Origin of the sequence: Desulfuromusa kysingii (assembly GCF_900107645.1) — a bacterium.
GTDB classification, from domain to species: domain Bacteria; phylum Desulfobacterota; class Desulfuromonadia; order Desulfuromonadales; family Geopsychrobacteraceae; genus Desulfuromusa; species Desulfuromusa kysingii.
Map to the genome: position 1 here is coordinate 230,685 of NZ_FNQN01000004.1, position 57,671 is coordinate 288,355.

Genomic DNA, 57,671 nt, shown 5'->3' on the forward strand with positions numbered 1-57,671 from the left:
CAGTTAGAGCATCCCTGTGTGCGCGAATCCTGTCGTTTTCTTGAACGACATGGCGTCAAAGTGACTTATCTTGCGCCTGATCGTGATGGCCTGATTACGGCAAAAATGGTCAAAGATGCAATCACCGATCAGACCGCACTGGTTTCAGTGATGTGGGCAAACAATGAGACAGGCATTATTCTGCCTATTGAAGAAATTTCCAAAGTTTGCAAGGAACAGGGCGTCTATTTGCACAGTGATGCTGTTCAGGCGATTGGCAAAGTCAAAGTCGACCTCCAAAAAGTTCGCGTTGACTTTCTGACTTTCAGTGCTCACAAATTCCATGGGCCGAAGGGGGTCGGTGGTCTCTATATTCGCGACGGTTTGAACCTGCCGCCATTATTGCATGGAGGTGAACAGATGGGAGGTCACCGCGCTGGTACGGTCAATGTCGCTGGTACGGTGGCAATGGGTAAGGCGATAGAACTGGCCAATGCCAGTCTCGATTTTGAGAATCGTGAGGTCAGACGGCTGCGCGATAAGCTTGAAGATGCCCTGCTCAAAAATGCTGATGTTCTGGTCGTTGGCAAGCGAGAACTACGCACACCTAACACCTTATACGTCAGTATCCGTGGCGTTGAAGGGGAATCCATGATCTGGGATCTCAACCAGAACGGCATCGCTGCTTCGACCGGTAGCGCCTGTGCCTCGGAGTCATTGGAGGCAAGCCCGATTCTGACAGCGATCGGTGCCGACAGAGAATTGGCACATACAGGTGTCCGTTTCAGCCTGTCCCGTTTTACGACCGAGAAGGAGATCGACATCACCATTGAGGTGGCTAACAAGGCGATTGAACGCTTACGGCAACTCTCTACCTCCTACTGATGACAAAGATAACTAACGCATAACAGGAGAAGAACCATGGCAAAAAGTGACCTGATCGGTGGTGAACTTTGGGAACAATATTCCCAAAGGGTAGCTGACCGGATGAACAACCCACGCAACTTCGGAGAATTGACTGAAAGCGACGCTCAAAAACTTGGAGGTCGGCTCGTGATTGCCGACGAGGGGGCAGAATCCTGCGGCGACACTGTTCGTCTTTTCTGGATCGTCGACGAAAAAACCAACATCATTAAAAAAGCAACCTTCAAATCTTTTGGTTGCGGCACGGCGATAGCCGCGACCGACATGATGGCCGAAATGTGCATCGGTAGAACTGTCGATGAAGCAGCCAAGATTACCAATCTTGAAGTTGAACACGCTCTGCGAGATCAAGAAGATGTGGCTGCGGTCCCGCCACAAAAGATGCATTGCAGCGTCATGGCCTATGAAGTGATTAAGCGCGCCACCTCGATTTACCGTAATGTCGATATCTCAACCCTGGCAGAAACCGACATCGTTTGTGAATGTGCACGGGTCTCGTTACAAACAATCGAAGATGCTATCCGCATCAACGATCTGAAGACCGTGCAAGAGATTACCGATTACACCAAAGCTGGAGCCTTTTGCAAATCGTGCATTCAGCCTGGTGGGCACGAAAAACGTGATATCTACATCGTCGACATCCTTGCCAGAGTCCGCGCTGAGATTGAACGTGAACGCAATCCTCACAGGACACTGTCTGCTGAATTTGCCAAACTTTCGGTGATCAAGCAGTTTAAGGCCATCGAATCTGTCCTCGATGAACACATCCGACCGGTTCTGGCCAGAGATGGTGGTGGGATAGAACTTGAGGACATCCAACCCGGGGAAAATGGGATTATCAACGTTCACATTCGCTACCAAGGTTCATGCAAAGGGTGCGCAGGCAACGTCGCTGGAACCCTCTCTTTTGTTGAACAGACCTTACAGAAAAATCTGAGTGAAAATATCCGTGGAGTGGTCGTTTAAGAATTCCCAAGTGAAGTATCTAATTTATGGCTCTCTGCCAATTCCTGGCAGAGAGCCGTGCCAGAGCAAGGAAAAAGACATCGAATGGTATTGGCAACTGAATATCTTCCTGTCAATAGGATTTTTAGTCTAGTTTCAGGACCAAATCACTCCGCTATCCTCCTATCCATCTTATATTCGCAAAACGATTTACACGACCAACGCTATCGATTCGGCAATATCTCATAGAAATGGACAATACCAATCCACCTTTGGCGATTGGTATTGAACCCGTTTTCGACACTATTTTAAGAGTGGATGTCGCGACTCTAAAATAGTGTCGACTCCCATGAGATGTTCAATGGACTTTATCAGAGGGTTAACAATATCAACGCAGATAATAAATAATATTCACAATGGCAAATTTATAGTTTTAAAATAGATCTCTACATAGAGATGGAGGCGGCTATGATTCAAGTCAAACGTGTGTATGACCCACCGGCCCAGACAGATGGAAAGCGCATTCTGGTGGAACGGCTTTGGCCTCGCGGGATCAAGAAAGAGACATTGAAACTGGACGCCTGGCTCAAAGATGTTGCCCCTAGCACTGAACTGCGAAAGTGGTTTCGTCACGATCCAGCCAAGTGGGACGAGTTTCAGCAGCGCTACCGGAACGAACTCGACAAGCATCAAAACACATGGCAACCCATTATTGAAGCAGCAAAAACGGATAAGGTGACGCTGCTCTACAGTTCGCATGACGCAGACCACAACAATGTCATCGCACTTAAAAAATATTTAGAAGAACGGTCGGACGCTTAAGGGTAATCTGTTCAATCTTCGCATGCTGGTGGCTGTATCTCAGGAGAAGCCCAGGCGCAGTGCCGTGTTTTCGGGTCATCTTATATTGAAGTATGATTGAGATTGTTTCTGATAGCCGTTCGCGAGAGAAACCGAGAGGGTGATTAGCGACAGACTAGCAGTAAAGAACCAAGAACACTGTCGACCTCAAAGTGGAGGAGCTGAGACTATGACAGCTATCGTGCCACAACTCAAAACCGTTCGGCGTTGTTCAATCTGTGCCGAACATTTGCCGTTAGGTGCACGTCCGATCTTTCAATACCATCCGCAAGCCCGTATTCTAATCGTAAGTCAAGCTCCAGGCAGGAAAGCTCACGAGTCTGGCATCCCCTTTGCGGACGCCAGTGGAGAGCGCCTGCGACAGTGGATGGGCGTATCCTCCAAGATATTCTATACCCCGCACAACATCGCCATTGTGCCAATGGGTTTCTGTTTCCCCGGTACGGGTAAATCCGGCGACCTTCCACCACGACCAGAGTGTGCGCCAGCGTGGCGTGAAAAACTAGTGGGACACCTTACGAGCCTTGAACTTACACTTGTTATTGGCCAATATGCACAGGCATATTATTTCCCCGATTCGGACAAATCGGTGACAAAGACCGTTAAGGAGTGGAACAGGTGTTGGCCACATTTGGTGCCGCTCCCCCATCCGAGCCCTCGCAATAACATCTGGTTGCGGAAGAATCCGTGGTTTGAAAACGAGCTGGTTCCACGTTTGCAGGCAAGGGTCGCAGAGATATTACCCCATGCAAGCTGAGCTCGGTACGGGGGCGTGGTTTAAAGATATTTAAAGAGCAAGAAAGCACCTAACTTCCTGTCAACCCATATTGCACCCCCGCAACTCAGGTTGCATGGGGGCTTAATCACCCCTACCACCTGTCATCGCTCCCGCTAAAACTCTTTTGATGCAACCTGGGTTGCGTCAAGAAACAATTTGTTTTTTGCTTAGAAACCCGCCTAAAAAGAATAATTTCAGCGCTTTAAACGAGATCTTCAAATTGGCATTCAACTTGCTCAGTTCACAGTAGTTTCTCCCAACCCATCATTCGCATAGTTCCAAAGGACTGATCAGGTGAATGACGACTATATGATGAAAGGAGCCTAAGCATAGATAAGCAGCAAAATGAGTTCTCCAGAAGGAAACTCATACCCAATTAAAGCTCGAGAGGAAAAAAGATGAAGACAGCTATGAAACCAGTATTGCTTCTGTTCATTGCTCTACTGGCACTGGCTTTGCCAGCGACTGCCACGACTAAAGCCGATAAAGAAGTTAATTTAAGAGGAGATTTTGTCGGGTCTGATGAATGTGCAAAATGTCATCAATCTGTTTACGACGAGTGGAAAGATACTCGCCATGCAACTGTCTTAAGAAAACTTTATACCAAAGAAAATCATCGCATTGAAGCTCCCTGGGGCACAGAAAAAGAGCCGAAAACCGCGACTCTGGTGAGCGGCCAAAAGATCACGACTTTCATGAAGGGCGATAAATACTGGGTCACGATGCATGACGCAAAAGACCCTTCCCGCGATATCAGCAGACGCATCGATGCTGTCGGTTACAAGTCTCAAACCAACTTCATGAGCTGGGACGAAGAGAACAACAGCCTCTCTTATCTACCATTTACCTACTGGAGAGATGACAACACCGGCGAACATTGGGGCAACTTCTTTTATTTCCTCTATTGGCAGCCAGATGGCTCCTTTTTCCCGGAAGAGAAATTAAAGGACAATATTAACTTTCTAGGCTATGAAAACCGTTGTGCGGACTGTCATGTCACAGGCTTCTATGCCAAATCCTGGGAAGAACTGCCTGACATCGGGCGAGTTGTCGATGAGCATAACCTTTGGACCACTACTGAATTCAGGATCGGTTGCGAAAAGTGCCACGGTCCGGGTGGGACACACGTGAAAAGTCTGAATCGAAAAGACATCGTAAACCCGGAAAACCTTGCTGAAGAGAACCAAGCAGACGATTGCCATCAGTGCCACCAATCAGGCTATTCAAGCAACTACACTGCCCCGCATTTAAACCCTTACATCAATGAGAATGCGGTCATCTTTGACGAAGATAACCCACTGGGCCCTGGCGACCACTTTAATGTCGGTGAAAACCTGGAGGACTACTACACGTCCTTTCTCCGTTACCAATGGGCCGGCACCGAATATTTCCAGCAGGGTAAGTCATCCGCAATGCAACTGGCGAGCTCCAAACACGGGAAAGCAGGCATAAACTGCAAAACGTGTCATGACCCGCACACCCAAAAAACCCGGAAGCTGACCAACGATCTCTGTCTGGATTGCCATACTGACAAAGGGACTGCAGAGCATCAGATGGAAGCACACAAAATGATGGATGTAAGCTGTGTCGATTGTCACATGCCGTTCATGATCGGGAGTCGAGTTCGCTCAGTCCGTTATGATAACCGCTCTCATCATTTCGATGTCCTGACACCGACAGATTCACTGGAGCAGTTCGATTACCTCAAGCAATTTACTGAGCCTGATGCTGACCCGGAAAACAGACAAACCAAGTTCTGGCAAAAGATCAACGAAAATGGCGCTTGCTATGACAGCTGGAAATACCCATCGAATATGTTCTGGTGTACCTCTTTCGATGTTCTTCCAAATGCATGTTCAAGCTGTCATCATTCAGAATTCCCATTGCCGGGGAAATTTGATGATGAGCAAAGAAACAAACTCCTTCGTGGACAAGAAAGATACAATAAATTTCTGAAGGCAACGACGAAATAAGGCTAAACAACCAAGGGTTCCTAGAGGCAACTCCAGGAACCCTTGTGCATTTCACATTCACCAAGAAGTAACAAACCCGGATCATCCTCCCATAGATAAGGTTCTCGACAAAAGTACCAAGTCATCTATTCTCCCCCTAACCCATCAGCTATTTAACGATAGCGGGTAACTCGCTGTCACCCGCTATCGTTTGGCAGACTTAAATCCCATATTGGTCTCTGATAAAAAGTCGCAACCCTTTGCGCGCTAACTGACCTAGTGGTGCTCTAAAGGTAATTTGCACGACCCCCGGATGACGGCCTATCTCAACAGCACCAGTGATAGTCGCCCGATTTTTAACTTCCGGTACCGTCATGTTCAATAATTCAGCAGCCCGTTTCAGGCCATTGTCGGTGGCGGCGTTCAAATCCGGACCGGTGCCGATCACCGAGATAGGGGCAGATTTCTCCAGTTGTTCCACCCCCCAGGTTTTAGCCATCGCTTGTGCCTGTGTCCACTCTGCATCGGAGAGAGGTCGAGCCAGAAAGGGGAGATCCTCAGCGACAGGGAATAAAATTGGTCCGTCAAGGTTTAACCCTTTCAGGAGATGAACCTGCAAGGTGACTGTACCCGAGACATCGCAGGTGTGGCCGGCAATTTCACCATCACCCTGCAAGGCATGCATATCGCCCAGATAAACCCCACCACCCGGTGTTTTGACCGGACAGATCAAAATAGCGCCGGCACGCACAGCGTCAATATCCATGTGCCCATCGGTGCGTAGTTCAAGTTGCTCAGCAGTCAGTGCATACTCATGGGGCGCACCAACAAGGAAAGCACCAAAATCGCCGGCGTTGTGAGAGTCTGGAATTGGAACGCCGGGAGTGGTCCCTAATTGCCCCATAAAGGGCCGCATTCGAGCCACCAGACCGACTAAATCGTGAGGGGCAAAAGTCAATCCGGGGTTCTGAATGGAGTTTTCGGGCAAAGCCGCGTACCGACAGGACTCTCTGGCAATGGCTTCTGTTGCCTCTTGGTGTAAGGTCACCCCCACTGTGCGGTTTTCGTTAAAGGCAATGGTGTATCCATTGGTAAAGTTGAAAGGGGTGGCATCAGCTCCACACTTAGCGCACCGAACTGCTGTCTGGCCAATACCCTTGATGATGGTTTTTGGATACAGAGTACCACACTCAGGACATTGTCCTGCCACATAGGGGTCGCCTAAAAACCGCCCTTCCATAACCTTGTCATTACCTGATGAGGTCGCCTGCGAAGTGACGTTAATTGCTTTAATGCGGATGGCAATGGCATCACCTACTTCTGCCCCAGCCACCGCCACTGGTTGCGTTACCTCGTGTCCTCCCCGAAGCTCCGGTGTAATCATAGGCCCCCAACACCCAGGCGCGGTATTAGCCACAATATGACCACCATCGCGTACCGGGCCAAGCATGGGCCGGTTAGGGTCAAGGATGCCATCGATAAAGCGGTCAACATAGACCGTTTCGTGGACCACACCCTGCTCTGTTCCCATTTGCTGCTCTTTTTGAAGATCTGACATCATAACCACCATCTCCTCTTCTAAAAAATAGGAATCTGTCTTCGGCGGAGGGTCTCCAACGACATCCGAAGGACTCTCCCCGCCGACAATACAGGCTGGAATTGGCTCCACTTAAAGTGTACAACATTCCATCCAGAAGAACAGAGCATCCCCCTAATTAAGGTCAATCGGGCTCTACCTCACGAATATCCGGTTTACTAGGAATTTGTCATTGAGCCCCCTTCCCTACGATCTAAATCAAGGTGAAAGCTCTACGCCAAAGAAACCATACATCTCATCAACAGTCTCTTAACGGAAGAAAAGTTCCAGTCCCGCAGCCTGTCGTTCAGCGATATCGGGAATGCGCCGACGTTGCCAACGTTTGATAATGGGGAACATCCAGCCTGTGAGTGGAATCAACAGAAGACGATCAAGCCAGCGATAGCGCGCCTGTTTCCGCATAAAAAAACTGAACAGAAGACCGCTGGTGATCCAACGGATATGAAATGGGGCAAAATCGCATTCGATAGCAAAGCCCCGAGGATACTTTTGCCGATAGGCTTTGATCTTTTCTTTGACCTTACGTTCTCTTTTTTTACCAGCTGAACCGAGATAAAAGCGGCGCAGGTTGATGATCAGTGTGAAGGTATCAATTCCCAACCGCAAGTTCTGTTCTTTGGACGGGAGCTCCTTGACCAACTGGTCCAGACGACGCAATACTTTTCGCAGTTCACGGTCTTTCTGCCGCAAGACTTTAGCGTTTGGCTGAAAGGTCTTGAAAACAAGACGCAATGCCCGATTGACGAGGATGGTATCCCAAAAAATCCAGAGCAAAGGGGGAACACGTAAGCGTCGGAACCATAGAGAAGTTTGCGCGAAGGGGACAAAATACCACAGCTGATCAATCAATAAGTCAAACAGAGAAACGATTTCCACGATCGTATCGGGGTTGGCTCCCGCAAAACGTTGCTGACAGAACTCATCGAGTATCTCATCGGCTGTTTTGTTGCTGGAGAAGAGCCTTACAGCAGTGATAGTGTTCAGTTCGTTCCATGGTGAAGACGTCTCCAGAAACGTCAAGCTATCAAAATGGGACCAGCCACCGGTCTGGCACCAGACCGAAATACCACGTAAGGTTTGGCAACTTTCCAGCTGGTCTCTAAGTTGTTCGTACTGCCGCCCGACATATGCGGGAAAGACCCCAAACCCTTCGTATTCACGTCGCGCCTGCAGTTCGATGATCTGCATGTGAGATGCTGTCTGAATGAAATCGTTGAGAGGCAGATAACGAAAAAAATCACCGGCCCCGTATTTGTGTGAGACAATGAAAGAGGAAGAATGAATATTCGCGAATGCACGCTTCTGGGTGTTGGCATTCCAGTTAATATCGCCGATCGAAAAGGCCCCCAGCCCCCAGGTACGAAAAATAATCTGTTTCTTATGCGATTCCACGACCGGCAGGACTGCCTGTAACCAGCGGTTGCACTGCTTGGCAGTCCGTATGACTAAACGGCTTTTGAAGGCGGAGTTCACATCAACACCATCCGGTTCCCCGATCCGGGTGACAACCCCATCCACCTGAGGAAACATATCAAACAGACGCTCTAACGCTTCGATAAAAAGTTCGCGTAAAAGATGATCTTTGCTCTGAGTGTGAGTTTCGATAAAACGGTTGCAAAACATGATATCGGTTGTGACGTAAATCTTTAACCCTTCCTCTTTGGCAATTTTGAAAACACGTCGGAACAGTTTTTGATAGGAATGAACCGTGCGACTCAACAGATATGGATAAAAGTCGAACAGGGTGATGTGTGCCAGATCATCAAAAGTGATGGCGTTGTAACCGATGGAATGAACACGGCGGCAGTAGATACGCAGATCTGCACAGATTTGATGAGTGATTTTTGCCGGAATTTTACCGTGAATAGGGAGTTCTTCCAGTGGGGCTTTGGACCAGTTTTTACGGGTTCCATCAACAAATGGGGCAAAAAAAGGTGCCGAGCCGTCAATAATGAACAGATCCGTTTTTGTTGCAGTTTTATTCACTTCAGCAATTGGTGTTTTCGTCATCAGTCATCCTGGAGGAGGCAAGGGAGAGGTGGTTGATATCATCAAACATCACCTCTGCATATAGATGAGGAACGGGGTCCAAAGCATCCCCAACAACGTAGCGTAAGAGACGACGCTTGCGGCAAACGCGGTATCCAGTTCTTCCATAGAGGAAAAAACCAGGGTGTTCATGCCGCTAGGTGCTGATGCCATGATCAGTGTTACCGAGCGGGCAAGCCCCTGTAGCTGGAACAGTTCGCAACAAGCATAGCCAAGGAGAAAACCGATGATCATGCGAATCAACAATGTGGTTAACAGTAGGGACGGTTGCACAATTCGAGGATTGAAAGCGATACCCAACGCCAGCAAGACCACTGGGGTGGTCAGATCCGCTAAAGGCTTCAAATAGGCGATTCCAGTGGCACCGATTTGCAAACCGGTAAAGTTGAGAACCAGTGCGGTAAACAAAGCAAGTAGCGGCGGCGATAGAAAAAATTTACGCAACAGGAGCATACCGCCCGTGCCATCTTGACCATAACGGCAGGCTTGGTAGTAAACGAAGGTGAAAACAATTAATGCGCCACCAGTATCAAACAAAGACGCTAATGCCATCCCCTGTTGACCATAGCTGGCCAGGATAAATGGGAACGAAAATCCCCCATTCATGATCATGGCGCCGAGCAAAAAAACAGCAAAGGTCTGCTTGTGTAGATACCGGGCTTTCGCATAGCCAGAAGCGATCAAATAGGTGCTGAAAATAATGATGATGGCGCTTAACGGTAAGAAAAGCCATTGGGGATCGAATGTCAGATTTGTCACTGAAAGGAGTATCAATGCAGGGAGGGAAACATAGAAAAACAGTTTGAGAAAATGTTGCGCGTCGTTTTGCGCAAAGACACCACATCTCTTCAGGGTCACACCCAGAAAAAAAGTCACCATCAGCGGCAGAATATTAAAAAAAATGACGTCCACAACGGTTACCTTCGAAAAGAGCTTTAGGAATGGAGGACTAATCGATTCAGACAACAGCACCTGTTCATGCCGACCTTTCGACCTCCCCCGCAAAACAGAGTGCCGGACGTTCACTCTTCGGACTATATTGGCGTTTCAACCATAAACTGAGCCCATCTAAGCCGGGGAACAAAACCCTCTCGGTAATATTGGCCTGATCAAGTTTGTCACGAATTTCCCACTTCAGAGAGCTGGGGATGATGATGCGTCGCCAGAGATGAGGATGCTGGGCAAGCCACTGATTCAGTGAACAGGTAGAATCCGGCATCACAGAAAAAAAACCGAACTGGTTCGTGATGCGATCATCAATCGAAGGGGGTTCAAAAAACAGCGCAAAATCATCCCGCCCCACACGCATCAATTCCTGCAGACTGGAGACGGCTGCTGATAGCATCTCTACCGTGAAAACATTGGCTCCTTCTTCGTCCAACTTTTTACGCAATTGTCGTGGTAACAACTGGTGGGTTTTGAGGTAATTCACCGCCCAGATGACACCATCCTGATCAAATAGGGTGATGTTAGCTGTGGCAAAATGGAGCGCAACATAGGGAGAATAGGTCCAGTCAAGCAATCTTGTTGGTAATCCATAGTGTTGTGCTACGGATAACCAGTGCCAGATTGAATCCTGCTCCACAACACTGCGGCGAGCATGTTTTTTAAAGTTCCTCAGCAGGTGAGGCTCAAGGGGGGCATAATTCCCACCAAGCCGGATTAACGTCGTTTCGAGCTGATAATGGCTATCAGAAAGGCCACGAAAGGCGTATCGAGAACGGAATCTTCCCAACTCACTGTTCCAGGCATCTTCAAACAACTCATCCTGTAAATGGGCCCAACTGGTCACGGTTACTTCCTGCATAAAACAGTACCTTTGCTACAATAGTTCGCTGGCGGCAGCTGCCAGTGGAGATCGTTCTCCCCGATTCAGGAGAATATGCCCGGCAAGAGGGCTCTCCCGAAAACGTTCGACAACATAGGTCAGTCCGTTACTGGAGGCATCGACATAAGGATTGTCAATCTGTTCAGGGTCGCCAGTGAGAACAATCTTGCTCCCCTCCCCGGCTCTGGTGATGATGGTTTTGACTTCATGAGGGGTCAGGTTCTGCGCTTCATCGACAATCAAGTATTGTCGCGGGATTGATCGACCACGGATATAGGTTAACGGTTCAACCGAAATAATCCCCATCTCTTTCAACTCTTCATGACGCTGCTGTTTTCTGCGCATACCACCATCACTGAACAACAGGTCAAGATTGTCATTAATCGGTTGCATCCATGGGGCCAGCTTCTCTTCAACATCTCCAGGGAGAAATCCAAGGTCACGCCCCATCGGGAATACCGGCCGGGAGACAAGCAGCTTTGAATAAAGGCTCGACTCGGTTACAGATTGTAGACCGGCAGCTAATGCCAACAGTGTTTTCCCGGTTCCAGCCCGGCCGACCAGGGTAACCAGATGAATATCAGGATGAGAGAGCAGTTCGAGGGCAAATTTCTGTTCCAGATTGCGTGCAGCAATTCCCCAATAGCCATCCTGCGGACCACCACGCAGTGGGAGGATGGCCTGCTGTTTGGGATCGAAACGACCGACAGCCTTCTGTTGCAGGTTATCCAACGCTCTGATATTTAAACAAATGTGCGGCGGAAAAGTTTGCTCAATGGTGCCGAGTTGTTGTTTTTGGAAGAACCGATCTATTTGTTCACTGGTCAAATCCAGCTGGGCTGTTCCGGAATAGAGATCGTCAAGAGAGATCTTGTCCGTTTCATAATCCTCAGCCTGAAGTCCAACCGCATGCGCTTTAATCCGTAGATTGATATCTTTGGTGACAAGAATCACTGGCCCATCACAACGATGCTGTTCCTGAATGGCCAAAGCCAGAATCTGATGATCTGCCGTTGGCGAACGAAGCTCATGTGGAAGCTGATCAAGACAGCCGTTGCTGGTGACCACAACCCGCAACAGTCCGCCGTTCTCCAACGCAACGCCACCATTGGTCAATACGCCGATTTGCCGGAGACGATCGAGTTCTCGCGAAACTTGTCGGGCATTGCGGCCATTCTCATTGCCATCTTTTTTAAACCGATCCAGTTCTTCAATCACCGGAAGGGGAAGAATGACCTCGTTATCCTGAAAAGATAAAATTGAATTAGCGTCATGCAACAAAACATTGGTGTCGAGAAGGTAAGATTTTTGACTCAAGGCTGGCTCCTTTAAGATGGATTTATTGAATCATCAAGAGGGAATGTTAAGAAATGATGTGGAAGGGGATAAATTAAGACCACTTTTTCAATGGGCAGGCACAAAATCCGGATCTAAACAAACCTGTGTGGACAGAGTTGAAGACGCAGGTGCCGATGGTCAAATTTCCTGGGAAAGTCATTAACACTTATGGAGCAGATTGCTCTGCTGTTCACCCATCACGTTTTGTAAGCCTTTGCTCATGGAATTGTGTCTCAGATTAAAAAGATCTGAATGCATATTCATCAAACGATAACCGGCCCCTAACTAAAACCTAAACTTTGAAAATTAGCCTGTCCAAGTTTGTTAGAGATTGAATCCGAAAACAAGATCACTAAAGGACAGCGCTATGGACATGGTCATCGATATTGAAGGTTTGAACAAAACTTTTGGCAAGAATCAAGTTCTTAAAAATATCAATCTCAAGATCCAGACAGGAGAAATGGTCGGCCTGATCGGCGCTTCAGGTTCGGGAAAATCAACCTTGATCCGTTCGATCGCAGGTCTTGAAACCATGGACCACACCAGTAAACACATCAAAATCTTTTCTGAACCGACACAATTAGGACATAGAAGAACCTCAAGTTATCGTTCATTACGCAAAGATGTCGGGATTATTTTTCAGCAGTTTAATCTGGTCGGTCGGCTCTCTTTGCTGACCAATGTTCTGATCGGTCGACTGGCCCATAATCCTTCATGGAAGGGGATATTCAAGCTCTTCCCCAAAGCGGAAAGAATTAAGGCTCTGCAGGCTCTTGAACGGGTCAATATGGTGGACTATGCCCACCAACGTTCTTCAACTCTCTCTGGGGGACAGCAGCAGCGTGGCGCCATCGCCAGAGCGTTGACCCAGGAGGCCAAGCTCATACTTGCAGATGAACCAATTGCTTCTCTGGATCCCGCTTCCTCTGATCGGGTCATGAACCTGCTCTGCGATATCAATAATCAAGATGGGACAACAGTAGTTGTCTCCCTGCATCAGTTTGAAGTGGCAACAACACGCTGCGACCGCATTATTGCTTTGCGGGACGGAGAAATTGTCTATGACGGTAAGGCCTGCGGGATCAGCAACGCGGACCTGATTGAACTCTATGGTGTTGAGGAAGGTATCTGCAATCTTGGCGCAGAACGTCCTACTCCGATTATGAAAGCTGGATAACAGCAGTTTTTCAACGACATGACTTCAATTTTACATCCAACAACCCTCAAAAGGAGAATAAGAACATGTTGAAAAAGTTGGCCCTAACATTTTTATTAATCTTGATGGTGTGTGGTTCTGCCCTGGCCGCAAACGGAATGCCGAAACAGCTCAATTTTGGCATTATCGCAACAGAATCCACCACCACCCTGGAAGACAGTTTTGGTCCGTTGGTCAAAGAGATGGAAAAATCACTCGGCGTCCCGGTAAAAATGTTTTTTGCCTCAGACTATGCCGGCATTATCGAAGGAATGAGGTTTAAAAAAGTTGACATTGGGTGGTTTGGTAATAAATCAGCGATCCAGGCCGTTGATCGTGCCAATGGCGAAGTTTTTGCCCAGACCATTAAAGATAGCGGTGAGCGTGGTTATTACTCGTTGCTGATTACCAACAAGGATTCGGGTCTTAACTCTCTGGAAGATGTCCTCAAGTGCGACGGCAGCAAAACTTTTGGTAATGGAGATCCCAACTCAACTTCAGGCTTTGCCATCCCCGGTTATTATGTCTGGGCTCTGAACAACAAAACCCCAGAAGAATGTTTCAAGCGGGTGGTCAGCTCGAATCACCAGGGGAATGCCATCGCCGTAGCAACCGGAAAAGTTGATGTCGCAACCAATAACACAGAAACTTTGTATGATCGCATTCCTAAAACCAACCCCAAAATGGCTGGAAAAATCAAAGAAATCTGGCGCTCACCTTTAATTCCGTCGGACCCGATGGTTTGGCGTAAGGATTTACCGGAAGAGTTGAAACAAAAAATTCTTTATTTCTTTATTCAGTTTGGCCGCTTTGGTAGTCCAGAAAAAGTCAAGAAAGAACGTGACATCCTTGCCAATACTTCAGATGGTTGGGGGCCCTTCCTTGCGTCCTCAGATGCTCAGCTGCTTGACGTCCGTCAAATTGAAGCGTTCAAAAAGAAGCTCAAAGCGGAGAGGAATGGTGACAAAGAGGGGATCAAGAAAGCGGAAGCAGAGCTGGCTCAGCTGAAAAAAACTGCTGACATTGTTGGCCAGGGTGGATATTAACGGCCAACCGCCGTTGAGAAAATTCCGGGGTGTACGCTGATGAGGTACGCCCCGTTCCAGAAGGCACCTGCTGAGAAGGAGAAAGGTTCTTTCCTGGCAGGTGCTTTTTAAATAAATCAGAAAACGACAGGTGATTTATGGATAATCCCAACTTACAGCTTTCTCCCGCGGTGGAAAAACAGCTGCAACCGCGCTGGTCGAAAACAGTCGCTAATACCGTAAGTGCACTTGTTCTGGCGGTACTGCTAGGTGCTTCATATTACCCTGCTGAAATAAACAACTGGCCGATGCTGTTTACCGACGCAGGCAATATGATGATTTTTCTAAAAGACTTTCTACACCCGGATTTTACTGATCTGGTGATGTTTATCCAGAAGATGTTGGAGACTATCTATATGGCGCTCTGGGGAACATTTTTGTCGGTTATTGCCGGGGTCTTTTTTTCCTTACTGTCATCAAATAACGTTGCTCCCGCCTGGATTGTTTTCCCGACCCGGCGCTTAATGGATTCGGCACGCGCAATCAATGAACTGGTTTTTGCTATACTTTTTGTAGCTGCGGTCGGTTTGGGCCCCATGGCAGGGGTCATGGCGTTATGCGTACACAATCTCGGTGTTATCAGTAAATTGTTTTCCGAAGCGGTTGAATCTATTGATATGCGTCCCGTCGAAGGGATCCGTTCCAGCGGCGGAGGTTATCTGCATGAGATCATTTACGGGGTCATCCCTCAGGTCCTTCCCCTCTGGAGCAGTTTGACTCTTTATCGCTTTGAAACTCTGGTCCGTTCAGCAACAGTTCTGGGAATTGTTGGTGCCGGTGGTATTGGTTTTACTTTCTATGAATCGTTTCGGGCCTTTCAATATGACCGGGCTGCGACGATTATCATTGTTATGGTCATCTCAGTCAGTTTGATTGATATGCTCTCCTCACGCCTACGGAAAATTTTGATTTAAGATGCCAAATCTACATTTTATCAATGCCAAAATCGTCACTCGGGAGCAGGTTATTGACAGCCATCTGACAACAGCAGGAGGCCGAATTTGCACCGTCGCTGAAAATTCACCCCAAACCGACTATGCAGAGATCGACTTAAACCATGATTTTCTGTTGCCAGGATTGGTAGAGATACATACAGACAATCTGGAAAAAAATATCCAGCCCAGACCGGGAGTTTTGTGGCCATCGATTCTGGCCGCGGCCATGGCCCATGATCATCAGATCATAGGCTCGGGGATTACAACAGTTCTGGATGCTCTGGCGATTGGTGGATTGCGCAAGGGGGGGCTGGATACCCGCATTTTTGATGAATCCTTTGCAGCGATATGTCAGGGACAGGAACAACAACTGTTCAAAGCAGACCACGCCTTGCATCTGCGCTGCGAAGTTGCGGACCCGAATATTGAAAAGCTGCTGCCACGGTATGGCAAACATCCGCTGGTCAAACTGATCTCAGTGATGGATCATACCCCCGGACAAAGACAATGGACCGACCTTGGAAAGTGGCGACTCTATCATCGGGACAAACGCTGGACCGATCAGCAAGCGGAAGAAGTCCGGCAAGAACGGCTGGAACTACAAGACAAATATGCAGATATCAACCGGAGTCTGGCGATTAATTTTGCGCAAGAACGGCAGATTCCGTTGGCCTCCCATGATGATACAACAATTTCTGATACCCGAGCCTCATCTCAGGCGGGAATCACTATCGCTGAATTCCCAACCTCTTTGGCTGCAGCAAGAACGGCCCAAAAATATGATATGTCGGTGGTCATGGGTGCTCCAAACGTAGTCCGTGGAGGTTCTCATTCAGGAAACGTCTCTGCTTTGGATCTGGCAAATCTCAACCTTCTTGATGGACTCTCCTCTGATTATGTTCCGGCAAGTCTGCTCCATTCCGCTTTTTATCTGGCTGAGAAACTGAATATTCCCCTGCCACAAACCATTGCCATGGTTTCGGCAAATGTTGCAGAGATGGCTGAATTGACAGATCGTGGTGAAATTGCCGTTGGAAAAAGGGCCGATTTAATTCAGGTGTCACTCATTGACGGTCTTCCGGTCGTGCGAAAAGTTTGGTGTGCAGGAGAACGGGTTGCTTAAAGTTCGCACCAAGAATGGGTACGAAAATAAAATCTGGTCGCAAGTCAATTCAGTTTCCTGAGTATTTTTAAATAAATATACCCTCCTAATATTCAGCTAATATTTCTGCGATTACTATCCACATGCAAAATCCAGATTTGTCGTTTGACAGTGTTTCACCCCCTAACGAGCGTTCAAAATAAGATATTTTACGATAAAAGCTTAAACACAGGTGCATAACGATTGCTGAAGTTAATTCTTGCTACAGGAACATCTCATGTCGCTTTTAAAAATGTGCTTGCCGATTTTTATAGCCATAAGCCTGATCACTCCATCTCATGCCAGAGAGCGGATAAAAATTGTCGGTTCATCGACTGTCTACCCATTTGCTCAGGTAGTCACTACCGTTTTCAGTGAAAACTCTGGTTATCCCCATCCAGATATCGTTCCAACGGGTACGGGTGGTGGGTTAAAGACGTTTTGTCAGGGAGACGGGGATGAATATCCAGACATTGCCAATGCCTCACGCCGGATTCAGCGCTCTGAATATGACTTATGCCAGAGTAACGGAATTAAGGATATTATCGAGGTCAAGATTGGCTATGATGGTATTGTCATTGCTAACTCCACGAAAGTTCCAAACTTACAACTCTCAATCAGAGATCTCTACCTCGCATTAGCCAGAAACGTTCCGGCACCCACCGGTGAAGAGCGATTAGTAATTAATCCCTATGTCAATTGGCACCAGATCAACCCCAATTTACCTGATCAGAAGATCGAAGTTTTAGGGCCACCACCGACGTCCGGCACCCGTGACGCTTTTTCGGAACTGGCATTAGAAAAAGGCTGTCAACAGTTTGCTTGGATCAAAGCAATAAAAAAACGGGACAAACACAAATTTCAGCAAATCTGTCGCACGCTCAGAAACGACGGTTATTTTGTCGAGGCGGGAGAACGTGACAATCTGGTTGTCAAGAACCTTGAGGTCTCTCCACAGGCAACCGGAATCTTCGGTTATAACTTTCTTGCCCGGGACACAGACAACCTGCAGGGCTCCCTTATTGAGGGGACGGCACCAACCGTTCAAACGATTGCCTCAGGAGACTATCCGCTATCCAGAGCCCTCTATATCTACGTTAAAAAGGGGCGCTTCGGCAAGGTTCCAGGGCTAGAGCAATATCTCTTGATGTTTGCCAGTGAAACGGCCTGGGGCCCGAATGGTTATCTCGCTAAGTTGGGGCTCGTTATTATGCCAGAGAAAGAACGCCATCGCTTCCGTCAGGTCATCGAGCGCGGGACCGTCCTGGACTTCAAATAATCCTTCGACAAAAACATATCATTGGGGGTGATGGAGATTTTCAAAATTGAATATCAGGAAACTATTATCCCCTCTCAACAAACGGATTATCTTACAGGTTTTCGTAGCGACTTTACCCTTTTTAATCATGGGGCTGGCTGTCAGTTTTAAGACTTTTGACAAAAACTTTAAGTTGATTGATGAGATCTCTGCAAATATTCGCACTACGATCAATCAAGACATCAAAAACCTTGAGCAGCAGCTTTACCATGTGACAGAGCAGAATAACAGTTACATGGCGCAGCTTATAAGTTCGGACACTGAAAAAGAAACTGAAGCCATACGTGACACACTGAAGCAAAAAGCATACGAGATTCGCGGCGCAGCATTTTTTTTGGCGTCTTCGTTATCCGAACGATTAGTGCAAGACCCATCATTTCCTCCGGGGACAACACCTGAGCAAATTATCGCCCGTTTAAAGCAAATTCTCCATCAATCGGCACTAAAAGTCATTTATTGGGATGGCATTCAGCCCTTGGATCAACTCGTACCAAACAATACGGTTTCAGCTGATTTTTACCACTATGCCAAAGATGCCCAGCAACGGTTTCAATCTGACTGGTTTGAGGATCGGCTCAAAAACAAGGATGTGGTTGTCAGCCTTATTCCATTTCAGGGAAAAAAGCCCGCAACGGGATTGTTTATTGTCTTTTTTGATCTTAGTGAAGCCTATAGCTATTTCGATCGTGCGATGCGGACAGGATTAAGTCCCGCTGCGGTTAAACAGCAGGAAAAACGGTTCCTTGATGCCAAAAAGCAACAGGATCAATTTTTTCAACAACGTGCATTACAAACTCAATTTATCCATGGAAAAGTTGACCAACGCAACAAAACCATCCAACAGTTCCAGAATAATATGGTGATGTTTACCGTGGTAAATCTGATTGCCTTGATCACCACAGCGATCTTCCTGTTCTGGTATCTCGGCACACGAAAAATCACCTTACTGAATAATTGGCTGAAAAAAACCAGTTTAGCTATTCATAAACTTCAGGATACAGATCTTTCGTCAGGACAACTTGAACCGAATTTTTCACTGGATTACCGCTTTAATGATCACTCATCAAACGAAATCGGTGAGCTCAGTCGGAATATCAATTTCATGCTTGAGACATTGCAGGAGACATCTGTTTCCAAAAATAGCTTACTCAGGGAAATCAACGAAAAAGACTTGATCGCAGAAGAGTTAAAGCAGTCCAGATCCGCTGCGGTACAGGCCAATCGGATGAAGTCCGAATTTATTGCCAATATGAGTCACGAAATCAGAACCCCGCTCAACGGTGTGATTGGCATGGCCCAACTGTTATCCGAGTTAAGAATGACGACAGATCAAGAGCGCATTTGTCAAACACTTCAAGTAGAGGCCGACTCATTGTTGCGGATCATCAATGAAATTCTCGACCTATCAAAGATTGAAGCCGGAAAAATGGATTTCGAGTTGATCCCTTTCAACCCCCGGACTGTCATTGAACAAGTGACTGAAAACCTGGCTTTGAGAATTCCGCAAAAGGGCCTTGAAGCTTTTTCATATATTCCACCAGAGCTGCCACAAACACTTATTGGCGATCCGGGACGCCTGCAGCAAATCCTGACTAACCTCGGTAATAATGCTCTTAAATTCACCAGTAAGGGACAAATCTTCATTTTCGCAGAACAAGTTCAGCATACAAAAGAACAGACCATAATCAAATTTTCTGTTCAGGATACGGGGATTGGCATAGCAGCAGAGAAACGGCAGCTGATTTTCGAAAGCTTCACTCAAGCAGATGGATCAACGACAAGAAAATATGGTGGGACCGGACTGGGAACAACCATTGCGAAGCAGCTGGTTGAACTGATGGGGGGCGAAATCGGGTTAAATAGCGAATTGGGAAAAGGGAGCACATTCTGGTTTACCATCCCGTTTAATCGAGCCCCGGAAAATAAGAGTAAACAGCCAGATATCGACTTGAAGGGGAAAAAAGTTCTGGTCATCGACGACAATTCAACCAGTCGACTTATCCTCGATCGTTATCTTGAAAGCTATGGTTGCGAGGTCCAACTCTCTTCAGATGCTGCAGTCAGCCTGGCTCACCTTTCTCTACATAGCAATGTAGATCTGATTTTAACGGATTACAATATGCCTGATTTGAATGGGCAACAGTTTGTTGAAAATTTGCGATCATCGACTGAACAGCTTTTTAAACAACTGCCCATCATCATGCTTTCATCTCACCATACCGCCAATTACCTGGAAACGTCTCAATGTCTGGAGATTCAAGGACTGCTACGTAAACCGGTGAGAAAAGATGATCTGAGGCGCTTATTGCAATCGGTGTTCAATCTCCTCAATGAATCAGAACGTCCCAAAGCAGTGAACGTCCCCTTGAAAAATTCAACCATGAAGCGAGCCGGTAAAATGATTCTGCTCGCGGAAGATTATCCAACAAACCAACAGATTGCTTTACGTTATTTGATCAATGCCGGTTACAAAGTGGACATCGCAGAAAATGGTCAGCAGGCGGTAACAGCCGTCCAACAACGACATTACGATTTAATTCTGATGGATATTCAAATGCCGGAGATGGATGGTCATGAAGCGACAAAATTAATTAGAGCATTGGAAAGCTCAACAGGGCAACGTACTCCGATTTTGGCCATGACAGCGCACGCTTCAACCGGCTACAGAGACAAATGCCTCGCTTCTGCTATGGATGACTATATTTCCAAACCAATCCGCAAAGAAAGTTTTATCCAGAAAATCGATCAATGGCTATTTGGTGAGACCGATGTTTCAGCTGATTTATGCGTAAATAAAAGGACGCCCCAGGAAGACTTTTCAGTATTTAATTATGGCAAGGCATTGCAGGCCTTTCTTGAAGATCAGGATTTTCTGCAGGAGGTTATCGACGGCTTTGTAGCCAATCTTGAACACCAGTTGCCAATAATTGAGCAGGCGATTAAGGATGAAGATTTAACGATGATCTGGATGGAAGCACACAGCATCAAAGGGGGATCTTACAATCTCTGTGCGACCCGTATTGCTCAAACAGCGGCAATGCTGGAAAAAGCGGGTCGACATGAGGATCTCATTGAATGCAAGACCTGTTTTCTGGAACTTAAGAACGACGTTCAAAACTTTAAACAGTACATCAGCATGAATAAAACTAGCTGGCAACGAGAGGTTTAATGAAAATTTTAATCTGTGAAGATGAATTCGTCAGCCGCCGGAAACTGGAGAAAATTATCGGTTCCCTCGGGTATGAACTTTTAATCGCTGAGGATGGCCTGGAAGCTTATGAACTCTGGGAAAATGAACGTCCGGAACTGATCATTTCCGATTGGGTCATGCCTCACTTGACGGGGATTGAGTTATGTCAAAAAATTCGGGCTGCTGAAGGGAGCCAGTACACCTATATTCTCATGGTGACGACAAAGCATGAAACCTCAGATATTGTCACAGCAATCGAAGCTGGAGCCGATGACTTTATCTCCAAACCCTATGTCATTGAAGAATTAGCAGTCAGGATTCGTGCAGGTCAACGTAGTCGCATGTTTCAGACCAAGGATATTGTCATATTTTCCTTGGCAAAATTAGCGGAAACTCGTGATACAGAAACTGGAAATCATCTTGAACATATCAGATATTTTTCTAAATTACTCGCCGAACAGCTTGCGACCCTCCCTGACAACCCTTTGCGAATTAACAAAATGTTTGTTGAAAACATTTTTCTCACCAGCCCACTCCACGACATTGGCAAAGTTGGGATTGCCGATGCGATCCTCTTGAAACCAGGTCGTCTCACGGAATCAGAACATGATGCGATGAAAGAACATTGTCAAATTGGCTACAACACCTTGCATGATGCATTAGAGAAATACCCCAATACCGATTACTTACAAATGGGAGCTGAAATCGCCCTATATCATCATGAAAAATATGACGGCAGCGGTTACCCTAAAGGGCTGACAGCTGAGAAAATTCCGTTGGCAGCACGAATCGTCGCATTGGCCGACGTCTATGATGCCTTGACCAGCATCAGACCTTATAAAGTGGCGTACACCCATCAACAAACCATAGAGATCATTATCAATGATTCCGGGAGTCATTTTGACCCAATGATCGTCGCCGCTTTCCTGCAATGTGAAGAACAGTTTTCACAGACCAAACAAAAGTTTTCCTGATTTTTTTAATTCTCAACGGGATAGGATCATGGACGTGATAACGAATCATAACCGATTGCGGTACAACAGTCCTTTGTCATCATTACCGCTGCACGCGGTCTCACTACAATTGAGTGCTTCCTGTTATGAAATTTCCCGAGCCTTTGACGACACGCCTGAACTCCCCGGGGTTTTACTGTTTGACAAAAAGAACTTTCATTCGATGATTTCTCGAACCAAGTTTCGTGAAATCATGAACCAACCTTATAGTAAAGATCTTTTTAACCAACGAAAAATCAAGAAGTTAGCCAGACAGTTTGATTCCGCACCAATGATGTTGCCCGCAGAAACCTACATTGGTACCGCAGTTGAAAACAGCCTAAAGCGACCTGCTGAAATGATGGGAGAACCATTGGTGGTGATCCAATCTGAAGTTTACTTTATTGTCGATATTCACGAGCTTTTCCGCGCTCACGCTCGGATATTTTCTGCCACGGTAAAAAAATTACAAGCCGAGATCAGTCATTCCAACTTATTACGGGAAAAATTGGAACAATCAACCCTCGCTGCAGAAAAATTAGCACGCCTTGATGGTCTGACAGGAATACCAAATCGACGCCATATGGATGAATATTTGAGCAGCGAGTGGCAACGTGCGATCCGTAAGCAAACTTCGTTGGCAATAATCTTGATTGATATCGATTTTTTTAAAAATTATAATGACACTTACGGACATCAATCGGGAGATGAAGTGTTGCTTCGCGTCGCCAGGTGTCTGGATAATGAAGCCCATCGACCGGCAGATATGGTTGCCCGTTATGGAGGAGAAGAATTCTTAATCATTCTGCCAGACACCTCAGAAGAGGGAGCTTATGCGCTGGCAGAAAGAATGCGCCAGATGGTTTATGGGTTGAAAATTGCCCACCAAGGATCAGATATCGGCCAATTTTTAAGTATCAGTTGTGGCGTTTGCTGTCTCGCTTCACGGAGGAAAAATACGCTGCCCGACCATGTTATCTGTGCTGCTGATCAAGCATTATATCAAGCTAAATTAGCTGGACGGAACCAGGTGGTCATTGCCCAACAACCCACAAAAACGGGACAATAGTAATCTTCCAAAGAATTTTTATATAGAGAGATAAACTCTGATGATGACAATCTTGTTTAAAAATGAACTTGAGAGAAAACAGCATGAAGAGGCAATCCGACAGCTGTGTGAAGAACATCCCGAAAAACAGCAGTACATAAAAACAAGTTATTTACAAGCTCTGAAACCCATGATCTCTGATGCTCAGATCCGCACCTACCTTTCAATATTTGCCAGCCGAAAAGTCAAAATATTATTGCAATCAGCCTCCCCCGCCCCATGAATGCAATTTAGATTTGATTCTTAGGGAGGGCCGCACGTTATACGATTTCTATCTATTCAGAACCATTATACTATTCAGGCAGCTTGCGCTCTTTCAGCAATCCCGAGAAGAGTAGTGGCAGACTCTCCTGTGGACTCGAAATATCGTCCGCGCAGTTCGGTGATCAGCAGACCTTGATAGTGCCTCATAAAGCAGGAGAATAGTTCATCGAAATCGATATCTCCCCACCCTATCGGCATGTGTGAATCCCCTTTACCAAGGGGAATTTGATGTGTTTGTTGCTTGTCGGTGTGATAGACGGAACCACCAAAATTGTCATGAACGTGACAGTGCCGAATCAAACCAGCGATTTGGGTGACGGCTGCGACTTCCTCAAAACCGTAAAACTTTGAAGCCATATGCAGGTGACCAAAATCCAGAGTAATCGCAACGTTTTTTCGGTTAATCCTTTCGACCTGTTCCTTCAAAGCAGAAATGGTCTCGGCATAACAATAGGGAGAATGATAACGGTAAGGTCTAGCATTTTCCATGGCGATGACCTGATCTGGAAACTCAGAAGCAAAACTCAGGATAATCTCAGCTTCAAGATCCAGGAGTCTTTGACATTGATCCTCTGGGCGCACCACCTTTCCCAGCGGACCGAAACTCTCTTCTGCTTGAAAGCGGCCCGGATGGTAAACCATGATTTCAGCCCCGATAGCTTGTGTGAATTCAAGACTGGAACGCATCACGTCAACATGTAAATCAAAATCTTCCTCATCCATAAGGTTGAGAGGATTGGGGGCATGAACACTGTAGGCGAATGGATACTGATTAAGAATTGTCTGGATGGCCAAAAGCCTCCCCGAATCGAGCTTTCCATGACGGATAACATCTGTCCCGTGAACACCAATTTCCGCAGCAGTCAAACCAAATTCCTGAAATGCGTCCAGATCTCTGCGTAAATGCTCAAGCTTGCCATCAATACGGACTTCACTGATATTGCTACCAATTTTCAACATGATCTAAATACCTCCTGACCTTTGACAAAGGTTCTGCTGATGCGGGGAAAGTCTTCGCCATTTGCCACCAAGACCAGATCAGCGTCTTTGCCGATTGTTATCGAACCGGTCTGGGTCTCCATGCCAATTGCCAGAGCCGGATTCAGACTTGTCATTCTGACCGCTTCGGGAAGAGTTTTTAAGCCAAGATGGTTTAACATAAACACGGCATGCACTAAGGTCAGTGGCGCGTAATCCGAACAAAGGATATCGCCACAGCCCTGAGCAATAGCTTCACGGGCACTGAGATTTTTGGACTGTGAGCTCCCTCGAACGATATTCGGAGCCCCCAGCAAGGTCTTCACCCCTTGATATTTTGCCGCCTGAGCTGTCTCCAGATTAATCGGAAATTCAGAGAGAGAAATCTGACGCTCTTTCAGCCAGCTGATTTTCTCCGGCGTATCATCATCGTGGGATGCGACAGAGACCTGGTGTTCACGGCAGAGAGACAGTAATTCATTGAGATAATGTTGAGATTCACTTTCGCGTGACTGCAGTTTTGCGGTTATCAATGCGTTCATTTCGGCATCAGTTTTTTTATATACCGGACCGAAATATTCTTTGAAAGATGAGATGGTTTTAAACTGACCTTGCCCTGGAGAATGGTCCATGAATGAAAATAGATCGATCCGGTTATCACCGATAAATTGTTTGAGTACTGGGACCGCAGCATGATCGGTGACTTCAAACCGGGTGTGAACTTTGGTTTTAATGCGAAAATTATCCTGCATGTCATTAATGGACCGCAGAACAGATGAAGCCATCAGATTAGAGCGGACCCCAACCTCATTTTCAGCGAACGACAAAGAGTGATACATGGTTGTGACGCCACAGGAAGCCAAGTTTTTATCCAACTCATAAAGAGCGACATTGATCGGGAAAAAAGTTCCCGGACGCGGCTCAATCCCTTTTTCTACGGCATCACAATGGAGATCAATAAAACCAGGCAACAGGTACTGTCCCTGAGCATCGATAAAGGGATGACTGGTGTTCTCCAAACCTTGGGCAATATGACTGATCACGCCGTCTGTCACGGTGACGGTGGCGTCTTCCAGAATTGCATCCGGGGTCACGACTTTAACATTGATGATTTGATAAAGAGCGGGCATGATCTGGTCCTCATTGAAGGGGATAGATATGGCTAGCCGTTTTTTTCATAATCTCCGGATCATGAAAGATGCCCACCATTGTTGTTCCTTGCTGACGCAATTCCGTCAGCAGCTCAAGAACTCTATCGATCGACTTGACATCCAGGGACGCTGTCGGTTCATCGAGCAGTAACAGGCGCGGTTTCCAACTGACCGCCCGGGCGATATTGACCCGTTGCTGCTCTCCGCCGCTGAAAGTGGCCGGATAAGCCTCGAAAAGCTCCTCGGGGATTTGGAGTCGTTGCAACAAGTGACAAGCTCGTTCCCGCGCTTCTTGGTAAGAAACCCCATTGCGGGTCAGAATCGGTTCCATCACCAGATCGAGTGCCGAGACTCTGGGAATGACATTGAGAAACTGCGAAACATAAGCCATTTCCCGATTGCGAATATCGAGCAGGATACGTTCTGAAACTGTCGCCAGATCCACCACTCCATAGTTGGCGGAGTCATACCAGATATGACCGGAACCCGGTAAATAGGTTCGATAAATACATTTAAGAATCGTACTTTTCCCGGCTCCGCTTGGTCCGGACAGGGACACAAATTGTCCTGCTTTGAGTTGGAATGAGATATCATGACAACCAGGAATGTGTTTATCTCCCAGGATTTTAACATTAAAGTTTTTTTGCAGGTTTTCAACTCTGAGCATGGTCGTGTTTCCCTATCTAAAGTTGCGAGGCGACAAGAAGTTGGGTATAGCCATGTTGTGGATCCTGTAAAATCTGATCAGTCAGTCCCGATTCAACTACCCGTCCGTGTTTCATCACCATGGTGCGGTTACACAACAAGTTAATCACTCCAAGATCATGGGAGACGACCAGCATGGAGAGCTGAAACTCACGCTGTAAACTCCTGATCAGATCCAGAACCCGAGCCTGCACCGATAGATCCAGACCGGTGGTCACTTCATCTAACAACAGAAGCAGAGGATTGTTGGACAGCGCCTTGGCGATCTGCACCCGCTGTTGCATCCCCCCACTGAAGTTTTTGGGAGGTTCATCCATTCTTGAGATGGGGATTTCAGTTTTTTCCAGCAGCTCGGAAGCGCGGTCGCACATCTTACCGATGTGACGCCAACCGGCCCCAAGCAACCGTTCAGCAATATTGCCACCAGAACTGACATTCATCCGCAACCCGAGCAAGGGGTTCTGATAGACAATTCCCATCAGAGCATTACGTACCTGACGTTGCTGAAACTGACTCAACCCGAACAGATTACAGGTATATTGATCTGCCTTATCTGCCAGCAGCTCTGCCAAAGCCGCTGGTAACCCCGAACGATGCAGAGTCATCTCGCCATCGGTTGCGGACCACTCAAAATGAGCCAGCTTGATCAAGGTACTTTTCCCGGAGCCACTTTCACCCACGATACCCAGCACTTCTCCTGGGTAAAGATCAAAGTCAACAGCATTACAGGCGACAACTGAGTGGCAATGCGGACAGACATTGGTGTCAAAATCGGGGCCGGTGGATTCATTGCACAGCGAGCAACCAGGACCAAAAATTTTACTCAATCTCCTCGCTTTCAACAGGGCTTCCATCAGGCACACCTCTTATCGCAATAATCGGTATCAGAACAGAAGTATTGGCGGCTACCATCAACGTCACTGATAATTTCATCCAGATAACTGTTGCAGCTGCCACAACGGCTGCAAGCAACCGGAAACTGCTCAATACGAAACTTGTGATCTTCAAATTCCAGCGGCTCAACTCTGGTATACGGAGGGATGGCGTAAATTCTTTTTTCCCGACCAGCACCGAACAAGGAAAGGTGTTCCGACATATGCAGTTTGGGGACATCCCAGCGAGGAATGGGGCTGGGATCCATAATATAATGGTCATTTACCGTCACCGGGTAACGGTAGCTGATGCTGATTTCACCATAGCGGACAATATCTTCATAAAGGTATAGCCACATCCGGGCATAATCGCCCTCGGCATGCATCCGCCGGGTTTCCAACTCTGAGGGTTCAACCTCACGCAGCGCCTCGGGGTAAGGGACCTGCAGAACCAGAATCTGACCTTCACTCATGGGCTCTTCCGGTATCCGATGGCGGGTCTGGATCAATGTTGCCGCTTGAGTGTCAGTGGTCGAATTTACCTCAGCAACCTTGGCGACAAACTTTTTGATATTCACCGCATTGACGCTGTCGTCACAACCCTGATCGATCACTTTAAGGATATCCTCTGGTAGAATCAGCGAAAGGGTAATCTGTAAGCCTCCCGTTCCCCACCCACGTGCGACCGGCATTTCCTGAGAGCTGAACGGAACCTGATAACCGGGAATGGCCACGGCCTTAAGAAGACTGCGGCGGATCTCTTTTTTGGCACTATCATCGAGAAAAGCAAAGTTATAGCCATGCAAGGATTCACTTTGGTGCTGTGTTCGCCATGCTTGCAAATTCATAATTCTGACTCCTGCGGTTCCCCAACCTTTTGGGTTCTGCGCAACCGGTCAAGGCTGGATTGGAAATCAACATAGTGTGGAAGTTTCCAATGGTTGCAGAAACCCATCGCCTCAATACCATCAATATGTGACAGGACAAATTCCTGATCTTCCACCGGCGATTTCCCCTCTTCGTTGCGCATGGTCCGGTCAAGAATAGCCATCGAAATCGCTTTGAGCTCGTTCTGGCCAAAACAAAGACCGTACCCAAGGGTAAACTTAGCCGGTCCATCCTCAGTCCCATCATGATACTGGGCAACCGCTTCGGCTTCAGTGACCTTAACTTCCCCAACGGTATAGGGTTCGCCCGTTTCCGGGTGCGCAACCACCAAAGGGACATAACCGACCCGGAGTTCACCAATAAACGGATGCACATTGCCGTAACCACGCATACTTGAATACGCCAATGTCAACATACCGCCGGTTTCACCACGAGAAAGAGATTGTAAGGTTGCGCTACGCGATGCGGGATAAGTTAAGGATTGACGGGTGATGTCAAAGGGTTTCGATTCTTTTTCCATGGTCGATTTCTCAACCAGCAGGCCATCCCGACGGAGGATTTCTACAACTTTTGGAAAACTGTCCGGTAATTCAACTTCGGGGTCCAAGTGACTGAGCAGCTTTTCACGAAAAGCTTGTCGGCGAGATTCGCTGTCTTCGAGGAGATCAAAGTCCAGGAGTCGCAAAGTATAATCGCTGGTTGGACCTAGAATCTGCCCACCAGGAATTTCCTTAAAAGCGGCAGAAATACGGCGGATGACCCTCATTTTATCCATCGCCAATGGCTGCGAATGCGACAATCTGGACTTTGTAGCCCGGTACGCACGCAACATAAAAGAAGCTTCAAAACTATCTCCAGCTGCCTGTTTCAAAGCAAGGGCGGCAAGTTTGGGAGCGTAGAGACCAGCTTCACTCATAATTCTGTCAATCCCCAGGTAGAGCTGTTCTTCTATTTGATCGAGCCCAAGCGGTTTAGAGGTTCCCTTCTGTAACTGATAACTCAACAAATCACAGGCATTCTCAATCGCTTGACGACCACCTTTGACAGCAACGTAGGCCATATTAATTGTCTCCGATTCGGGTTGAACGAGGGATGCACATCAAGCGACTGTTCTGATCAAGGAATATGCTATCGATCCCCAAAGGGAACACAACATTAATGGTTTGCAGTTGTTTTAAATCAGCATCATCCCAGCCTTCAATTTGTGGATAAACGACATCTTTAATTCCTGGTCCGGTCAGTTTAGTTCCGGTTTTCTCGGTACCAGCGGTCAGTCGTTCGACACCAAACAGGATCGTTGCTCCAGCATTTGGCAATTCAGGTTGACCACGCTTAGCAACCGTGATTTTCCCTTGACTACTGCCCGACAGAGCAAGAAGAAAATCTGCTGCTTGAGGGTCAGTAAACTGCGCTCCTGTCTTTGTTGCAATTTTATCTTCCAGTTCTGGATTGTTATTGATCAGATGACAACTCGATTGCTGATCAACGATGGCGTCAAGTAAACGTAGCAGACTGGTCACAAATGTCGTTCCAACAGCGTCAGGCATCTGATAGATTTTTCCTGGACGACTCATTGCCTGTATCAGCTGACGAAAACACGCATGATTATCAAGACAATGCTGCGGAGAAGATTCCATGTTACTGCCCCGCCATCAACTCAAAAGACACCTTGGTTCCAGCTATCAATTTTTCCTCGGAGCGGCGCTGCTCATGAAGATTCTGTTGCTCAGACGCTAGAAGCTTTTGCACCCGACTTTTCAGCAATTCATTATCCCCCGCTAACAACACCTCGGCACAGGCCCTGGCCAAGGAACGTTCCGGCTCATCTCCGGTAACCATGCCAAATCCCCGTTTTCCATCCAGAGTCACTTCGGCACTGGAAACCAGGACTTCCCCTAAGAGAAATTCGCTATCAAAAGCATCCAGAACATGCATCATGCTTAAACCGGCTTTTGGTGTACTGATGATATTTATGGGGGCTGTTTCTGCCAGTTCCAGCAACTCGCGGATGCTTTCGCGGGGCATATCATTCACAATAGATGTACATATTTGGGTTTCATTTAAATGGTCCATATAGAAAATTTTCCTGTCTAAAAGTTGGGGCAATAACCGTATCCATACTGTTTAAAGCCAAGTTTTTATAAAATTGATGGGCGTCAGAGAGATACATCCTGCTCCGATCTGAACTGCCATGACTTTTGCGATTTGCTGATATCGCGCTGTTTGCGATGGGAGAAGTCTGCGACTGGCATGTTCAGGTCAAGTTAGGTCATCGTTAGAAGTATATGAATTTAGACAGCTGACAGTTGCTGCTAAGGAATGGAAAAAGATGGAATGGTGAGACATTAATGTGCCGCAAACAAGATATTCACACTTTAAAAATACAGTCCTAACATTTCCCCGCTAGAAACGCTCTCAACAAAAGGAGGGTTACCCTATGCAGCTTGAACGAGATTGCTACCAACCGCATCATGAAGAAAGTTATATGAATCTGCGTCAAAAGGAATTTTTTCGCGCAAAATTGGTTGATTGGCGGGAACGTCTTGATTCAGAAAGACAGGCATCACTGCAACGTATTCGCACAACTGATATGTCAGGTGGGGATGTAATAGATCAAAGTGTAAAAGAGCACGACAAAACCATGGATTATTTTACTCGGCGCCGCACTGAAACAACGATTGCTAAAATCAATGCGGCACTCAACCGTCTGAAAGATGGTTCATACGGTTACTGCCTGGAGTCAGGTGAAGAAATCGGATTAAAAAGGCTGCTGGCATACCCGATAGCAACCCTGTCAGTTGAGGCTCAGGAGTTTTCTGAAGAACACCAGCGCGTTCATCAATATTCCATTGCGCTCTGATCTGGCTCTATAGGCGGCTTAGTAAAGACAATTGATTGGGGGGGGGAATACCCTCTAATTTGAGCACCTGAAAGACTGTACACAAAAAAGCTCCTATAAAATTTCCCACATCTGACAATGCAGATGGCCATAAAATCATATAGGAACGAATGGGGATCATGCATGTAAAACCGACGTTTTTCTGCCTTTTTTATAATTTTTACGACCCAATCGGATTGTACTGATTGGGTATGATTTTTTTGAGTTTCGCGTTTATCCCTTCAACATAAGAGTTTAGACACTCACCTTGCCCTATTTGTCAGGGCTTCTATTATTGTAGCATCAGGAGCCGGAAGAACAACTGTCTCCAACAAATATCGATCAAGAACCTGCCGTGCTGCAGCGACAGCCTCTTCAACTTCAGCAATTTCACCATTCAAAATAAAATAAGACTTTCCGGAAATCCCCTGACCAACAACCAAACGTGCAAGTTGAACAGAAGCTTTCTTAAGCGCTTGATCCGCGGCAATGACTCCAGCCGAGACGGTTTTGCACTCTACTACCCCTATTGCATCACCTTCAGCTATTTCCCTACAGCGACCAACTCCTAGCAGGAGATCTGGATGGACATTGGAAATAACGAAACTACCAACCAAAGAATAGTCCGAGTCCTCAGCACTAGCAACTGCGGTTTCTACCGCAGAACGATCTCCTGAAATCTGAATAAAATAGCGACCGGCACAGATAGTTGAAGCTTTGACTAATGTGACATCGGCAGCTTTCACCATTTTGTCCGCCAGAAAAATGCCAACGGCAATGGTACGGCTTTCAACCAGCCCCAGGGTATCCAGATTCATAATATGTAACCTACAAACGCCATGAGCAAATAACCTCAGTAATAACTAATTTGTTTATTCTAGATCATTTCATTCAACAACTCAGGACGAGCATTAGGGATAATGACTTTGTTAACTAGCATCCCCTTTTCCCCAATTTTTTGCGCCCCAGTAGCTACAGCACTGGTCACCGCCGCAACGTCTCCGGTTAGGGTGCAGAAAGCCTTACCACCTAAAGCCATAGCCAAGCGAATTTCAATTAATTTGACATCTGCCGATTTACAAGCCTCATCGGCACCTTCAATAAGCGATGCAACAGAAAAGGATTCCAAAATCCCCAAGGCTTCTAATTCAGGGGGTGCATTTGTGCCGCTCAAAGCTGGAAAAATATCTGGGTGAACATTCGGAATGACAAAGGTATCAATGATTGCCTCGTCCAGGTCCTCATTGACGACATTAATAGCAGCTTGAACTGACGCAACATCGCCACCAATTAAAACCATATACTTACCAGAACAAATCGTGCGTGAAAGAATCAGTTCTATGGATGATGTTTTTAGCATCATGTCTGCAGACTGCATACCGGCAGCAATACTGGAAAGTTCAACTAAGCCGATGGAATTCATACGGATTCTCCTCCTGATTCAACCACAGCATTTGCGGTGATGCGGACATAACTATCTGTCACCTCTAAAATTCTTCCAGAAATGGGGGCATGAATTCTGGCACCAAGGCTACTACCGTCAGGCTCTCCTATCAGATCACAGATCTTGACAGAAGCACCAACAGAAACAACTGGGATAGCCGCTTTCCCTGCATGCTGCTGCAGCAAGACACGCACTTCTGTGGGGTCTGGAAACCCTTCGACAAAGGGAGTTGGAACTTCATATTTTGAAATCCGCAACCGACGTAATAAAGATTTGGTGGGAACCCGGCGATAGTTTTTCATCGAATGTATCTTCGGGGCCTTTTCCTGCTGATATGAATTGCCAGTCTCACGCATAGAAAATTTCGCCTGTTCACAGGCTTCCCGAGGAAATAGGTCTTCTGGACAAGCATAAAGGGTACAGAGGCCACAGGAACAACAATATGTTGCAAATTTGTTCCAGTACTCTGCCCCGCTTGTGGTAAAGCCAAGGGAACGCATCACCTTATGAGGTTGGACATCATAACCAAGCAGGTAACGGGGACAAATTTCAGTGCAAGCGGTGCATTGATCACAAGCAGACTTGCCAATACGATTCATCTGTTCAGGGGTACGGGTTTTTCGAGACACCAGATAATGGTCACTTGGCAGAACTATCAAACCGGCACAGGTTTTTGTGACAACGTCATCCAGATCAGTGGTAATTCCACCCATCAAAATCCCACTGATGAGCATAACAAAATCGCTCTGGGTTGCCCCCCCAGCAAACGTCAGAAGTTCCCTATAACTCGTCCCAATCGGCACCCAGAATGATTTTGGTTCTCGAACCAGACCAGCGACACTGACAAACTTGTGCGTCACCGGAACGTCCCTAGCTGCCATGCTGACATTTAATAAGGTTTCAACATTTGAGACAACACAGCCAACATCAAGAGGAATACCACCCGGTGGAATCAATCTCCCAGTTGCTAATTGAACCAGTTCATACTCATCACCAGCAGGATAAAAATCACCAAGTTCCAGCACCTCATACTCAGTATCTTCAACTGCATTTTTAAATATTTGCACAGCCCGACTATTTTTCTTTTTAATACCTACGATACCTTGTGTTGCGCCAGTGGCCTGCATCATCAAACGCAGACCATCAAGTATATCTACAGCCCGGTGGGTCATCAACTCAACATCTTTATGGATCAAAGGCTCACATTCAGCACCATTGACCAGGACATATTCCACCTGGGATTGCGCTTTTATGTGGGTTGGAAAACCACCACCGCCAGCCCCGACAACTCCGGCTCTCATTATTTTTTCGACAAGCTGCTTACTCATTCTCTGTTTCCTGACTCAAGTTTAGGTTACAAAAGAATCTTATTTGAGACCTTGTATATCGAAATGTCGTTATTGATTTTCCCAGTCTGCAGGATATGTTACATACAAAAATCTAGCAAACTCCGGGACGCTGAACTGAATAGCGGTATCTTTGGGAATCAGAATTACGTCCCCAGCTTCACCCACAATTTTTCTACCATCAATGATAATTTCAAGTCTGCCCTCGATGACATAATCAATTTCATCATACTTGAGAACCCAATCAAAACAGGAGCTTTCCATTTCCATGATTCCGGAACCCAAGCGAGGGCTTTCGTCCAAAGTAAACAAATCAGTCAGAAAAACCTTGTCACCCTCTTTGCCAGTATCAAAAGGTTTTGGTTTCACCTCTGCAGCCCGAACAGCTGTCACACCACTTTGTTTATCAACCTTTTTTTCAAAATGGGCTATTTCGAGTTGGCTCTGTTCAGCAATAACCTCACGGATTATTGTACGCAACAGATCTTTGTCCATGCCCCGGAGATCCATTACTTAAGTTTCTCTAGTTTTTCCATAACCTTCCGGGTTACCTCGGTAACAAGAGCACTGTCAGTGATAGAAAAATCATTTTTCAACAGTTGCTGGATACTGCTATTCAAATCTGATGCAGATGAATCTGTAGACTTTGGTGTCGATTTTTCTACAACTGCTGTCGCTTCACCGTAGACAACAGCAATACTTTTCTCCTGGAGATAATCCTTAGCCCCAGGGGTCAGAATCAGCGTTTTACCGACATAGAGCTTCTTCTCTTCGTGACAGATAAATTGTTCGACATTATCTCGTCCAACCAACTGCTTTGCCATATTTTACCTCGCAACAAACTCTGAGTTTTTAGAAGTTTCAGTTTTCACCTGGGACATCAATCTCATCGATAATCCCGATAATAGTCGCATCAACCAAAGCGTTCTGCATCTCAGCCGATTGACGTGCTGCACTTCCAGTCGCAACTAGAACTCGCTCTCCGATACCTGCACCAACCAGATCTGCTGCAACAAAACTCTCTTTTTCTTCATCCCGGCAAACATCCAGCCGCTGGACAATCATTAACTTCAGACCAGTCAAAGAATCATTCTTTCTGGTCGCCCACACATTACCAACCACATTGCCGATAATCATTTATGTCACCTTTCAGTTTTTTGAAGTTGAATCCCTCTTTCTCTGGCACAATCTAGAGCAAGGGGAGTCAATTGAGCATCAGGTAAAACACGTAAAACTGATATCCCCTGTTGGTGCGCTTCGATGATGTCCCTTTCGGTCACTAGGCGACGGCTAAAGCGAGAAACAGTTTGTTTGCCTGCTGCGACCCGTTGTAACCCAAACCCCCGGAGGGTCTCCTCGTAGGAGACATACAATTGGTAGAGAGGTTCCGGCGCTGTTTTTTCATATTTCAGGTATTCAAAATCAAAGATCTCAACAGTTTTCCCTGCAAGTAAAAGATCTAATGCTTTTTTCAACAATGGTCCGGTTGCCCTCCCCTGAACCAGATCTGCCATTTGGCTACAGGATAGTAAAGGTATAATTGTCCGTGCGGGAACAAGGTTGTCGTTGTTTTTATCCCAGAAAACAGCCATTTCGCCCGGTTCCAATTGTTGCAACACTGAACCAACCGTAGCATCTTCCTCACGAGCAAGAATCAGCACCTTCCGGGAGTCTGTCTCCCCTTGAAGCCGCCTTAAAACTTCCTGAACGATGGTCTGCACTAAATCATTAATAGCCATTTGCAAGCTCTTTCTCAGCTGCGATCGGTGAGTAACTGACCAGTCATTCCGGGAACCCAGCCACAAGCATTTCCTTCGTCAAAATCGATGTGCATGGCAAGCCGATAGTTTTCATTAACCCGAATCAGAATTTTCTCAAAAACCACTGACCTGACATCACCAATCCGAACACGCACCAGATCTTTATCCTTAACCCCTAGTCTGACAGCGTCATCCTGATGCATATGTAGATGGCGAGCGGCAACGATCAAACCTTCATCAATCGTAAGCGTATCAATATCAGTGACAATCTTCAGCCCTGTAGAACCCTGGATATCACCAGACTGCCTAATCGGCGGTGAAAGACCAAGAATCCGCGCATCTGTCGCAGAGATTTCGACCTGAGTGGCACCTCTGGCAGGACCGAGGACAGCAATATTCTCCAATGTTCCCGCAGGGCCAACAAGCCGAACCCTCTCCTGGCACAGATATTGACCCGGCTGTGATAATTCCCTAACCGGGGTTAACTCCTTTCCAAAGAGCTTTTGCACTGCAGCAGGACTCAAATGGACATGACGTGCGGATAATTCAACAGGAATATCCCCTTTAACGTCTGTAAACTGAGCCATTACTTTGGCAACAATCTCATCGACAACCGGATTATCCATACCATCTCCAGAGGTGTCTGCTTGCTGAGCAACTTGCAACATCAACACGTAAATAACGCTGCTCATTCGATTCAAAGCCTGAATAATGTCAGACCGTTCAATTCCACCCTTTGCAGAAAAAGCTGCTACCGCAGAGAGTTCGGCCCCTCTCACAAGAGTCCTGAGACGGTTCAAAGCCAGAACGGTGGTATCCATTTCTGCCGAAATCTCAAGATGCTGCAGGCCAAAATATTTTTGCGGGTGGTGTGATCTTTCCCTAATTTCAGTTTCGCTCATGCCGAGAAAAACACAGGAGACCAAGGGTTCATCAACAACTTCAGCCCGCAGAATTGCACGGGTTCGATCGAGCAATTCTCCCAAGGTCTCTCTCAAAGGAATTGCGCCGCACGGGACAACTTGTTTCTGCAACAGAAGGATTTCTGCCTGCAAACGGTCTAGCCAGCCTCTAAACACAATTAGCGGATGATCCTTGGGGATCAACTGATTTCCGGTTAACTGGGTCAGGTGCTCCGGCTTCTCCATATAGGTGGTTCCATCGGCAACAGCGATATAGCGCTGCACAGCAACACCGTCATTAGCAGCGGCTTCCCCTGTGACAACTTTTATCTTCCTGTCGCTAAGAAATTGAGCCCCCGCAGGAGTCAGAATCTGATCCTCACGAAGGTAAAAATTTTCAGGAATCTCTTTTAAAAAACTTGTCCTTAAAAAAGATTCCGTTATCACCTTTTCGATCACTTATCTCCTTTTCCAGGAAGGATCAGCTCAATTTCATCATGGGGACGCGGAATGACGTGAACACTTACAACCTCGCCAACTTTCTCAGCCGCAGCTGCTCCTGCATCAGTTGCAGCCTTGACAGCACCAACATCACCACGAACAAGTATAGCAACCAAGCCACTACCTACCTGAGTTTTACCAATCAGGGTCACATTAGCGGCTTTGACCATAGCATCTGCTGCTTCCAGGGCAGCGACAAAACCTCTGGTTTCTACCATTCCGAGTGCACTTAATACGGCCATAATACATTCTCCTTTTTTGTCTAGCTTTTGATTGTTAACATCACCGGGAAAGAGAGAGGCCGTAACCTCTACCCTTTCAATTTTGGCAAAAGAAGCTCCACCTCATCATGAGGCCTGGGAATGACATGGACACTGACGACTTCGCCAACTTTCGCTGCAGCTGCAGCTCCTGCGTCGGTCGCTGCTTTAACAGCACCAACATCTCCACGGACCAGAATTGCGACCAATCCGGTACCCACCTGGGTCTTACCAATCAAGATGACATTTGCAGCTTTAACCATGGCATCTGCAGCCTCAACTGCAGCGACAAAACCCCTTGTTTCAACCATTCCTATTGCACTTGATGTTGCCATTGTTGACTCCTTCAGCAATTAAGCAGATTAAAAAATAACTTCCGATAAACCTATATTTAAACATTCTCTGGAACATAGTTCATTTTCTTGAGCTGTTCATAGACCATTTGGGTAATAGCTTCAATATCAACTTCATTATTATCAGACTTTTGTACGACAGGACTGTCCAGTCCCCGGGCCACATAACGAATATTAAAGAGGTGTTGACCACCAACATTATCCGACGTTGAACTCCCCCCCACGAAGCCACATCCCAGAGTCAGAGAAGGGTCGAGATTGGTAGTGACTCCAACAGCACCAAGACTTGAAGGGGTATTAACCAATAATCTTGATACTGGCTGGGAAAGAGCAAAATGGCGAATGATATCTTCATTGTTTGAATGGATAGCCATAGAATGACCCAGTCCACCATTCTGAAGTAACCGGGTACAGAGTTCACCCGCTGACTGCCAATCGGGCACGGTATAAAACCCAAGCAGACAAGTCAGTTTTTCATAAGAGAAAGGGTAACCGGAACCGACGCCCTGCTCTTCATAAACCAGAAGTCTGGTCCCTGCAGGAATTTCGATCCCTGCCATTTGCGCCAATACACTTGCAGGTTGTCCAACGATAGCTGGATTCATGCTTCCCCGGGGACCTGTCATCAGACCTTTTACTTTGTCGGCAGCTGCTCCCTCAAGAAAATAGCAACCTTCAATAAGCATGGACTTTTTGACCTCTGCGACAATAGACTCTTCAGTGACAAGGGCCTGTTCGGAAGAACAGACGGTTCCATAATCAAATGTTTTACCAGCCATGATACGTTTGACTGCAGCCTGAACATCTGCACTCTTTTCAATAAAGACGGGGACATTTCCAGGGCCAACACCCAGAGCTGGCGTTCCTGAACTATAGGCGGCTTTAACCATCCCTGGACCACCCGTAGCGAGGATCAGATCTGCTTGACGCATCAGCTCACCGGTCCCTTCAAGTGTCGGCATAGTCGTCATGCTGACAAGCTCCTCAGAAATATGCATTTCTTTGAGAATTTGATGGATAATAGCAACCGTCTTACCAATACATTTTGTCGCTGTCGGATGAGGACTGAAAACGACGCCATTACCTGCCTTGAGTGCAATCATCGCCTTGTAGATGGTCGTTGAAGTGGGATTGGTCGACGGAATGAGAGCCGCAACAACCCCAGCTGGAACAGCAATTTTATCGATTTTTTGCTCCCGGTCTTCAGCAATCACTCCCACCGTTTTTACAGCGTGGATACGCTGGTAAAGTTTCTCAGACGCAAGTAAATTTTTCTGTTTTTTATCTTCCCAATTGCCGTATCCAGTCTCCTCTACCGCCAATTTGGCTAGATCTTCAGCCATAGCAGTCATAACTTTGGCGATAGCTTGGACAACCTGATCAACTTTCTCCTGACTCAATTTGGCAAAATCACATTGAGCCACACGGGCTTTTCGAACAAGATCCCTGGCTTCCTGGATCGAGGCTAAATCCTTATCTGCCATTGTATTTACTCCTTATCTTTCTGGTAACAGCTGATAATTGCGTCAATCAATTCATCTTTACGTGCCGACCTGATTATTTTTCTATCAAGAGCTATCCCTGGAATTTGTCGAGACAATTCTCTCAACTTAACAACATTCAATCTCGATAACTCTTCTAAGCTTAATTCGGGAACAATTTTATTAGAGACTCTTTTACCCGTGCGTTTCGGTTTTACGTCCTGCCGTTTCAATGGTTTTTTTACCGAATCAGATTTACTCTGCTTTTGTTTCACATCATCAACGACAAAACCCAGTCCCTCAGCAGTTCTGGCGATAACGGTTTGCGACTCAACTGAACCTACTTGCGCAGCGGCACTACAGCCGGAGTCAACCGCAACTTTGACCGAACTGACATCCCCGGAGAGCAATACGGAAACCAGACCCGAGCCAACATAGCGGCAACCAAGGAGCTCAACATCAGCAGACTTGAGCGCCGCATCAGCACCAGTCACAGCTGGAACAAAACCGATAGTCTCAAAAATTCCTAAAGCCTTATTATTCATTTCAATATGCCTTTGGTTTATCTGCAACCGCTTGAACCGCTTCAGCAAAAGCTTCACATGCAGCCATGCAAGAGGCTTGGCTGCCACTCAAAAGGCCTCCGCCAAAGTTGGTTTCTGAAGGCGGTGAAAAAAATTCCGCCATATTAACATCTGCCGCTTTTAGAGCCGCATCCAAAGCAAAGATTGATTCAATCGGCGGCGCAATCAAATAAGCCAACGACGTCCCCTCTTCAACACCAGCTATCTTGGATAGATAAGATCCGGAGCGCGACACACAGTGAGCATAATAGGCGATAGAATCATCTTCATTAGCACTGATAAAGGCTGCGTCATTTTCAATAAAACTGACCGCAGCATTCACCCCACTATGGACTTCCGCCGGGGTTGATCCAGCAAGAATACCGATAAATTCTCCAGCCAATTTGGTATTGGCATTGGCGGCTCCAGCATAGAACGATTTGGCATAAGCCACCTCAACCTGTGCCTTCTTCGTCGCTTCATCCAGAGCAGTGTAACCAACATCATCACAATCAACCGTCAATAGGCCCAGACTACTCTGGTCTTTATTCAGCCCGAATTGTGCAGCCATAGCTGGTGTCACCTTGGAGATTATCCTGATACTTAAAACTGTGGCGCGGAGGGCATCACCCTTCATCGTCGTTATCCTCTCGGGTTACTTTTTCAGATCTAGACCACTCGTCTTTTGATCTAGCATTTTCTTTACCACATCAGCGATATGTGCCCCAGCCTCAACTCCGGGAATACCACCCCGGTGAATATTGGAGATAACCGTCCGATTAGCTTCAGGCATACCGACAGACGCGTTATAAGCCATATAACAACTCATACTTTCAGCTGTCGCTAATCCGGGTCTTTCGCCAATCAAAACGACGGTAACTTCCGGCCGCAATATTTGAGAAACAACATCCATCGCGGGGACTCGCCCATAGCGTAGAAAAAATGGCTTCCCGACCTTGATACCATATCCTTCCAATCCTTGAGCCAAGGCCAAAAAAGTATCTTTGGCATTTTTTTCTACAGCCGTCGAGCTTAACCCATCTGAGATATATACCTGCACCTTTGCCTGCTCTGAACAGTACTCCCTTAGCGCTTCAGCATTCTCGTCATCCAGTTGTCGCCCCAGATCAGGGCGGGTCAAAAATTGATCCTTATCAGAGCATTTAGTCTTCACTTCAAGAAGACCCCATTCTTTAACAAATTCTTCAGGAACATCATTAAAGACAGCATCCTGAGCGATCGCATGATCGGCACGGAAACGCAATGAAGGCTTGGTCAGATATCGGGGTCCGGTACGCCAGATACCGATGCGCGATGCTGTTGCCCCTTTGAACTTCAAATAGGCTTCTCGGTTAGATGGGTCGGGAACCAGCAGCTGTTTTCTTAAATTTTCGCTTGTCAGATCAGCCTGGGGTTCTTCTGCCGTTGAACTCAGGGGTACAGTTTTCAAAGAAGGATTCTCAGTTTGCCCCATCTCTCTGAGAACATCCGCAATCAGTTGTTTAATATTAGCTTCCATATCTACCACGATTCCTTCCCCAATTTTATCCTTTGAAAAACAGTGATGCATCGCCGGCGATTTGGCTCAGTCGTCCATTTTCATAGATGCCCATTTTTTCCAGCCAACACTCAAATTCCGGAATCGGTCTCTTAGTGAGAAGTTCCCTCAAGGCTGCTGCCTCATGATAGCCGAGGGATTGATAATTGAGCATGATATCGTCACCCTGCGGAACAGTGATCAGATAATTACAACCAGCTGTTCCCAGCAGAACCGCCAAGTTTTCAATATCATTCTGATCCGCTTTCATATGATTGGTATAGCAAGCATCAACACCCATTGAAATTCCGGTCAATTTCCCCATAAAGAGATCTTCAAGCCCGGCACGAATGACCTGTTTACTGTCATAGAGGTACTCAGGACCAATGAATCCCACCACAGTATTCACCAGGAAAGGATCAAAATGTTTAGCAAATCCATAACACCGCGCTTCCATTGTCACCTGATCAACATCGTGGTGGGCATCAGATGAGAGTTCAGCACCCTGTCCGGTTTCAAAATACATCACATTTGGGCCAGTCGCTGTCCCTTGTTTGAGCATCAGATCTTTGGCTTCTAAGAGCATGGCGGCATTAAGGCCAAAAGCAGTGTTACCCTTCTCACTCCCGGCGATACTTTGGAAGATCATATCGGCTGGCGCACCTTTTTTAACCGCCTCCATCTGCGTGGTAACATGCCCCAATACACAATTCTGGGTCGGTATCTGATAGGTCTCTTTAATCTCCTGGAACATGTGCAGGATGTTGGACAACGACTCAACGGTATCATTAACAGGGTTCAAACCGATCAGAGCATCACCGGCTCCGTAACTTAACCCCTCAAAAGTGGAAATTCTGATACCATCGAGATCATCGGTAGTGTGATTTGGCTGGAGTCGGAACGCAAGCACCCCAGACTCCCCGATAGTGGTATTACAATGAGCACAAATATTGATCTTGCTCGCCGCATAGATCAGATCCAGATTAGTCATCAGTTTGGCGACGGCAGCCACCATTTCAGAGGTCAGCCCCCTGGAAATCCGGATAATATCTTCACCATAAGTCTTGTGACTCAGCAACCATTCCCTGAATTCCGCAACGGTAAAAGATTTGATTTCTGCATAGATCTTTTCATTGACGGCGTCCTGATCAAGACGAGTCACTTCATCAATTTCATAAGCAACCGTCGGATTATTTCTCAAGTCCGCTAAGGTTAAATCGGAAAGCACCTCTTTGGCAGCAACCATTTCAGCAACAGTAGCAGCTGCAAGGCCAGCCAAACGATCACCAGACTTCTCCTCATTGGCTTTCGCCAGCACCTCTTTAAGGTCCTTGAATTCGTACACGATTCCGGACAGTACCGTTTTCAATTTCATCAACGATTCCTCACCTCTGGGTTAAGAATTGAAAACCAGCGTTTTAACAATGACAGGAACAACATTTCCATCCACGAGCTCCCGACCAATATCAATATAGTCACCGTTCTCAACTTTTATCGTATCAATACAGATGACATCCTTTTTAAAACCCAATTGACTTCGTAATGTTTGCCCCATCACCTTAGCCAGATCTTTTTCTATGATCACAATTAGTGGACAGGTTTTACAAAGGATTCCCTGCATCCCCTTAATAACTTCACTTGCCAATTCAGTCACATCTGAAAATCCGAGACTATCAGGCCCTTTGAATGCAAGAGCAAGATTTTGCTTTTCCCCCTGAAGATTGAACCACTGAACTTTGCGGAGTATCGCTTCACCCCATAACCTCAACGGTAATGCTTCATCTTCCGGAGATAATTTGAGCACCGGGATGTTCTGCATCGGCAAGACTCCGGGTGAAACAGAGATAGTACTACCACTAATACCAGTCGTATGTGACCCTGCCCCAACAACCGTGGCCCGAATCGTCTCAACAGAAGGCAGAATTTCAAACTGCTGAGTAATTTTTGAACGGGTAATTGCTTGGCCAAGAGCAATTCCGATATCGCCATAGCGAAAATAATCACCACTACTTGAACCTTGAATACAGTCAGCAACTCCTCCTGAAAATGACACATAATCAATTGGATAATCACGCCTCAGATCATGATCGGTCAGCATTGTTGCCAATTGCGGGGTAACAGGAACAAGCCCTAGAACCTCCTCCAGAATACCTGCCATGCGCATAGTGATAGCTTCGATCGTCCCCGTACTCAAAGTTTGATTCTCGGCAACCGATAAATCCATAGAACGGGTTAGACTGCGCATTTTATCAGCGATATAGCTGATTGTTCCTCGTTCATTCTGGAACCGTATCAAACGCCCGCCAATATCAAGGCAAGCCGTATCTATCACCTCTCCATTTCTAAATACGGCGATATTGGTTGTCCCACCGCCGATATCCAGATTAACGACTGTTGCGCCCCGATGCTTTGATTCTTGGCAGGCCCCCGCCCCTTTCCCAGCGATAATACCTTCCAATGTTGGACCCGCCGTAGCCACTACAAATTCACCGGCCAGACCACTCAACGCACGTAAAACAGTTTCAGCATTTTGTTTTCTCGCAGCTTCGCCTGTAATAATGACTGCCCCGGTTTGTACCTGTTCCGGTCTGATTCCGGCAGAGTGATATTCTTGTTCAATCAGCTGTCGGATTTTATTTTCATCTATTTCTTGCTGTGATTTTAGTGGAGTAAAGTGGATTGCACTTCTAAACACCACTTCTTTAGCAATAATTTCTATCCGCGGTACCGATATCAGAGAGGCAGTATTCTCCAAAGTCAGTTGACTGAACACTAACTGGCTCGTTGTCGTCCCGATATCTATTCCAACGCTGAGAATTTGTTCTTTCACCAATCACCTATCATCAGCCTAAATGAGTAAATCGGATTTACTGATTCAGGATAAAAAAAGCCTGAAATCGCATAATACAATAAAAATGCAAGCTCAGGCTTCAACGCCATACTCGCACACGCCGTTGTGTACGAAATTTTTAATTCTCTTCTCTGAGACCTCCATTGAATAATGTAAGTCTCCTGGAATCAATCAGTCAGATTGCTTCAGCTCCTGACTTGTTTAAAGGGAAGTCAAATAGTACCTTTGTACCACGATGGCTTGATTCAGTTGATAAAGTTCCTTTCAACTTTTCGGTTACAATTCTTCGAACAATCAGCAATCCAAGTTTTTCTGAAGAATCTGTATTCAGATCAAAACCAATGCCATCATCAATGATGGAAATATTAGAGTACATTGCCCCCTTGCAGATCTCAATATCTATCGTTCCTGAGTCTCTTCCGGTAAATGCATACTTCAAACAGTTCTGGGTGATTTCGTTGACAACAAGCGCAATTGAAGTTGCCGTATCAGAATCGCACAAAAATGTATCCCCTTTAAGATTGATAGAAATTCCCTTGCTGGCAAGAAGACTATGTTGCACGGTATTTATCTTAATCTTCCGCAGCATAGTCAAGATATCAACATCATCTTTACAATCTTCGGCCAAGATTTCATGGGTTGCTGCAATACTTAAAACCTGACTGATACTTTCGTTAAATGCGGCTTTCGCAGAATCATCATCAACCCTTCGACATTGAAGCTTTAAGAGGCTTGCTATCGTCTGCAAATTATTCTTAACCCGGTGATGTATTTCACTGATGGCAACGGTCTTTAAAACAAGTTCTCTTTCTTTATTTTTTACATCCGTCACATCATTGATAAGCATGACAACACCGGTAAAGTTGTCATGCTTATTTTTCACATAGGTATATTTAATATGAAAGATATAATTTCCAACTTCAAGATCATTTAGAGTAATCTGCTTCTTTGCAAGGATGTTATCAAATTCAACCCCATGAAAGGTCATGTTTGTAAAACTAAGCCCCTGAAGCCGTTCAATATACCCGAGGTCACGATAAATTTTCTCAGCTACCGGATTTGCATATGTACAAACTCCAGAATGACTGAATGTCACAATTCCATCAGTAACATGGTATGGGAGGCTGTTGTCTCCGTTACTTGGAAACGTCCTTCGCTCAATTAGCTGTTCCGTGGTCTGGGTCAAGACAGATAGCTTTTTTTCTGCCCTGACGGTTTCAGTCACATCTTTTTCAGCAATCAGTGCCCCAATAACGACTCCAGACGAATTTTTAATCGGTGACACACTTTGACGAACACTTTTATCCTCCTGAGTCACGCCACTCATATCCATTGTCGGCATGCCGATTTCCAAAGTTCTGAGAACAGCAGGTTCTTTACTTCGGTGGGCAAACTTGCCAACAACCGAGCCTGCATAAAGAGATTTGACTGAATACGGCCGAGCCTGAGCTACCACAACAGCCACATCGGGATCTCTGGTACAGCAGTCAATGAAAATATCCGCCCCCATTAATTCAGCTACGCTATCCAGACATTCAGCATTTCTTTTTATTTTCTGAATATCCACCTCATTCAGGTCAGAATGCTGCTGGCAAAGGGCCACAAGCATAAGCTCCTCAAACACCATTCAGCAGGATAGCTTTAGCAATATCTTTCATCGGCCTTCCTTTATCCATACTGATTTTGCGAATTTTTCTATAAGCATCATCTTCACTGAGCTTGTCCTGAGCCATTAATATTCCTTTGGCCCGTTCAATCAACTTTCTCCCTTCAAGTTCATCCTGTGCCTTGCGAATGTCTTCTCTCATTCGATTCATCTCCACCCCCTTCGCAATGGCAACTTCTACCATAGGAAGTAGAGAATCTTCAGATACGGGCTTAACCAAGTAACCTTCAACACCGGCATCTTTAGCTTGGTCGACAAATTCTTTGCCACTGTATGCCGTCAGCAACAGAGTGCTTCCTGCCAGCTTCTCGTCTTTAATCAGCTTAGCGACCTTCAATCCATCAATCAGTGGCATTTTAATGTCTAAAACAGCCAGATCCGGATGATGCTCCCGACAGAGATCCAGAGCATCAAATCCATCTCCAGCCTCTCCGACAACGTCATAACCGGCCCCCATCAAAATCTCATACATGTTAAGGCGCGTTATAGGTTCATCATCAGCAATGACGATTTTATATGTCATCCATATCCACCTTAGTCAGAGATTCCCTTAATAACTGCAATCCAGTTTTATCGATTGCACTTGTCATGATTATTTCTTCAGCTCCAGCACGCCTGAGAAACTTTTCAGCTCTTTCAGGATTACTGGATTCCTTATCCACCTTGGTCACTATGCCAAGGATCCTCTTTTTGAACATAGATGAAAAATTGGGTGGATATACGCTGTTTATCAATGTTGCATCCTGCACCAAAGCAACAATATTACAACCAACTGAGGTGGTCAGAAGTGCCGGGTAGAGGCGTCTATTCTCTAAAAACTCCCCAGGAGAGTCGATAAATATCCCACTGAATGTAATCGCTTGGGTTTTTTTGTAAACGATTTTTTGTTCTTGAAAACTCTGAATCAATGTTGTTTTGCCACATCCAGTCTTGCCAACAAGCATCACTTTATTCATCAAGATCTCACTAAGATCGGGTTATTTCTGTTATAGCAAAATGTAAAACCGTCTCAAAAACATCAAGCACACTCATAATTGAGGATTCAACACTGGCAACATCACCAACAATGACAACTGCCCCACCAAATCTGTCCAGAAAACCTATTTCAACATCTGCCGCTTTCGTCGCAACATCAGCCGCGATAATTGCAGCCTCTCCAGGAGTAATCGTCAGAATACCAATAGCTCCAGCAACCTCTTCGTCAAGACCAAGGCTCTGACAAATCGATTTCTGTGGATTCGCAATCAGATGTGCCAGAGTCAATTGCTTACCTGGTACATACTCTTGAATCATGCGTTGCTTATCTTCGGACACCATGAACTCCACAAAAAAAATGCCTGCAAAAATTATAATAATCTATGCAAGCATTCACCGCCTAGGATCATACTTCGTTGCATGACCATCTTCTTTTTCTATAACGCTATTTGACTAATTTAGCAAGATTATTAAAAAATTCCTGAAGGCTACCAGTTAAAAATCTACTAATTTGTAGCTTTCGCCTCTGCACAGATACTTACAGAGGCGAAAGCATTGAAGCTTAGCTGTACCGATACGGAACGCCTGCTTCGTGCATCACTTTTGAATATTCTTTAAAGATATTAACAACTTTTGCAGCTCTTGGGCTGATAGAAGACATATCATCCCAGAATTCTTCAGCGTCTTTTACAACTTGATCCCATTCCTCGGTTGGAATAGTCGTCAATTCCATTTTCTTACCACCAACACGTAGCTTGGCTTCACCGCCCCAATACCAAACTTGACGGTAATAATGAGAACTATCCATGGATAGCTTAAATAATTCTTGCAGATGTGGAGGTACTTTCTTCCAGCTCTTACTATTAGCAAAATAAGAACCAAACCATGCACCAGTTACGTTGTTCAGCAAAGCATAGTTGCAGACATCGGCCCAGCCAACTTCGTACGCTTCTGTAAAACCACACCATGCTACACCGTCAAGCTCGCCAGTTTGAATTGCAACTTCAATATCATCCCAAGGTAAAGTGACTGGAACTAACCCATAACGAGATAGGAATTTTCCAGCAGTAGGAACACCAAAAACACGCTTCCCTTTCATGTCAGCAAGACTATTAATCGGATTTTTTGTGAAAATGTGCAACGGATCCCAAGCTCCTGCTCCAAGCCATTCTACGTTTCTGACTTCATCGTAGGCTTCTTGCCAAATTTCATTTAGCCCATAGTATTTAAATAATACGGGAACATCTAAGCTATAACGAGTAGCGAAAGGGAAATATCCACCAAAAACATTTATGTCAACGGGAGAAGCCATAGTTGCATCATCGCTCTGAACGGCATCAATCATCCCGTTTTGCATCGCACGGAATAGTTCACTGGTAGCAACAAGCTGATCAGCAAAGTAGAGCTCAATCTCCATCTGTCCATGAGCAGCACGATTGAATGCTTCAATTTGCGGTTGGATAACATGGGCACCCAAAGCAGCCCCTGAATAACTCTGCAGACGCCATTTAATTGGATTAGAAGCAGAATAGACATAAGGAGCACTGAAAACTGTCGAAGCTGCAACAGCTCCTGTTGTAGCAATACTTGCCTTCTTTATGAAATCTCGACGGCCGTTTTTCTGATCTTGAGGCTGGGGCTTAGTTACGATTTTTTCTTCTTTCATCGTTAAACTCCTCTGTTTGATGTTAGAGATAAGTGCTATGGATGAACTCTCAAATAAAAAACTTAATGCTTATTTTGAATATATATAGTCAGGCAACCACAGAGTAATCTGTGGGAAAATCATTATTAATACCAAAGCAAAAACCATAATCAATACAAACGGAATAATAGAGCGGTAGATATCCGGCAATGTGATTTCTTGAGGAGCCATGGCACGCATTAAAAACAAATTGTAGCCAAACGGGGGGGTCATGTAGGCGATCTGACAGGTGATTGTGTACAAAACTCCATACCAGATAGGGTTGAACCCAAGAGAAATAATTAATGGCACATAGAGTGGAGCAACAATAACCAGCATGGCCGTATCGTCCAGAAACATTCCCATGACGATATAAGACAACTGCATCATGACAAGAACCTGCCAAGGGCTTAGTTGCCACTTTGTAATAAATAAAGCCTCAATAGCTCTGACTGCACCGATCCCGTCGAAAACAGCCCCGAAAGAAAGCGCTGCAAGGATAACCCACATAAACATACAAGATATTCCGAGGGTTTTTCTGACCGACTCCTCGATCACTTTGCGGTTAAAAGAACCCTTGGCTATTGCAGCGATTGTTGCTGCAGTAGCACCAACAGCTGAACTTTCCACCAGGCTGGTAATCCCCATCAGAAACAACCCAGTCATAAAGAAGAAGATCAAAAACGGAATAATACCGGCTTTTAATAGCTTTAATTTTTCTCTGAAAGGAATATCCAGTTCTTCTTCACTGACGGTAGGAGCGAGGTGAGGCTGAAGCTTACATCTAATAACAATGTAAATAGCAAAAAAAGCTGCCATCATTAAGCCAGGAAACACCCCCGCAAGCCAGAGCCTGCCTACAGGTTGACGAGCAATCATACCATAGAGAACCAGAACCACACTGGGGGGAACCAATATTCCCAAAGAACTACCCGCTTGAACAACACCGGTAATCATCGTCTTATCATACCCACGCCTCAACATCTCAGGGAGCGCAATTGTCGCACCTATGGCCATTCCCGCTACACTTAGGCCATTCATAGCTGATATGACAACCATCAAACCAATCGTGCCAACAGCGAGCCCACCATTTATCCTGCCGAACCAAACGTGGAACATGGTGTAAAGATCATTGGCTATACCCGATTCCGAAAGGACATAACCCATATAAACAAATAAGGGCAGAGTTAGCATCGGATACCAGTTAAACAATTTGAATGCCGCGTTAAAAGGCATTTCAATCGCACCATTGCCATAGAGCAAAAGAGCAGCAGCGGCAGAAACAAACCCGATCGCGGCAAAAACTCGCTGACCAGTCAACATTAGAAGGAGCATCCCCCCAAACATTGTCAGGGCGATTAATTCATAACTCATGAGATTTTGATTCCTTTAGCTATGGCCAAATCCTTGAAGAAAACTGCTACTGATTCAAGTATCATTAAGAAAATTCCTGCGACCATGATAATTTTGATGGGGATCATTGAAGGGTTCCATTGAGAAAAGTTTCGCTGGCCATACTCAATCGCGTACATAGTGCTGGAAATGGAACCAATGAGAAGAGTAACAAGATAAAAAACCAGAAAAAATGTTGTAATAACATCAACCTTGGCCCGATTTCTCTCTGAAAAGCGTTCATAAATCAAATCCATCCGCACATGCTCTCTCAAAATCATAGAGTAAGCGCCACCAGCGATATAGTAGGCTGTGATGATAAATTGAGCCATTTCAACGGTCCACGATAGTGGCATATGCAACACATTTCGCGTCAATGCGCCTAGGAGCAAGACACCTATCATTACAAAGATTAAATACATTACAGCTCGACCAATTTTGATGGAAATAGCGTCAACATATTTGACGTAAAGAACAATAAACTTTGGCATTACTCCTCCAAATTCAAAAGTTGCACCCGCTGGTAATCAAAATTCAGGACAAAAAAAATGCTTGCAGAAAGAAACAAATGTTTCTTCTTACAAGCATCATTGCTTCGCCACCCGTCGTTGAGCGACAATGTACCGATGTTCAGCGTATTATGACATAACACGGTTCTACTTATCTTACAAGAACCATTTCAGACCTTTTTTAACTCATAATTAAGGGATAAACTCACTATCAGCGTGCAAAAAGGTCATCAGTCAATACAAAATAAAATCATTAATAAAACCAAAACATCATCTTTGATTGTTCCAGTCACAGGTATTTTAGAGGTAAGTCAAAACATGGATCATAAAGCACTGACAAGAATAAATCTTGATATGAATCCTTTACAGGATTACACATTCCCCCCCCCCTGAACAAGCATTTTTTTTGACTAAACAATCATCAATGGTTTTTGCCATGACAATTTTTCATATTATTGACAATCAATCAGCAAGACACTACTTTAGATAAGGTAAAGGGCCTTAACTCATTTCAACCCATCACTTAACCTGTTGGATCTCCGTCATAATAACTATCCGTAAGCTAGCTAGGAATAACCTCATGAACCCAGCAAAACGACAATCTGACATTATCAACAGGATAAGGCAAAAAGATTTCGTCACCGTAAATGAATTGTCTAAAACTCTAAATATCTCAAAAGAAACAATTCGACGTGATCTGACGGAACTCGCCCGAAAAGGTCTAGTTCAAAAAGTTCACGGAGGAGCCTCTCTCCCTGCAGTAGCTGGTGAAGGTCCTTTTAGAGAGAGGATGGGAAAGAACGCAGCAGCAAAAATAAAAATAGCTGAAGCTGCTGCAGAACTCATTTCCCCAGGAGAAACTATTCTTATTGATACCGGGTCTACGACCTTGTATTTCGCCGAAAAACTAACCTTAATTCCCAAGTTAACAGTCGTAACAAATTCAACTCAAATTGCTAAAACAATCAGCTCAGAACCCTCCTATTCCAAAGTATTTCTTCTCGGTGGAGAGTTTTACGGAGACAATCGGCAAACAATCGGTAGCATTGCAATTGAACAATTGAAATCCTTCCGGGCACATCATGCCATCTTGACAATCGGCGCTCTCGATACCCGCACTGGAATTATGGATTATAGCATAGAAGAGGCCCAGCTAGCGCGTGCCATGGTTGACCAAGCGGAATCGCTGACAATACTGGTCGACAGCTCCAAATTTAATAAAATTGCATCATTTGAAGTCTGCAATCTCTCCAGAATAACGAATCTCGTTTGCGATATACCACCGTCAGCAGAATTAAAAACTGAACTGATGAAAGCTAAAATAAATATTATCGTTGCTAACCTATGATCTAAACTCCTCCCAATTATTAATGCATTGCAAATCAGACCAATTGATCACAGATTATCAAATCTTTTAGAATTGACTGTTCGGTCACTTCTATATACTATTCAGTCATGGATACTCCAAAACATCAAAATAATTTCTCTAGCACAACTCAAATAATCGCCCGCGCCGATGTTGCCATCATTGGAGGAGGAGTCGTTGGCTGTGCAGTAGCCCGAAAACTCACCCTTGAAGGGGCCTCTATTGTCTTGATAGAGAAAGGAACTGATATTCTTTCCGGTGCAAGCAAAGGGAATAGTGCAATACTCCATACCGGTTTTGATGCTCCGATTGGCTCTTTAGAATGGGAGTGTGTTCAAAATGGTTACAATGAGTATTTACAGATCAACAAAAGCCTCAATCTACCACTCCAAAAAACTGGAGCCCTTATTGCTGCCTGGTCAGAAGAACAAGAAGCAAAGTTCTCTGACATCCTTAAAAAAGGAAAAGATAATAACGTCCACGATTTGCAACTCTTGAGCCGCAAGGAGATCCTTGAGCTTGAACCTAATCTTGGCAAGAACATACGTTCAGCCATCGTCGTTCCTCGCGAGTTTATCATCGACCCATGGTCAACTCCCCTTGCCTATTTACAACAGGCTCTTGAAAATGGAGGAAAAGCGCTTTTTAATGCTGAGGTTACTGATGGTGAATTCGATGGCATGAGTTGGCTTTTGAATACGCAACGTGGTCATGTTAAAGCAACACATGTCATCAATTGTGCCGGTCTCTACGGCGATATTGTCAATAGCAAAGTCCTAGGCAATTGTGATTTCACAATCAAACCCCGCAAAGGGCAATTTGTTCTCTTTGACAAGGCAGCAAGAAAATTACTTAGTTCTGTCATTTTGCCCGTTCCGACGGCCAGAACTAAGGGGATTGTTCTTTTTCCAACAATTTTTGGTAACGTTGCTGTTGGTCCAACTGCTGAAGATCAGGATGGAAGAGATGATGCCTCTGTGGATAAAGAAAATCTTCAAGCTCTTCACAATCAAGCTTTAGAAAAAATACCGGCTCTTGCCAATATCCCAATAACGGCAACTTTTGCAGGAATAAGACCAGCAACGGAGAAAAGTGAATATCAAGTCAGCCAGGATCCTGATCGCAACTGGATCACTCTAGGAGGGATCCGATCGACAGGACTAACCTCTTCCCTTGGGCTCGCCCAGCATGTTCATCAGCTACTCTTACAAAGAGGCACTGAGTTTAAGCCACTGGTGAGCCCTATAGTCCCTTCCGTCCCAAATCTTGCGGAAAATCAACCCCGCGATTATGAAACGTCAGGGTACGGCGAAATTGTCTGCCACTGCGAAATGGTAACTGATCGTGAAATCAATGCTGCGATGAAAGGTTCGATGCCAGCTGGCAGTATTGCAGGATTGAAGCGGCGCACCAGAGCAACCATGGGACGCTGTCAAGGTTTCTACTGCTCAGCGCGTCTGGCTGAACTCACCAAGGGAAAATTCGAAGATTCTATTGACGTGGGGAAAGCTGATGTCTGACCCTTTAAACGGTAATAATTATGATGTTGTCATAATAGGGGCGGGACCAGCAGGTCTATCTGCAGCACTAACTCTTAAAAAATCTGGGATTGAATCCGTTTTGGTGGTCGATCGCGACTCAGAGGCAGGGGGAGCCCCCCGCCATTGCGGTCATCCACCTTTCGGTATCCGAGAATATAAACGGATCATGACTGGCCCTTCATTTGCAAAAAGGTTGGTCCAATCCGCACGCGACAACAGTATCAAAATCGCACTAAAAACAACCGTAACAATGTTGCAGCCAGCTGGTAACATTACAGTCAGTTCACCTGAAGGGATGGGAAAAATTACCGCCAAGCGCGTACTCATTGCTACCGGTATCCGCGAAACCCCAAGATCTTCTCGATTGGTTTCAGGAGACAGACCACTTGGAATTTGCACCACAGGTACGCTTCAATCAATGTATTACCTGAAAAAGTTAATACCGTTTCGATATCCCGTTATCGTGGGAACTGAAATCGTTAGTTTTTCTGCCCTCTCAACCTGCAAAAAGGCAGGGATAAAGCCTGTTGCAATGCTTGAAGAGAATCAACGCCCTACTCTTCGCTGGCCACTTTATTATGCAGCGCAAGCATTTGGCGTTCCCCTATTATTGCAGACTCAAATCGTCAAAATCATTGGAGACCCTCGTGTAAGAGCTGTCTACGTGGCCGAAAACAAAGGGAACATTCGTGAAATTGCCTGCGATGGGGTTCTATTCAGCGGTCAATTTACTCCTGAATCAACTCTGGCTCGAATGAGCCATCTTGATCTTGACTATGCCACCAACAGTCCAATTGTTGATCAATTTGGGCGTTGTACAGACCCAACTTATTATGCCGCCGGAAATGTTCTCCAGCACGCGACAGGAAAGAAAGCTCCAATCTACTATAATCCTAGCAACCTTCCACAACCTGTTGATGTTGCAGGTAAATGTTGGGATGAAGGCCAAATCACTGCCCAGTGGATAGTTCAGGATTTAGCTGGTAATCTTCCCCAGTAGACCGTCAAACTTCATAAGAACCTACTGCAACTACGTAACCACAGACAGCAATCTGATTTTGACTTTTATGCAGATAAAATGGCAATAAAAGAGCATCCATAAATATATTAAAAACCAGCTTATATAGAAAATAGGAAAATGTGATGTCCATACTCGCAATTGACCAAGGAACAACCAGCACCCACGCTTTATTAGTTGGCAGCTCTGGAATTCAAACGACTGCAAAAACTTTAGAGCACCAGCAATTCTACCCAAAAGCAGGTTGGGTTGAACACGACCCTGAAGAATTGATTCAAAATATTCGGTGCTGCATTGACAGCTGTGATGATATACAAGCTATCGGCATCGCCAACCAGGGAGAAAGTTGTCTGGCTTGGGATGCCGATTCAAAACGTGCTATCTCTCCTATCATTGTCTGGCAAGACAATCGCACCCAGCTTACAATAGATAAGCTAAAATCTGAAAAGCAACAACAACGTGTCCTGGAATTATCGGGATTACCGTTAGACACCTATTTTTCTGCTACCAAGCTGAGATGGATTATAGACAATATTCCTGCAGCAAAAGAGTTACTTCAGCGCGGAAAACTGCGGTTAGGAACTACCGACTCTTTTTTTCTTGATCGTTTCACCGGCCACTTTGCAACTGACATAAGCACAGCTTCCAGAACATCATTAATGAATCTGCATACAGGCCAATGGGATGAAGAGTTATGTCACATTTTTGGTGTCCCGATGGAAGTATTACCCGAGATTGTCAGCACGACAGGTGACTTTGGTGCAGTCGAGTCCAAGGGGAGGGTGATTCCTATCACTGCAAGTATCGTTGACCAACAGGCGGCACTATATGGACATGGCTGCATAAATAATGGTGATGCAAAAATAACTTTTGGTACTGGGGCCTTTGCACTAGTTGTCACTGGTGCGACTCCAGAACAATCACCAAATCAGGGGTTATTGCCAACTGTAGCCTGGCAATTAAAAGGACAGCCCCCCATATACGCTCTAGACGGTGGCATCTTCTCTGCGGGGTCAGCAATCAATTGGGCGCGTTCTCTAGGATTATTTCAGGAGTATAGCCAAATTCAACATTTTGAGACAAACAGTGCTATTGAAAGAGACCTTGCTTTCGTTCCTGCTTTATCAGGTTTGGGTTGTCCTTATTGGGACAGAACTGCTGGTGGTTTATGGATCGGTTTGTCATTACATACTCGAGCAGCGGATTTAGTTCAATCTATTCTGGAAGGAATTGCTTTCAGAGCAGCTGAAGTCATTAACTCAATGAATGAGTTTGTATCCATCAAAGAGGTGATTTCAATCGATGGTGGACTAGCTGCAAACCCCTATTTATGCCAGTTTCTGGCTGATGTTCTGAGTCGACAGGTTACCGTTCAATCTTCAACGGAATTAACAGCATATGGAACTGCATGCCTTGCCGCTGAAGGGGAATTTGAGCCATACCCGATAAAAGACAGTACTAAAAAATATCTGCCTCAAACCAACAGAGATTCTCAGTTACTAAAGTTCCAAACGGCTGTAAGCAGGGCTGCTGATTGGCGACTCTGATACGGCTTTCTCAGGACATGGAGACGACATTTTTGTGCCGCTTCTAGAATAAACGGCTTATCTCAACTCACGTCCCCACACGGGTGCATAGGCGGCTTAGAAAAGATGATTGAAATTTTTTTGCGACAATGGCACGGTTCGTTATGATTGGCTTTTACAATACATGCTTCACGTGATCGCAGAAGTGCCGATAATAACGAACGAATATAGTACGAAATAGAATCACACCAAAACAGAAGCAGGCAATGGCGGCATAAGTCTACTTCTGGCCTCTTTTAAAAATGGAAAGATGCCCCTCTCCACACGACCCTCCATGACATAAGTAAGAACAAAACATACAAAAACCTAGCATTTTCTTAACGGAAACATAACATCCGAAGATTAGAAATACCCCTTCATTGATGCAGATATTTGAAATCGAGCAGGGTTCCATTCTGCCCCCTGTCCGAACGGCTCATTCAAAATCTGCCTATCCATAACTCAACGTTAACAAAATCGATCATCAAGATGCCTATCACCACACAACCTGTTTCTACCCCATGGCCGCAGGCAAGGGCGAATAAATAATGTTCAAAAAAAATTCTAAAATACTGACTAATAACTTAGACATTATTACCTCTATCCTTCTCGTCATTATTTGTGTCGTCATCATTCTTGTTATCCGCCAACTGGATTATTCCAGCTACTCCAAAGGAAGGACTGGCTCAACGATCACTTATGAAAAGTGTAGAGTTCTCAATGTCATTGAGGAAAACCTTAAAAAAAGCAATCTTTCCGAAAAGATACTAGTAGGCAAGCAAAATCTGCAAATTTACTTACTTAGCGGTAAATACAAAGGCGAAACTCTAACGGCAAGCAATCGTCTAAGCGTATACAACAGCGTTCTTGCAAAAAAAGGGCAGAAGTTAACAGTCATTGTTGATGAACTGAAAAACGGCAAGTTTAAAGTTCGCGTTTATAACTATGACAGAGCTCCCTATATTTATATCTTCGCTTTGATTTTTCTCTTCACAATGGTGTTGATCAGCGGCAAAAAAGGACTCATGTCATGTTTGAGTCTGGTCTACACCCTCGTCAGCATACTGTTCATATTTTTACCTTTGATTATGAGAGGTTATTCCCCCGTCTGGTCTTCAATCGGTGTTGTTGTCCTCGTGACCACCGCAAACATGGTTTTTTTGAACGGAATCAGCAAGAAGACTTTTTGTGCCATCAGCGGAACAGCCTCAGGAGTTGTCCTTTCTGGACTCATCTTACTTCTCTACAGCAGTTTGGTCCATATCTCGGGATTTAAACTAGAGGAGGCGGAAAGCCTTCTTTTTATCCGTCAAAAAACGAGCTTGGGAGTAGAGAATATCCTTTTTGCCGGCATCCTCATCGCAGCCATGGGTGCTGTTATGGACACGGCTCTGTCCATTGTCTCTGCGATCTATGAGCTGCATGTCAATGTTCAGAATTGTGGTGCCATGAAGCTCTTTAAGACGGGGATGAATGTCGGAAAGGATATGATCGGGACCATGTCCAACACCCTGATCTTGGCTTTCGTCGGCTCTGCTCTGTCAACCATCATCGTCCTTGATTTCTATTCAGTTCAATACAACCACCTAATTAATTCAAACTTTGTCGCCATCGAAATTGTCCAAGCTTTAGCAGGCAGTATGGGGGTCATACTGACCATCCCCATCACTGCCGCCTTAACTGCCAGATTATTACAGCGAGAAAGCTGGAGTGAGCAACAAAAACGCAACTCCAATATCTCATTAAATGGGACTGAAAAGTCCACTAGCCAAGGAGACGAACAGAAATGAACATGTTACAGCAGTTGTCCCGATTGTTTTTACTTGTCAGTTTTGCCTTAGGAGTTCCCGTTGTGGCAAGCGCTTATGATGCTTACAACATCACGATTCAGCTTGGCAGCAATGAACAGGAGCTGAACTTTACTTGGTTCACCAGAAGCGAACCAACTGGATATGAAGAACTTATGGTGTACGATGTCTCAGACCTATCTGAATCTTATGCTGCGA

At 45.7% G+C, this 57,671-nt stretch carries 57 protein-coding genes (2 of these 57 cut by a window edge); 21 read left to right on the forward strand and 36 right to left on the reverse strand.

The window, feature by feature from the left end:
- From BLU87_RS08390 to BLU87_RS08410, 5 genes are all read left to right on the forward strand, one after another.
- On the forward strand, nucleotides 1–864 hold the 3' portion of the coding sequence (locus tag BLU87_RS08390) for a NifS family cysteine desulfurase (protein WP_092346703.1). Its footprint begins 297 nt before the window's first position; only the last 864 of its 1,161 coding nucleotides appear in the window; its start codon lies beyond the left edge, outside the window; the stop codon is at nucleotides 862–864.
- Nucleotides 865–900: 36 nt separating this feature from the next.
- Nucleotides 901–1,869, forward strand: a complete 969-nt coding sequence (locus tag BLU87_RS08395) for an iron-sulfur cluster assembly scaffold protein (RefSeq protein WP_092346706.1) — start codon at nucleotides 901–903, stop codon at nucleotides 1,867–1,869.
- A 447-nt stretch (nucleotides 1,870–2,316) separates the two neighbouring features.
- Entirely contained in the window at nucleotides 2,317–2,670 is a 354-nt protein-coding gene (locus BLU87_RS08400) for a DUF488 domain-containing protein (RefSeq protein WP_092346709.1), read from the forward strand.
- Nucleotides 2,671–2,878: 208 nt separating this feature from the next.
- Nucleotides 2,879–3,466: a uracil-DNA glycosylase family protein gene (locus tag BLU87_RS08405; protein WP_092346712.1), complete on the forward strand. Its 588-nt coding sequence runs from the start codon at nucleotides 2,879–2,881 to the stop codon at nucleotides 3,464–3,466.
- Nucleotides 3,467–3,897: 431 nt separating this feature from the next.
- Nucleotides 3,898–5,460 (forward strand): multiheme c-type cytochrome, encoded by a 1,563-nt coding sequence (locus BLU87_RS08410; RefSeq protein ID WP_175498312.1) that lies wholly within the window; start codon nucleotides 3,898–3,900, stop codon nucleotides 5,458–5,460.
- A 199-nt stretch (nucleotides 5,461–5,659) separates the two neighbouring features.
- Here the strand turns inward: BLU87_RS08410 and BLU87_RS08415 are convergent, their stop codons facing one another.
- The 5 genes from BLU87_RS08415 to BLU87_RS08435 form a co-directional block, all read right to left on the reverse strand.
- Entirely contained in the window at nucleotides 5,660–7,000 is a 1,341-nt protein-coding gene (locus BLU87_RS08415) for an acetamidase/formamidase family protein (protein WP_217637461.1), read from the reverse strand.
- A gap of 285 nt (nucleotides 7,001–7,285) precedes the next feature.
- Entirely contained in the window at nucleotides 7,286–9,046 is a 1,761-nt protein-coding gene (locus tag BLU87_RS08420; RefSeq protein ID WP_092346718.1) for a hypothetical protein, read from the reverse strand.
- A gap of 48 nt (nucleotides 9,047–9,094) precedes the next feature.
- Nucleotides 9,095–9,997, reverse strand: coding sequence for an AEC family transporter (locus BLU87_RS08425; protein WP_092346721.1), 903 nt, complete (start codon nucleotides 9,995–9,997; stop codon nucleotides 9,095–9,097).
- Between the two features lie 64 nt (nucleotides 9,998–10,061).
- Nucleotides 10,062–10,892: an FRG domain-containing protein gene (locus BLU87_RS08430; protein ID WP_092346724.1), complete on the reverse strand. Its 831-nt coding sequence runs from the start codon at nucleotides 10,890–10,892 to the stop codon at nucleotides 10,062–10,064.
- A 15-nt stretch (nucleotides 10,893–10,907) separates the two neighbouring features.
- Nucleotides 10,908–12,230: a PhoH family protein gene (locus BLU87_RS08435; RefSeq protein ID WP_092346727.1), complete on the reverse strand. Its 1,323-nt coding sequence runs from the start codon at nucleotides 12,228–12,230 to the stop codon at nucleotides 10,908–10,910.
- A gap of 388 nt (nucleotides 12,231–12,618) precedes the next feature.
- On the opposite strand from BLU87_RS08435, the gene phnC reads away from it, so the two are divergent.
- The 9 genes from phnC to BLU87_RS08480 all read left to right on the forward strand — a co-directional run bounded on the left by phnC (nucleotide 12,619) and on the right by BLU87_RS08480 (nucleotide 23,438).
- Nucleotides 12,619–13,428 carry a phosphonate ABC transporter ATP-binding protein gene (gene phnC / locus BLU87_RS08440; RefSeq protein ID WP_092346730.1) on the forward strand — a complete coding sequence of 270 codons (810 nt, stop codon included), beginning with the start codon at nucleotides 12,619–12,621 and terminating at the stop codon, nucleotides 13,426–13,428.
- A gap of 65 nt (nucleotides 13,429–13,493) precedes the next feature.
- Nucleotides 13,494–14,492, forward strand: a complete 999-nt coding sequence (phnD, locus tag BLU87_RS08445) for a phosphonate ABC transporter substrate-binding protein (protein WP_092346733.1) — start codon at nucleotides 13,494–13,496, stop codon at nucleotides 14,490–14,492.
- 137 nt (nucleotides 14,493–14,629) lie between these two features.
- Entirely contained in the window at nucleotides 14,630–15,445 is an 816-nt protein-coding gene (gene phnE / locus BLU87_RS08450) for a phosphonate ABC transporter, permease protein PhnE (protein WP_092346736.1), read from the forward strand.
- 1 nt (nucleotide 15,446) lies between these two features.
- Nucleotides 15,447–16,589, forward strand: a complete 1,143-nt coding sequence (locus BLU87_RS08455) for an alpha-D-ribose 1-methylphosphonate 5-triphosphate diphosphatase (RefSeq protein ID WP_092346739.1) — start codon at nucleotides 15,447–15,449, stop codon at nucleotides 16,587–16,589.
- 256 nt (nucleotides 16,590–16,845) lie between these two features.
- Entirely contained in the window at nucleotides 16,846–17,886 is a 1,041-nt protein-coding gene (locus BLU87_RS08460; protein ID WP_092346741.1) for a substrate-binding domain-containing protein, read from the forward strand.
- A 46-nt stretch (nucleotides 17,887–17,932) separates the two neighbouring features.
- On the forward strand, nucleotides 17,933–21,094 hold the full coding sequence (locus BLU87_RS08465) for a response regulator (protein WP_092346744.1): 3,162 nt from the start codon (nucleotides 17,933–17,935) through the stop codon (nucleotides 21,092–21,094).
- Entirely contained in the window at nucleotides 21,094–22,089 is a 996-nt protein-coding gene (locus tag BLU87_RS08470; RefSeq protein ID WP_092346747.1) for an HD domain-containing phosphohydrolase, read from the forward strand. Before BLU87_RS08465 ends, BLU87_RS08470 begins: the two co-directional genes overlap by 1 nt.
- 28 nt (nucleotides 22,090–22,117) lie before the next feature.
- On the forward strand, nucleotides 22,118–23,176 hold the full coding sequence (locus BLU87_RS08475) for a diguanylate cyclase (RefSeq protein WP_092346750.1): 1,059 nt from the start codon (nucleotides 22,118–22,120) through the stop codon (nucleotides 23,174–23,176).
- Nucleotides 23,177–23,216: 40 nt separating this feature from the next.
- A complete protein-coding gene (locus tag BLU87_RS08480) occupies nucleotides 23,217–23,438 on the forward strand; it encodes a hypothetical protein (RefSeq protein WP_092346753.1) in 222 nt (73 codons plus the stop codon).
- Between the two features lie 74 nt (nucleotides 23,439–23,512).
- On the opposite strand, the gene BLU87_RS08485 is transcribed toward BLU87_RS08480, so the two are convergent.
- The 8 genes from BLU87_RS08485 to BLU87_RS08520 are packed head-to-tail and all read right to left on the reverse strand — an operon-like array spanning nucleotide 23,513 to nucleotide 30,146.
- Entirely contained in the window at nucleotides 23,513–24,439 is a 927-nt protein-coding gene (locus BLU87_RS08485; RefSeq protein ID WP_092346756.1) for a sugar phosphate isomerase/epimerase family protein, read from the reverse strand.
- The gene (phnM, locus tag BLU87_RS08490) at nucleotides 24,433–25,587 is read right to left on the reverse strand and encodes a phosphonate metabolism protein PhnM (protein WP_092346759.1); all 1,155 of its coding nucleotides are present in this window, start codon (nucleotides 25,585–25,587) and stop codon (nucleotides 24,433–24,435) included. The genes BLU87_RS08485 and phnM overlap by 7 nt, the downstream gene beginning before the upstream one ends.
- A 10-nt stretch (nucleotides 25,588–25,597) precedes the next feature.
- Nucleotides 25,598–26,275: a phosphonate C-P lyase system protein PhnL gene (phnL, locus tag BLU87_RS08495; protein ID WP_092346762.1), complete on the reverse strand. Its 678-nt coding sequence runs from the start codon at nucleotides 26,273–26,275 to the stop codon at nucleotides 25,598–25,600.
- A gap of 16 nt (nucleotides 26,276–26,291) precedes the next feature.
- The gene (locus BLU87_RS08500; protein WP_092346765.1) at nucleotides 26,292–27,167 is read right to left on the reverse strand and encodes an ATP-binding cassette domain-containing protein; all 876 of its coding nucleotides are present in this window, start codon (nucleotides 27,165–27,167) and stop codon (nucleotides 26,292–26,294) included.
- Nucleotides 27,167–28,033 carry an alpha-D-ribose 1-methylphosphonate 5-phosphate C-P-lyase PhnJ gene (locus tag BLU87_RS08505; protein WP_092346768.1) on the reverse strand — a complete coding sequence of 289 codons (867 nt, stop codon included), beginning with the start codon at nucleotides 28,031–28,033 and terminating at the stop codon, nucleotides 27,167–27,169. The genes BLU87_RS08500 and BLU87_RS08505 overlap by 1 nt, the downstream gene beginning before the upstream one ends.
- Nucleotides 28,030–29,133, reverse strand: a complete 1,104-nt coding sequence (locus BLU87_RS08510) for a carbon-phosphorus lyase complex subunit PhnI (protein ID WP_092346771.1) — start codon at nucleotides 29,131–29,133, stop codon at nucleotides 28,030–28,032. Before BLU87_RS08510 ends, BLU87_RS08505 begins: the two co-directional genes overlap by 4 nt.
- 1 nt (nucleotide 29,134) lies before the next feature.
- Nucleotides 29,135–29,710 carry a phosphonate C-P lyase system protein PhnH gene (gene phnH, locus BLU87_RS08515; protein WP_092346773.1) on the reverse strand — a complete coding sequence of 192 codons (576 nt, stop codon included), beginning with the start codon at nucleotides 29,708–29,710 and terminating at the stop codon, nucleotides 29,135–29,137.
- Between the two features lies 1 nt (nucleotide 29,711).
- Nucleotides 29,712–30,146, reverse strand: a complete 435-nt coding sequence (locus BLU87_RS08520) for a phosphonate C-P lyase system protein PhnG (protein WP_092346776.1) — start codon at nucleotides 30,144–30,146, stop codon at nucleotides 29,712–29,714.
- Between the two features lie 364 nt (nucleotides 30,147–30,510).
- Between BLU87_RS08520 and BLU87_RS08525 the strand changes: the two genes are divergently transcribed.
- On the forward strand, nucleotides 30,511–30,933 hold the full coding sequence (locus tag BLU87_RS08525) for a TraR/DksA family transcriptional regulator (RefSeq protein WP_092346779.1): 423 nt from the start codon (nucleotides 30,511–30,513) through the stop codon (nucleotides 30,931–30,933).
- A gap of 281 nt (nucleotides 30,934–31,214) precedes the next feature.
- Here the strand turns inward: BLU87_RS08525 and BLU87_RS08530 are convergent, their stop codons facing one another.
- The 23 genes from BLU87_RS08530 to BLU87_RS08640 form a co-directional block, all read right to left on the reverse strand.
- Nucleotides 31,215–31,769, reverse strand: a complete 555-nt coding sequence (locus tag BLU87_RS08530; protein ID WP_217637462.1) for a BMC domain-containing protein — start codon at nucleotides 31,767–31,769, stop codon at nucleotides 31,215–31,217.
- Between the two features lie 59 nt (nucleotides 31,770–31,828).
- Nucleotides 31,829–32,374, reverse strand: a complete 546-nt coding sequence (locus BLU87_RS08535) for a BMC domain-containing protein (RefSeq protein WP_092346782.1) — start codon at nucleotides 32,372–32,374, stop codon at nucleotides 31,829–31,831.
- Nucleotides 32,371–33,723 carry a 4Fe-4S dicluster domain-containing protein gene (locus BLU87_RS08540; RefSeq protein ID WP_092346785.1) on the reverse strand — a complete coding sequence of 451 codons (1,353 nt, stop codon included), beginning with the start codon at nucleotides 33,721–33,723 and terminating at the stop codon, nucleotides 32,371–32,373. The genes BLU87_RS08535 and BLU87_RS08540 overlap by 4 nt, the downstream gene beginning before the upstream one ends.
- Nucleotides 33,724–33,792: 69 nt before the next feature.
- The gene (locus tag BLU87_RS08545) at nucleotides 33,793–34,236 is read right to left on the reverse strand and encodes a cupin domain-containing protein (protein ID WP_217637463.1); all 444 of its coding nucleotides are present in this window, start codon (nucleotides 34,234–34,236) and stop codon (nucleotides 33,793–33,795) included.
- A 14-nt stretch (nucleotides 34,237–34,250) separates the two neighbouring features.
- The gene (locus BLU87_RS08550) at nucleotides 34,251–34,565 is read right to left on the reverse strand and encodes a hypothetical protein (protein WP_092346789.1); all 315 of its coding nucleotides are present in this window, start codon (nucleotides 34,563–34,565) and stop codon (nucleotides 34,251–34,253) included.
- 37 nt (nucleotides 34,566–34,602) lie between these two features.
- Entirely contained in the window at nucleotides 34,603–34,878 is a 276-nt protein-coding gene (locus tag BLU87_RS08555) for a EutN/CcmL family microcompartment protein (RefSeq protein ID WP_092346792.1), read from the reverse strand.
- A 5-nt stretch (nucleotides 34,879–34,883) separates the two neighbouring features.
- Nucleotides 34,884–35,480, reverse strand: a complete 597-nt coding sequence (locus BLU87_RS08560; protein WP_092346795.1) for a hypothetical protein — start codon at nucleotides 35,478–35,480, stop codon at nucleotides 34,884–34,886.
- A 14-nt stretch (nucleotides 35,481–35,494) separates the two neighbouring features.
- Nucleotides 35,495–36,862, reverse strand: coding sequence for a phosphate propanoyltransferase (pduL, locus tag BLU87_RS08565; protein ID WP_092346798.1), 1,368 nt, complete (start codon nucleotides 36,860–36,862; stop codon nucleotides 35,495–35,497).
- Nucleotides 36,859–37,146 carry a BMC domain-containing protein gene (locus BLU87_RS08570; protein WP_092346801.1) on the reverse strand — a complete coding sequence of 96 codons (288 nt, stop codon included), beginning with the start codon at nucleotides 37,144–37,146 and terminating at the stop codon, nucleotides 36,859–36,861. Before BLU87_RS08570 ends, pduL begins: the two co-directional genes overlap by 4 nt.
- Nucleotides 37,147–37,214: 68 nt before the next feature.
- Nucleotides 37,215–37,499, reverse strand: coding sequence for a BMC domain-containing protein (locus BLU87_RS08575; protein WP_092346804.1), 285 nt, complete (start codon nucleotides 37,497–37,499; stop codon nucleotides 37,215–37,217).
- Nucleotides 37,500–37,555: 56 nt separating this feature from the next.
- Entirely contained in the window at nucleotides 37,556–39,001 is a 1,446-nt protein-coding gene (locus BLU87_RS08580; protein WP_092346807.1) for an aldehyde dehydrogenase family protein, read from the reverse strand.
- Between the two features lie 5 nt (nucleotides 39,002–39,006).
- Complete coding sequence (locus BLU87_RS08585; protein ID WP_092346810.1) at nucleotides 39,007–39,543, reverse strand: BMC domain-containing protein; 537 nt, start codon at nucleotides 39,541–39,543, stop codon at nucleotides 39,007–39,009.
- A 1-nt stretch (nucleotide 39,544) separates the two neighbouring features.
- Nucleotides 39,545–40,198, reverse strand: coding sequence for an ethanolamine utilization microcompartment protein EutL (eutL, locus tag BLU87_RS08590; RefSeq protein ID WP_092346813.1), 654 nt, complete (start codon nucleotides 40,196–40,198; stop codon nucleotides 39,545–39,547).
- Between the two features lie 18 nt (nucleotides 40,199–40,216).
- Complete coding sequence (eutC, locus tag BLU87_RS08595; RefSeq protein WP_092346816.1) at nucleotides 40,217–41,080, reverse strand: ethanolamine ammonia-lyase subunit EutC; 864 nt, start codon at nucleotides 41,078–41,080, stop codon at nucleotides 40,217–40,219.
- 25 nt (nucleotides 41,081–41,105) lie between these two features.
- Nucleotides 41,106–42,473, reverse strand: a complete 1,368-nt coding sequence (locus tag BLU87_RS08600) for an ethanolamine ammonia-lyase subunit EutB (protein ID WP_092346819.1) — start codon at nucleotides 42,471–42,473, stop codon at nucleotides 41,106–41,108.
- 21 nt (nucleotides 42,474–42,494) lie between these two features.
- Nucleotides 42,495–43,928: an ethanolamine ammonia-lyase reactivating factor EutA gene (gene eutA / locus BLU87_RS08605; protein WP_092346821.1), complete on the reverse strand. Its 1,434-nt coding sequence runs from the start codon at nucleotides 43,926–43,928 to the stop codon at nucleotides 42,495–42,497.
- 196 nt (nucleotides 43,929–44,124) lie between these two features.
- A complete protein-coding gene (locus BLU87_RS08610) occupies nucleotides 44,125–45,576 on the reverse strand; it encodes a histidine kinase N-terminal domain-containing protein (RefSeq protein ID WP_092346824.1) in 1,452 nt (483 codons plus the stop codon).
- Nucleotides 45,566–46,138, reverse strand: coding sequence for an ANTAR domain-containing response regulator (locus tag BLU87_RS08615; protein ID WP_092346827.1), 573 nt, complete (start codon nucleotides 46,136–46,138; stop codon nucleotides 45,566–45,568). Before BLU87_RS08615 ends, BLU87_RS08610 begins: the two co-directional genes overlap by 11 nt.
- Nucleotides 46,128–46,571 carry a EutP/PduV family microcompartment system protein gene (locus BLU87_RS08620; protein ID WP_092346830.1) on the reverse strand — a complete coding sequence of 148 codons (444 nt, stop codon included), beginning with the start codon at nucleotides 46,569–46,571 and terminating at the stop codon, nucleotides 46,128–46,130. The genes BLU87_RS08615 and BLU87_RS08620 overlap by 11 nt, the downstream gene beginning before the upstream one ends.
- A gap of 10 nt (nucleotides 46,572–46,581) precedes the next feature.
- The gene (eutS, locus tag BLU87_RS08625) at nucleotides 46,582–46,932 is read right to left on the reverse strand and encodes an ethanolamine utilization microcompartment protein EutS (RefSeq protein ID WP_092346833.1); all 351 of its coding nucleotides are present in this window, start codon (nucleotides 46,930–46,932) and stop codon (nucleotides 46,582–46,584) included.
- A 220-nt stretch (nucleotides 46,933–47,152) separates the two neighbouring features.
- The gene (gene dctP / locus BLU87_RS08630; protein WP_092346836.1) at nucleotides 47,153–48,256 is read right to left on the reverse strand and encodes a TRAP transporter substrate-binding protein DctP; all 1,104 of its coding nucleotides are present in this window, start codon (nucleotides 48,254–48,256) and stop codon (nucleotides 47,153–47,155) included.
- A gap of 69 nt (nucleotides 48,257–48,325) precedes the next feature.
- On the reverse strand, nucleotides 48,326–49,648 hold the full coding sequence (locus tag BLU87_RS08635; protein ID WP_092346839.1) for a TRAP transporter large permease: 1,323 nt from the start codon (nucleotides 49,646–49,648) through the stop codon (nucleotides 48,326–48,328).
- Complete coding sequence (locus tag BLU87_RS08640) at nucleotides 49,645–50,157, reverse strand: TRAP transporter small permease subunit (protein ID WP_092346843.1); 513 nt, start codon at nucleotides 50,155–50,157, stop codon at nucleotides 49,645–49,647. Before BLU87_RS08640 ends, BLU87_RS08635 begins: the two co-directional genes overlap by 4 nt.
- Nucleotides 50,158–50,755: 598 nt before the next feature.
- Between BLU87_RS08640 and BLU87_RS08645 the strand changes: the two genes are divergently transcribed.
- From BLU87_RS08645 to BLU87_RS08670, 6 genes are all read left to right on the forward strand, one after another.
- Entirely contained in the window at nucleotides 50,756–51,523 is a 768-nt protein-coding gene (locus tag BLU87_RS08645; RefSeq protein ID WP_092346846.1) for a DeoR/GlpR family DNA-binding transcription regulator, read from the forward strand.
- Nucleotides 51,524–51,630: 107 nt separating this feature from the next.
- The gene (locus BLU87_RS08650; protein ID WP_092346849.1) at nucleotides 51,631–53,061 is read left to right on the forward strand and encodes an NAD(P)/FAD-dependent oxidoreductase; all 1,431 of its coding nucleotides are present in this window, start codon (nucleotides 51,631–51,633) and stop codon (nucleotides 53,059–53,061) included.
- Complete coding sequence (locus BLU87_RS08655) at nucleotides 53,054–54,082, forward strand: NAD(P)/FAD-dependent oxidoreductase (protein WP_092346852.1); 1,029 nt, start codon at nucleotides 53,054–53,056, stop codon at nucleotides 54,080–54,082. Before BLU87_RS08650 ends, BLU87_RS08655 begins: the two co-directional genes overlap by 8 nt.
- A 143-nt stretch (nucleotides 54,083–54,225) precedes the next feature.
- Nucleotides 54,226–55,647 (forward strand): FGGY-family carbohydrate kinase, encoded by a 1,422-nt coding sequence (locus BLU87_RS08660; protein ID WP_092346855.1) that lies wholly within the window; start codon nucleotides 54,226–54,228, stop codon nucleotides 55,645–55,647.
- Nucleotides 55,648–56,213: 566 nt separating this feature from the next.
- Nucleotides 56,214–57,455, forward strand: coding sequence for a YibE/F family protein (locus BLU87_RS08665; RefSeq protein ID WP_092346858.1), 1,242 nt, complete (start codon nucleotides 56,214–56,216; stop codon nucleotides 57,453–57,455).
- Nucleotides 57,452–57,671: the beginning of a metallophosphoesterase family protein gene (locus BLU87_RS08670; protein ID WP_092346861.1), read on the forward strand. Its footprint extends 1,205 nt past the window's final position; the window shows 220 of its 1,425 coding nt (coding positions 1–220); it begins with the start codon at nucleotides 57,452–57,454; its stop codon lies off the right edge, out of view. The genes BLU87_RS08665 and BLU87_RS08670 overlap by 4 nt, the downstream gene beginning before the upstream one ends.

Excerpts from the sequence above, each read along its gene's own strand:
- BLU87_RS08395 (WP_092346706.1), top strand. The coding sequence starts at position 901 with ATGGCAAAAAGTGACCTGATCGGTGGTGAACTTTGGGAACAATATTCC.
- BLU87_RS08400 (WP_092346709.1), top strand. The coding sequence starts at position 2,317 with ATGATTCAAGTCAAACGTGTGTATGACCCACCGGCCCAGACAGATGGA.
- BLU87_RS08405 (WP_092346712.1), top strand. The coding sequence starts at position 2,879 with ATGACAGCTATCGTGCCACAACTCAAAACCGTTCGGCGTTGTTCAATC.
- BLU87_RS08410 (WP_175498312.1), top strand. The coding sequence starts at position 3,898 with ATGAAACCAGTATTGCTTCTGTTCATTGCTCTACTGGCACTGGCTTTG.
- BLU87_RS08415 (WP_217637461.1), bottom strand. The coding sequence starts at position 7,000 with ATGATGTCAGATCTTCAAAAAGAGCAGCAAATGGGAACAGAGCAGGGT.
- BLU87_RS08420 (WP_092346718.1), bottom strand. The coding sequence starts at position 9,046 with ATGACGAAAACACCAATTGCTGAAGTGAATAAAACTGCAACAAAAACG.
- BLU87_RS08430 (WP_092346724.1), bottom strand. The coding sequence starts at position 10,892 with ATGCAGGAAGTAACCGTGACCAGTTGGGCCCATTTACAGGATGAGTTG.
- phnC (WP_092346730.1), top strand. The coding sequence starts at position 12,619 with ATGGACATGGTCATCGATATTGAAGGTTTGAACAAAACTTTTGGCAAG.
- phnD (WP_092346733.1), top strand. The coding sequence starts at position 13,494 with ATGTTGAAAAAGTTGGCCCTAACATTTTTATTAATCTTGATGGTGTGT.
- phnE (WP_092346736.1), top strand. The coding sequence starts at position 14,630 with ATGGATAATCCCAACTTACAGCTTTCTCCCGCGGTGGAAAAACAGCTG.
- BLU87_RS08455 (WP_092346739.1), top strand. The coding sequence starts at position 15,447 with ATGCCAAATCTACATTTTATCAATGCCAAAATCGTCACTCGGGAGCAG.
- BLU87_RS08460 (WP_092346741.1), top strand. The coding sequence starts at position 16,846 with ATGTCGCTTTTAAAAATGTGCTTGCCGATTTTTATAGCCATAAGCCTG.
- BLU87_RS08470 (WP_092346747.1), top strand. The coding sequence starts at position 21,094 with ATGAAAATTTTAATCTGTGAAGATGAATTCGTCAGCCGCCGGAAACTG.
- BLU87_RS08475 (WP_092346750.1), top strand. The coding sequence starts at position 22,118 with ATGGACGTGATAACGAATCATAACCGATTGCGGTACAACAGTCCTTTG.
- BLU87_RS08480 (WP_092346753.1), top strand. The coding sequence starts at position 23,217 with ATGATGACAATCTTGTTTAAAAATGAACTTGAGAGAAAACAGCATGAA.
- BLU87_RS08485 (WP_092346756.1), bottom strand. The coding sequence starts at position 24,439 with ATGTTGAAAATTGGTAGCAATATCAGTGAAGTCCGTATTGATGGCAAG.
- phnM (WP_092346759.1), bottom strand. The coding sequence starts at position 25,587 with ATGCCCGCTCTTTATCAAATCATCAATGTTAAAGTCGTGACCCCGGAT.
- phnL (WP_092346762.1), bottom strand. The coding sequence starts at position 26,275 with ATGCTCAGAGTTGAAAACCTGCAAAAAAACTTTAATGTTAAAATCCTG.
- BLU87_RS08500 (WP_092346765.1), bottom strand. The coding sequence starts at position 27,167 with ATGGAAGCCCTGTTGAAAGCGAGGAGATTGAGTAAAATTTTTGGTCCT.
- BLU87_RS08505 (WP_092346768.1), bottom strand. The coding sequence starts at position 28,033 with ATGAATTTGCAAGCATGGCGAACACAGCACCAAAGTGAATCCTTGCAT.
- BLU87_RS08510 (WP_092346771.1), bottom strand. The coding sequence starts at position 29,133 with ATGGCCTACGTTGCTGTCAAAGGTGGTCGTCAAGCGATTGAGAATGCC.
- phnH (WP_092346773.1), bottom strand. The coding sequence starts at position 29,710 with ATGGAATCTTCTCCGCAGCATTGTCTTGATAATCATGCGTGTTTTCGT.
- BLU87_RS08520 (WP_092346776.1), bottom strand. The coding sequence starts at position 30,146 with ATGGACCATTTAAATGAAACCCAAATATGTACATCTATTGTGAATGAT.
- BLU87_RS08525 (WP_092346779.1), top strand. The coding sequence starts at position 30,511 with ATGCAGCTTGAACGAGATTGCTACCAACCGCATCATGAAGAAAGTTAT.
- BLU87_RS08530 (WP_217637462.1), bottom strand. The coding sequence starts at position 31,769 with ATGAATCTGGATACCCTGGGGCTGGTTGAAAGCCGTACCATTGCCGTT.
- BLU87_RS08535 (WP_092346782.1), bottom strand. The coding sequence starts at position 32,374 with ATGAATTCCATCGGCTTAGTTGAACTTTCCAGTATTGCTGCCGGTATG.
- BLU87_RS08540 (WP_092346785.1), bottom strand. The coding sequence starts at position 33,723 with ATGAGTAAGCAGCTTGTCGAAAAAATAATGAGAGCCGGAGTTGTCGGG.
- BLU87_RS08545 (WP_217637463.1), bottom strand. The coding sequence starts at position 34,236 with ATGGACAAAGATCTGTTGCGTACAATAATCCGTGAGGTTATTGCTGAA.
- BLU87_RS08550 (WP_092346789.1), bottom strand. The coding sequence starts at position 34,565 with ATGGCAAAGCAGTTGGTTGGACGAGATAATGTCGAACAATTTATCTGT.
- BLU87_RS08555 (WP_092346792.1), bottom strand. The coding sequence starts at position 34,878 with ATGATTATCGGCAATGTGGTTGGTAATGTGTGGGCGACCAGAAAGAAT.
- BLU87_RS08560 (WP_092346795.1), bottom strand. The coding sequence starts at position 35,480 with ATGGCTATTAATGATTTAGTGCAGACCATCGTTCAGGAAGTTTTAAGG.
- BLU87_RS08570 (WP_092346801.1), bottom strand. The coding sequence starts at position 37,146 with ATGGCCGTATTAAGTGCACTCGGAATGGTAGAAACCAGAGGTTTTGTC.
- BLU87_RS08575 (WP_092346804.1), bottom strand. The coding sequence starts at position 37,499 with ATGGCAACATCAAGTGCAATAGGAATGGTTGAAACAAGGGGTTTTGTC.
- BLU87_RS08580 (WP_092346807.1), bottom strand. The coding sequence starts at position 39,001 with ATGGCAGATAAGGATTTAGCCTCGATCCAGGAAGCCAGGGATCTTGTT.
- BLU87_RS08585 (WP_092346810.1), bottom strand. The coding sequence starts at position 39,543 with ATGAATAATAAGGCTTTAGGAATTTTTGAGACTATCGGTTTTGTTCCA.
- eutL (WP_092346813.1), bottom strand. The coding sequence starts at position 40,198 with ATGAAGGGTGATGCCCTCCGCGCCACAGTTTTAAGTATCAGGATAATC.
- eutC (WP_092346816.1), bottom strand. The coding sequence starts at position 41,080 with ATGGAAGCTAATATTAAACAACTGATTGCGGATGTTCTCAGAGAGATG.
- BLU87_RS08600 (WP_092346819.1), bottom strand. The coding sequence starts at position 42,473 with ATGAAATTGAAAACGGTACTGTCCGGAATCGTGTACGAATTCAAGGAC.
- BLU87_RS08610 (WP_092346824.1), bottom strand. The coding sequence starts at position 45,576 with ATGGTGTTTGAGGAGCTTATGCTTGTGGCCCTTTGCCAGCAGCATTCT.
- BLU87_RS08615 (WP_092346827.1), bottom strand. The coding sequence starts at position 46,138 with ATGACATATAAAATCGTCATTGCTGATGATGAACCTATAACGCGCCTT.
- BLU87_RS08620 (WP_092346830.1), bottom strand. The coding sequence starts at position 46,571 with ATGAATAAAGTGATGCTTGTTGGCAAGACTGGATGTGGCAAAACAACA.
- eutS (WP_092346833.1), bottom strand. The coding sequence starts at position 46,932 with ATGGTGTCCGAAGATAAGCAACGCATGATTCAAGAGTATGTACCAGGT.
- dctP (WP_092346836.1), bottom strand. The coding sequence starts at position 48,256 with ATGAAAGAAGAAAAAATCGTAACTAAGCCCCAGCCTCAAGATCAGAAA.
- BLU87_RS08635 (WP_092346839.1), bottom strand. The coding sequence starts at position 49,648 with ATGAGTTATGAATTAATCGCCCTGACAATGTTTGGGGGGATGCTCCTT.
- BLU87_RS08640 (WP_092346843.1), bottom strand. The coding sequence starts at position 50,157 with ATGCCAAAGTTTATTGTTCTTTACGTCAAATATGTTGACGCTATTTCC.
- BLU87_RS08645 (WP_092346846.1), top strand. The coding sequence starts at position 50,756 with ATGAACCCAGCAAAACGACAATCTGACATTATCAACAGGATAAGGCAA.
- BLU87_RS08650 (WP_092346849.1), top strand. The coding sequence starts at position 51,631 with ATGGATACTCCAAAACATCAAAATAATTTCTCTAGCACAACTCAAATA.
- BLU87_RS08655 (WP_092346852.1), top strand. The coding sequence starts at position 53,054 with ATGTCTGACCCTTTAAACGGTAATAATTATGATGTTGTCATAATAGGG.
- BLU87_RS08660 (WP_092346855.1), top strand. The coding sequence starts at position 54,226 with ATGTCCATACTCGCAATTGACCAAGGAACAACCAGCACCCACGCTTTA.
- BLU87_RS08665 (WP_092346858.1), top strand. The coding sequence starts at position 56,214 with ATGTTCAAAAAAAATTCTAAAATACTGACTAATAACTTAGACATTATT.